Consider the following 56,129-nt stretch of genomic DNA (forward strand, 5'->3'; position numbering starts at 1 on the left):
GTCTCTTAACTGACTCCCTTCTGGCAGGCCTGCGCAGCACCAGCACCGACCAGTCGCCGAGGCGCAAACGGAAATCAAGCGTGAGGCCGGCGGCTTCGTGCGCTGCCAGCACGTCCTTCTCCTGCTCGCGGAGCAGACCCGACAGCACCGCGCGGCCATCCTTCGCCAGGACGCGCGCGAGACCGGGCGCCAGCTGGATCAGCGGATTGGCGAGAATGTTGGCGGTCACGAGGTCATAGGGCGCGCCGTGGCGGATCGCCTTGGCGCGATAGCCGTCCGAGCGCAGGATGCGCACCTGGTTCGTCAGCTTGTTGACCTTCGCATTCTCGCGCGCGACGCGCACGGCATGCGCGTCATTATCGGCCGCGAGCACATTGACATTGCATAGCCGCGCGATCCCGAAGGCGAGGATGCCGGTGCCGGTGCCGACATCGAGCGGCTTCTTGAACTTGCGCGTCTTGGCGAGGCGCGCGATCGCCAGCAGGCAGCCGCGCGTCGTCTCGTGCCGGCCGGTGCCGAAAGCGATGCCCGCGTCGATCTCGAGGCCGATCAAATTCCTCGGCGCCTTGCCCTTGAAATGCGAGCCGTAGAAGAAGAACGGTCCGGCGCGAAATTCCGGCAGTCCTTTGCGACTTTCCGCCAGCCAGTCCTTGTCCGGTACGCGCACGACTTCGGGCTTGTAGCGACCGAGTGGCCTCAGCGCGGCCGCGACATCTCCAGGCGCCGGCTTCGTTTCGCTGAACACCTCGATCAGCCAGCCTTTGCCGTTATCGGTCTCGAAGCTCGACATCGCAGCGCCGAACGGCTCCAGCGCATTTTCCAGCGCAAGGCGCGTGTGTTCCACCGGCTTTGCGTCGAGCTCTAGTCGGACGGACCATAGCGGCACGGTGTATGGCACTTGTTCCTCCTAACGCGCCGACCAGTCAGTCATCCACGTGCTTGGCACGAGGGCCCGCGAGTTTTCCGGAACCGAGCGGCCTTGCCTCGTGGATGGTCGTGCCACGCACGGCCATGACGAATGAGAGTACGAACCGAGCGTAGCTGGCTCACCCCGCCTGCTCCGCCGGCATGACGAAACTGGCCATGACCTTCTTCACACCCGCCTTCTCGAACGCGATTTCCAGCTTGTCGCCTTCGGAATGCAGCACTTTGCCGTAGCCGAACTTTTGGTGAAAGATGCGGGCACCACTGGGATAGCGGCCAGTGCCGGTCTGCACCACCGCTTCGGCGCTGAGGTCGATCAGGTCGCCACCGCGCCGGCCAAAGCGTTCGCGCAACGGCGCGCGGCCCCAGCCGGATTGCGGACCCATGTAGCGCTCCGACGGTCGCCATAGCTGATCGTCCTCGCGCTCGATATGCGCCTTCGGCAATTCGGCGATGAAGCGGGACGGCAATGCGTTCTGCCACATATTGTGGACGCGCCGGTTGGCGGCATAGGAGATGAGAGCACGCTTGCGCGCGCGCGTGATGCCGACATAGGCGAGGCGCCGCTCTTCCTCCAGCCCCTTGAGGCCGTTCTCGTCGAGCGAGCGCTGCGAGGGAAAGAGGCCTTCCTCCCAGCCGGGGAGGAACACGAAGTCGAACTCCAGACCCTTGGCGCCGTGCAGGGTCATGATTGTGATCATCTCGCCATCCGAGTCCGCAGCGTTCTCCATGACCAGGGAGACGTGCTCGAGGAATCCGCCGAGGCTGTCGAACTCCTCCATCGCGTGGATGAGCTCCTTGAGGTTCTCCAGCCGGCCCGGCGCCTCGATCGACTTGTCGTTCTGCCACATGGTGGTGTAACCGGATTCGTCCAGCACGATCTGCGCCAGCTCCGCGTGCGGCGTGGTCTCCGCCAGATTGCGCCAAGTCTCCAGGTCGCGCATGAGCTGCCCCAAGGAGCGCCGCGGCGCCGGCTTCAGCTCATCGGTCTCGACGATGCGCCGCGCCGCCTCGGGCAAGGAGACATTGAGGGCGCGCGACAGGTCGTTGACCTGCTTCAGCGTCGCATCGCCCAGGCCGCGTCTCGGCACATTGACGATGCGCTCGAAGGCCAGGCCATCGTCCGGCTGGTTGATGAGCCGCAGATAGGCCAGCGCATCACGAATCTCCTGACGTTCGTAGAAGCGCGGTCCGCCGATCACGCGATAGCGCAGGCCCAACGTGATGAAGCGCTCTTCGAACTCGCGGGTCTGGAAGCCGGCGCGCACCAGGATGGCGATGTCGTTCAAGGACACGCCCTTGCGCTGAAGGCTCTCGATCTCCTCGCCGATCTTGCGCGCTTCCTCTTCGCCATCCCAGGCGGCGGTCAGCTTCAGCTTTTCGCCCTCGGCGACGTCCGTCCACAAGGTCTTGCCGAGGCGTCCCTCGTTCTGGGCGATCAATCCGGACGCCGCGGCGAGGATGTGCGGCGTGGAGCGGTAGTTCTGCTCCAGCCGTATGATCTTGGCGCCGGGAAAGTCATGCTCGAAGCGCAGGATGTTTTCGACTTCCGCGCCGCGCCAGCCATAGATCGACTGGTCGTCGTCACCCACCACGCAGATGTTGCGATGCGCCTGCGCGAGCAGCCGCAGCCAGAGGTACTGCACGACATTGCTGTCCTGATATTCGTCGACCAGGATGTAGCGGAACTGCTTCTGGTAGCGCGCCAGGATCTCCGGCTCCTGGTTGAACAAGGTCACGTTGTGCAGCAGCAGGTCGCCGAAGTCGCACGCGTTCAAGGTCGCGAGCCGCTGCTGATATTCGCGGTAGATACCGAGAATACGCCCGCCGCCCACCTCCGCCTGCTCGGCCGCGCTCACCTTGTCGGGCGTCAGGCCGCGATCCTTCCAGCGCTCGATGATGCCGAGCACCACGCGTGACGGCCATTTCTGGCTGTCGAGTCCTTCCGCCTGAATGATCTGCTTGATAAGGCGCAGTTGGTCGTCCGTGTCGATGATGGTGAAGTTGGGCTTGAGGCCCGCTGCTTCCGCATGCTGGCGCAAGATGCGCGCCGCCAGCGCGTGGAAGGTGCCGAGCCACCAGCCCTCGACGGGTCGGCCGATCAGCTGGCCCACGCGCGCCTTCATCTCGCCCGCGGCTTTGTTGGTGAACGTCACAGCCATGATCTCGAACGGCCGCGCCTTGCCGGTCATCAGCAAATGTGCGAGCCGCGTGGTCAAAGCGCGCGTCTTGCCCGTGCCGGCGCCGGCCAGCACCAGCACAGGCCCGTCCTGCGCCAGGACAGCGTCACGCTGCCGGTCATTGAGGCCGGCGAAGTAGGGATACTTGAGGTCGAGTTCGAGGGCAGAGTCGGTCATGGCGGACCTTATACACGTGGGCGGCGCGCCTTGACAGGGCAAGGCGCGAGAGCCGAAAACCCCTTCTAATCCATGATTTAGCCGAGAGGGAGGTGCGCATGCCGAGCGCCGCGGAAACCATCACCCTGCCAGGCGCCATGCCGGGCACCCAGCGCCAGCTGCGCGTCTTTTCCTTCGGCGATCCGGGCGCGCGCCCCAAGGCCTATTTCCAAGCCGGGCTGCACGCGGACGAGCCGACCGGCATGATGATCCTGCGCGAGCTCTGCAAGCTGCTGGCGGAGGCCGAAGACAAAGGCGAAATCAAGGGCGAGATCGTCGTGGTGCCGCTGGCCAATCCCATCGGCGTGGATCAGGCCCTCAACAGTGCCGTCATGGGCCGGTTCGAACTGCGCACCGGCGCCAATTTCAACCGCGCCTGGCCCGATCTGGTGAGGGGTCTCGCCGATTCCGTGCGCAAGCGCCTGGGCAAGGACATCGAGGAGAATGTCGATCTGGTGCGGCGAGAGATTCGGCGCCGCATCACCGCCCTGCAGCCCGAAAATCCGACCGTGGCCCAGCGTATCGCCCTCACGCGCCGCGCCTATGACGCGGACCTGATCGTCGACCTGCATTGCGACGACGAGGCGCTGAGCTACATGATCGCGCCGGACGAACTGTGGGGCGAGGCCAAGCGTTTCGCCGCCGATGTCGGCGTGCATTCGTTGCAGCCGAACGGCGAGACCAATGGCGCCCGTTGCTTCGATGAATGCTTTTTCGGACCATGGCAAGCCCTGCACAAGGAATTCGGCGAGCGCGTGCCCCTCGCCTGCCAAGCCTTCACCTTCGAGATGGGCGGCGTGCTGGACGTCGATCCGAAGCAGGCAGGCCGTTATGCCCAGGGTTTCTTCCGCTATCTGCGGCGCATCGGCTGTGTCGATGGCGCGGCGCCGAAGCAGCGCTCCAACGGCCTCAACGAGTTCCGCAGCTTGGAGATGCTGGATAGCCCGGCCGGCGGCCTGCTGCTTTATCGCCAGCAGCTCGGCGAGTGGGTTTCACCCGGCGACGTGCTGGCGGAAATCGTCGATCCGACCGCACCCGACCTCGACACCGCGCCGGCGGTGATCAAGGCCAGCATGAAAGGCTGCGTGGTTTCGCGCCGCCTGTCGCGCCAGGTCGCATTCGGCGATTTCGTGGTGATGCTCGCCGGCCACGAGAGACCGGCGAGCGGCAAGTCGAAGTCGCTGCTTGATTGAAGCAAATCAACGGAGGCGGCGCCGTATCACGCCGCCGATTCGCTCCAGGCCGGCGTCGTGCAACAGGTGATCCGACAATCTCTCCGTCGACAGTGTTGGCCGACGACGCGCGGTGACGAACCTCCGGAGCTTCGTCAGCCATTTCGTTCCACCGAACCCGATCCGGGAGGATCGGGTTCGGACTGCATACTGAGTCACAATCTCTCTCCCTCCGCCCGCCATTCGGCGGGCGGCACCAGTGATGTCCCCACATTTGAAAATCGATGGCCCTTATCGCGGAGCCTTGATGCCGAGCGCCGGGTGATCCTCCGCCTCGGACTCCTTCCAGCGGCGCCAGGGCACCGGGATCAGCATCGAGACCTGCTGGCGGTAGCGCCGGTACTGGTCGCCGAACAGGTTGATGAGATCGCGCTCCTCAAAGAAGATCCCGATGAGGATGTAGCCGGTGGTCGCAATCGAGAACAGCAGATGACCCATGCTCATCGTCGGCGCCGCCCAGAAGGCGATGATGAAGCCGAGATAGAGCGGATGCCGGACGCGCTTGTAGAAAAGCGGCGCGCGGAACTGCGGTACCGGTGTCTTCCAGCCCATGAGGCGTGCGAAGACTTGCCGTAAGCCGAACAGCTCGAAATGGTTCAGCAGGAAGGTGGACAGCAGCAGGATGCCCCAGCCCAGCCAGAACGCGCCTTGGATCGCGGTGACTGCGATCGGGTTCTCTACCGACCATACGACCTCCGGCATCGGCCGCCACTGCCACAGCAGCAGGGCCAAGGCTGCGGTTGCGAACAGCACAAAGGTGCTGCGCTCGACTGGTTCCGGCACGATGCGGGTCCAGACGCGCTTGAAGCCCTGCCGCGCCATCACGCTGTGCTGGACCGCAAAGATGCCGAGCAGGACGACGTTGATGACCAGGGCCTCGACCAGCGGACCGGGTGTCCCGGAATCGATGGTCTTCGGAACGATGAGGTTGCCGACAAAGGCGATGGCGTAGACAAATGTAACTAGAAAAAACACATACGCGGCTGCGCCATATAGAACAGCAAGTATGCCACCCATGACGAATCTCCTTCATTGTGGGGAGCGGAACGTCTAGTCCTAGGGCGTCAGCAGATGCGCAATCGGCTGTCAAAGAACCGTCAAAAGTGCGACAGTTTATGTGGGAAGCTCCACAACTCTGACGGATTTGCCCGAATTGTGATCAGGCTCGTTGTGGGCTGGCCACCTCTCGGGTGACCGTTGCGCGGCAGGAGGTTGCCAGGGCCATGGCAGGGATTCGTGTGCAGGTGCTGGGCGGGTTCAGCGCACTCCGCCAGGACGGGAGCACCATTGCCCTGTCGACCCGCAAGGCGGAGGCGCTGCTGGCTGTGCTGGTTTGCCGCCCCGGCGAGGCCCAGCCTCGGGAACGCGTGGCCAATCTGCTATGGGGTGATCGCGGCGACCGCCAGGCACGCCACAGTCTCAGCCAGACATTGACCTCGATCCGGTGCGCGCTGGGTGACGCGCCCGACCCCCTCGTCGCCGAGCGCGAAACGCTCTGCATCGATCCCGATGTGGTGCGTGCCGATGTCGTGGAGTTGGCGGCGCTTGCCGAGCGCGACGATCTCGACAGCTTGCGGAAAGCGGTTAAGCTGTGCCGTGGGCCGTTGCTGGACGGATTCCGGCTGCACGAGGCAGCGTTCGACGAATGGCTCTCGCAGGAGCGCTCGCGCTTCCACCATATCGGTCTCGCCGTGCTGACGCGATTGGCGGAACGGGAGGCCGCGGAAGGCAATGTCGCCGCAGCCATATCGACGCTGGAACGGGCATTGGCCCTCGATCCGCTGTCGGAGGAGTGTCACCGGCGGTTGATGCGGATTCATTTGGATCGCGGGAACTACAACGCCGTCATCCGCCACTACCGGCAATGCACGGAGCTGCTGAAGCGCGAGCTCGGCACGATTCCCGAGCCGGCAACGACGGCGCTGTATGCCGAGGCGCGCACCAGGCTCAAGGAAGCGCCGCAATCGGTGACCGAAGCCTCGCCCGCGCCGCCGCCGGCCGAAGAGAGGCAGGACATCCGGTTCTGCGTCACAACCGACGGTGTCCGCATCGCGTTTGCCACCGCCGGCGAGGGGCCGCCGCTGGTCAAGACCGCGAACTGGCTGAACCATCTAGAGTTCGATTGGCAAAGTCCTGTCTGGCGCCATCTGCTGCACGGGCTCACCGGCGACTTCCGCTTGATCCGTTATGACGAGCGCGGCAACGGCCTCTCCGATTGGAAGGTGGATGACTTCTCGATCGAAGCGTTGGTGTGCGATCTCGAGACCGTGGTCGATGCCGCCGGCCTCGATCGGTTTCCGCTGCTTGGGATTTCACAGGGCTGCGCGGTCGCCATCAGCTATGCGGTCCGGCATCCGGAGCGCGTGACACGCATGGTGTTGCATGGCGGCTATGCCAAGGGCTGGCGGGCACGCGGCAACCCGTCCGAAATCGCGCGGCGCGAGGCGATGCTGACGCTGGTGCGGGAGGGCTGGGGTCAGGACAATCCCGCCTTCCGGCAGATCTTCGCGTCCTGGTACATCCCCGAGGGCAGCCTCGAGCAATGGCGCTGGTGGAACGACCTGCAGCGGATTTCGACGTCGCCCGAGAATGCGGCACGGCTCATGACTGATCTCGGCAACATCGACGTGACGCATCTGCTACCACAGGTGACCATGCCAACGCTGGTGCTGCATAGCCGGAACGATGCAGCCGTTCCGTTCGAGGCGGGGCGAGTACTGGCGACATCGATTCCCGGTGCGCGATTCCTGCCGCTCGAGAGCCGGAATCACGTGATCCTGGAGCAAGAGCCCGCCTGGCCGCGATTCATTGACGAAGTGCACAGCTTTCTGCGTGCGGACAAAGTGTGAACCGCGCCGTCGCTCGGCGCGATGAGCCCAGCTTGACTCTTTGCAGCGGGCCAAGGCGTAATTCGCCCGACTTTGTCGTTCAAAAGAGTTTCCATGAGCAAGTTCATTCAGCGCATCGAGCTGGATTCGATGAGTCCGGGCACCGAGCGCTTCGTCAAAGCCCATCGCTATGGCAAAGCCGGTGCGCGGCCCAAGGCCTATCTGCAGGCCTCGCTGCACGCCGACGAGATTCCGGGCATGCTGGCCGCGCACCACCTCATCAGGCTGCTGGACGACGCGGATGCGCGCGGCGAGATCAAGGGCGAGATCATCGTGGTGCCGGTCGCCAATCCGGTGGGCGCCGGCCAGGTCATCAACACGACCTTCGCCGGCCGCTACGACCTCCGCAGCGGCATCAATTTCAACCGCCGCTGGCCCGACCTCTCCCAAGGCCTTGCCGCCAAGGTCAAAGGCAAGCTGGGCAAGGATCCGGACGCCAATGTCGCGATCGTGCGCCAGGCGATGGGCGAGATCGTCGACCAGATCTATGCCGTGGGAGAGAATGCGAAGTTGCGGCGCGAGCTGATGCGCCTCGCCTACGATTCGGACATCGTGCTCGACCTCCATTGCGACGACATCGCGCTGATGCACATCTACACCACCCATGTGTTCTGGCCGCAGGCGCGGGACCTGGCCGCCGAGGTCGGCGCACGCGCCGTATTGCTGTGCGATGATTCCGGCGCGGCCTCGTTCGACGAGAGCCTCTTCCTGCCATGGTATCGGCTGCAGAAAGAAGTCGGGCCGGACTATCCCGTGCCGGCGCCGGTCCTGACCTCGACGGTCGAGTTCCGCGGCCGGGCCGACGTCTATGATGAGATCGCTAGCCAGGATGCGCGTGCCTTGTTCCGCTTCCTGCAGCGCCGCGGCCTGATCGCCGGAGATCCGGGACCGCTGCCGGAGCTGAAGGGCAAGGTCACCCATCTCGATGCCTGCGAGATCTTGCGGACGCCCAGGGCCGGCATCATCGCCTATCGCAAGCGCGAAGGCGACGTGGTGAAGGCCGGCGAGGTGATTGCCGAGATCGTAGATCCGCTGGCCGACGATCCGAAGAAGGCGCGCATCGAATTGCGCTGCCAGGCCGACGGACCGATTCTGTCGATCCGTGCCATGAAAGCGGTGGGCGCGGGCGATTTGGTCGCCATGATCGTCGGCGACAAGCTGCTGCCGAATCCGACCGGATTGATGCTGAGCGACTAGGATTTCGTCATGCTCAAGATATTCGGGGCGGTCGGCTCGGGCTCGATTCCGGTCGAGGCGACGCTGACCCTGCTCAACATTCCGTACGAAATCATCGAAGCGGTCACCTGGCAGGACGAAGCCGCGCGCAAGCGCGTCGAAGCCGTGAATCCGTTGCGCCAGGTTCCGGCCTTGGTCTTCCCGTCGGGCGAGATCATGACCGAGAGCGCGGCGATCCTGATCGATCTCGCCGACCAGCATCCGGAGGCGCGGCTGGCGCCGCCGATCGGCGATCCCAAGCGCGCGCAATACCTGCGCTGGATGGCCTATGTCTCTTCTTCGATCTATTCCCTGTTCTGGATCAAGGGCGATCCGATGCGCATCGCCGCCAGCAAGGAGGACACGCCGCGTGTCATCGGCCGCGTGCACGACCGCATCGCGGACTGCTGGGCCAACATGGACCGGCAGATCAATCCCGGCCGCTACATCCTCGGCGACGAGCTTTCGGTGCTCGATCTCTACGTGACGGTGATCTCGCGCTTCGGCCCGTGGCGCACACGCTTCTACAGGACCGCGCCCAAGATGACCGAGATCGTGCGCCGCGTCGACGCCGACCCGCGGCTCAAGGATTTCTGGGCGCGCCGCTATCCGTTCGAGGACGGGTGGGAGCGTTGATGAAGCCCTCTGTCCACCTCATCCGATACTCGCACGACTGTCACCCGCTCAAGGCCGGGGCGACAACTGAGTAGTTGGCACGAGAGGCGTTGCTAAGTCCGCCGCTTGTTGCGGATCGCGATTCCATGCCCCGCTTCGGGCGGGCGGGGCAGCTTGTCGTGCTCCTGCTTGATCTCCGCCAGCCGGTCGAAGAACTCGTCCGGCATGGAGGCGACCCGGCGTTCGTGGAAGTTCACGAACAGCAGCAGCCATTCGCAGGTCGCGGCGATGCTGCTGTCCGCCTTGCGCATGGTGTTGAACCAGCGGATGCGCTTGCGGTCGAAATCTAGCAGCATGGTCTCGACCGAGAAGCTATCCCCCAGGAAAAGCTCGCCCTGGTAGGTGATGTGGTTCTCCGCCGCGAAGGTGGTGAAGCCCCGCGCCTGCACCTCCGCGAAATCCATGCCCCAGGCGCGGTAGACGCCATAGAACGCATCGTCGAAGGCCTTGAGGTAAAAGGCCACGTTCATGTGGTTGTTCTCGTCCACCCACTCCGGCAGCACCTTGAGATCGCTCCAGACGAAGGGGGCGGGAATGGACATGAGGCTCCTCGGGCGGCAGTGAAACGATATAAAGTGCGCCGCAACATGCCGGGGCGCTTATCGACCGGTCAAGCGCAGCGCCGACACAGCCCAAGGAAGCTGCAGCCAAAGCCATGAAAAGGTAATCGCGACCTGCGGAACGACGGCCCTCCCGGCAGACTGACCTGCCGCACTGCACCTGGGCCATCACGGTGTCGCGATAGTGGCAAGATTATGACCTAGCCGTTGACTCCGCTTGTGCAACGGTCCTAGGTTTCGCCCAAGGCAGCCGGGAAATGCAAACAAGATCAAGGCTGTCCGACCTTCTAATGGGAGACTGAAACAATGAAACGTCGACTTTTGGGGGCCGTTGCAGCGGCCGCGCTCGCGTTTGGCTTCGCGAACGCCGCGTCTGCCAAGACCCTGGTCTATTGCTCCGAAGGTAGCCCGGAGAATTTCAATCCGCAGATCAACACGACCGGCACCAGCTTTGATACAGCTTATCCGGTTTTCAACAAGCTGGTGGAGTTCATTCCCGGCACCACCAAATTGCAGCCGGGCCTCGCCGAATCCTGGGACGTGTCTGACGACGGACTTACCTACACGTTCAATCTGCGGAAGGGCGTGAAATTCCATGCGCGCGGCGGCTTCTCGCCGACCCGTGACTTCAATGCCGATGACGTGGTCGCCACATTCAATCGCATGTGGAAGAAGGACGACCCGTATCATCCGGTCTCCGGCGGCGAGTATGACTACTTCAACGACATGGGCATGCCTGACCTGCTGACTGCGGTCGAGAAGGTCGACGATTACACCGTCAGGATGAAGCTGGCGCAGCCGGAATCGCCCTTCGTCGCCAACCTGGCGATGGACTTCGCCGCCATCCATTCGAAGGAATACATGGATGCGATGATGAAGGCGGGCACGCCGGAGAAGGTCGATCAGGAGCCGATCGGCACCGGCCCCTTCATCTGGGCGAACTACCGCAAGGACGACCGCATCATCTACAACGCGAACGTCAACTACTTCCGCGGCAAGCAGCCGATCGACCGTCTGGTCTTCTCCATCACGCCGGACCAGGCGACGCGCGAGGCGCGTCTTGAGGCGGGTGAATGCGACGTCATCCCCTATCCGAACCCGGCGAACATCGCGAAGCTCAAGTCGAACCCGAATCTCCAGGTGCTGGAGCAGGAGGGCCTGAACGTCGGCTATCTCGCGATGAACGTGAAGAAGCCGCCGTTCGACAACAAGCTCGTGCGCCAGGCCTTCAACATGGCGCTCGACAAGGAAGCGATTCTGGCGGCGGTCTACAAGGGCGCCGGCAAGGCCGCGAAGAACCCGATCCCGCCGACGATCTGGTCGTACGATGATTCGGTCCAGCCTTATCCGTACGATCCGGAGAAGGCCAAGGAGCTTCTGGCGCAAGCCGGCGCCAGCAACCTCAAGACCGACCTCTGGTACATGCCGGTGCAGCGCCCGTACAATCCGGACGCCAAGAAGATGGCCGAGCTGATGCAGGCGGACCTCGCGAAGATCGGCGTCACCGCCGAGCTCAAGACCTTCGAATGGGGCGAGTACCGCAAGCGCGTACAGGGTGGCGAGCACATGACCGGCATGCTCGGCTGGACCGGCGACAACGGCGATCCGGACAACTTCCTGGGCGTGCTGCTGTCCTGCACCTCCGCCCGCGAAGGCGGTTCCAACATCGCCAAGTGGTGCAACGAGGAGTTCAGCGCCCTCATCGACCAGGCGAAACAGATCTCGGACGTGGAGAAGCGTACTGAGCTCTACGAAAAAGCCCAGGCGATCTTCCACGAGGAAGCACCGTGGGTGCCGATCGCGCATTCGGTCGTGCACATGCCGATGAGCAAGAAGGTGAAGGGCTATAAGGTCCACCCGCTCGGCACGCACATCTTCGAAGGCGTCGACATCGAAGAGTAGTCGCAAGGGTTGTCCTCTGGGGCGGGGAAAGCGCGCTTTCCCCGCCCTCCTCTTTGGCGCATGCTGCAGCAATGCTTCGATTTGTCCTGACCCGCGTCGGCCTGGTGATCCCGACCTTCCTCGGCATCATCCTGCTGACCTTCATCCTCATCCGCCTGGTGCCCGGCGATCCGGTCCAGGTGCGGGTGGGCGAGCGCGGCATCACGGAAGAGCGGCGCCTCGCCTTGCTGCATGAGATGGGCCTCGACCGGCCGCTCCATGTGCAGTTCTTCGATTACGTAGGCGGCGTTCTGCAGGGCGATCTCGGCATTTCCATCATCACCAAAAAACCGGTGATGGTGGAGTTCCTGACCTTGTTCCCCGCGACGCTCGAGCTTGCCTTCTTTGCCATTCTGTTCGCCGCGAGCATTGGATTGCCCCTTGGCGTGATCGCCGCAGTCAGGCGTGGTTCCGCCTTCGACCATACCGTCATGGGACTCAGCCTCACCGGCTATTCCATGCCCATCTTCTGGTGGGGCCTGCTGCTGATCCTGCTGTTCTCCGTCGATCTCGGCTGGACCCCGGTCGCCAAGCGGCTGTCCGACGACTATTTTGTCGACCAGGTCACCGGTTTCATGCTGATCGACACGTTGCTGTCGGACGATCCAATGAATGAGGGCTCGTTCCTCGACGCCCTCCACCATCTGATTCTGCCGACAGTTGTGCTTGGTACAGTGCCGCTGGCCGTGATCGCGCGCATGACGCGCTCCGCCATGCTCGAGGTGCTGGGCGAGGACTACATCCGCACCGCGCGCGCCAAAGGGCTTGGCTCCATCCGCGTGGTTGCGGTCCATGCCTTGCGCAATGCGCTGGTTCCGGTGGTGACCGTGATCGGCCTGCAGGTCGGCACGCTGATGGGCGGCGCCATCCTGACCGAAACAGTGTTCTCCTGGCCCGGCATCGGCAAGTGGCTGGTGGAATCGATCGGTCGCCGCGACTACCCTGCCCTGCAGGGCGGCGTCCTGGTGATTGCGGCCCTGGTGATGACTGTCAATCTGGCGGTGGACCTGCTCTATGGGCTGCTCAATCCGCGCATCCGGCACCGGCGATAGGAGCGCTCCATGACCGATATTACGCTCCCAGCCGCAGAGCCCGTCAGCCGCCCGATTTCGCCCAGCCGCGAGGTCTGGCTGTCGCTCAAGGCGAACAAGGGCGCAATGGCCGGCCTCATCGTCATTGTCCTGCTGGTGATTGCGGCTGTTTTTGCCGACATCATCGCGCCCTATCACTACGCCCAAGTGTTCAAGGAATGCGTCGTCGAGGTCTGCCCGCCGGCATGGCGGGAGGGCAGCGATCCACGTTTCATTCTCGGCACCGATGCGGTCGGACGCGATCTGTGGTCGCGCCTGATCCATGGATCGCGCTATTCGCTGTTCATCGGCAGCATCGTCGTGACGATTTCGCTGGCGGCGGGGATCCTGTTCGGCCTGCTGTCCGGCTTTTTCCGGGGCACAATCGACATCCTGATCATGCGGGCGATGGATATCATTCTGTCGGTCCCGAGCCTGCTGCTCGCCCTGGCGATCGTCGCGATTCTGGGCTCCGGCCTCTTGAACGCCATGATCGCGGTCGCCATTACGTACATACCGCACTATGCGCGCCTGGCCCGCGCTGCGGTGCTGACCGAACTGCCAAAGGATTATGTGACCGCCTCGCGCGTGGCCGGGGCGGGAACACTGCGCTTGATGCTGAACACCGTGCTGCCGAACTGCCTGGCGCCGCTGATCGTCCAGGCAACCTTGAGCTTCTCCACCGCCATTCTGGACGCCGCCGCGCTCGGCTTTCTCGGCTACGGTGCGCAGGCGCCGACGCCGGAATGGGGCACCATGCTGGCTGATGCACGGAGCCTGATCCGCTCCATGCCTTGGGTCGTGACGCTCCCGGGCCTGGCGATCCTCATCACCGTGCTGGCCTTCAATCTCCTGGGCGACGGGTTGCGCGATGCGCTCGACCCCAAGCTGAAGCGCTGACCGATATGCCCCTGCTCGAGATCCGCAACCTCGCGGTCGAATTCCAGACTCATCGGGGCCCGTTCCGTGCAGTGGACGGGGTCGACCTGACTCTCGAACCGGGCGAACTGCTGGGCGTGGTCGGCGAATCCGGATCCGGCAAGAGCGTCACCATGCTGGCGGTCATGGGCCTCATCGCCTGGCCGGGCAAGGTGACGGCCGACGTCATGCGCTTCGACGGCATCGATCTGATGTCGCTGTCTGATAGTGATCGGCGCAAGATCGTCGGCAAGGATATCGCCATGATCTTCCAGGAGCCGATGACCAGCCTCAATCCGTCCTTCTCAGTCGGCTATCAGATCATGGAGACGCTCGCAGTCCATGAGGGCGGCTCGCGCCGTGAACGCAGGCGGCGCACCATTGAACTGCTGGAGCAGGTCGGCATCCCCGCCGCTGCGTCGCGGCTCGATAGTTTCCCGCATCAGCTGTCCGGGGGCATGTGCCAGCGCGTGATGATCGCGATGGCGATCGCCTGCAATCCAAAGCTGCTGATCGCCGACGAGCCGACCACCGCCCTCGATGTCACCATCCAGGCGCAGATCCTGGATCTCCTGGTCTCGCTGAGCCGGGAGCGCAACATGGCCATGGTCCTGATCACGCACGACATGGGCGTGGTGGCAGAGACGGCGCAGCGTGTGATGGTGATGTATGCCAGCCAGCAGGTGGAGGAGCAGCCGGCCGAACGATTGTTCGAGCAGCCGCGCCATCCCTACACCGCAGCCCTGCTCGAGGCGCTACCCGAGCGCGCCCTTGAGAAGCGGCTCAACACCATTCCCGGCGTAGTGCCCGGCATCGCCGACCGGCCCAGCGGCTGCGTCTTCAACCCGCGCTGCAACTTCGCGCAAGAACGCTGCCGGATCGAGCAGCCGCTGCTGGAGCCCAAGCTCGGCGCGCGCGTGCGTTGTCATTTCCCGATCCGCGGAGATGTGTCATGAGCGCGGTTGCCGCCGCAACCCTAGCGCCTGACACCGCGACCAAGCCGGTTCTGGAAGCGCGGGACTTGCAGCGCCACTACCGGATCGGACGCGGCTGGTTGAGGCAGGCTGCGACGCTGAAAGCGGTGGCCGGCGCGAGCTTTTCGCTGACCGCCGGCCGCACGTTGGCGGTGGTGGGAGAATCCGGCTGCGGCAAGTCCACCCTAGCCCGCATGATCACCATGATCGAACGGCCGACTGCCGGGCATCTCATGATCGACGGCACTGACATCGTGGACGCGGACAAGCAGCAGCTGCATGTTCTGCGCCCGAAGGTGCAGATGGTGTTCCAGGATCCCTATGGCTCGCTCAACCCGCGCAAGCAGGTCGGCCAGATCCTGAGCGAGCCGCTGGAGATCAATACCGACAAGTCCGGCAAGGAGCGGATGGAAATTGCGCGCGCGATGATGGCGCGCGTGGGCCTGCGGCCGGAATTCTACACCCGCTACCCACACATGTTCTCCGGTGGTCAGCGCCAGCGCATCGCGATCGCGCGCGCGCTCATCCTCAATCCCAAGATCGTGGTGGCGGACGAGCCGGTCTCCGCGCTCGACGTCTCGATCCGCGCGCAGGTCCTGAATCTGTTGATGGATCTGCAGGCGGAGTTCAACCTCGCCTACCTTTTCATCTCGCATGATCTAAGCGTCGTGCGGCACATCGCGGATGAGCTGATGGTGATGTATCTCGGCCGCCCGGTGGAACAGGGCCCGAAGCAGGTGATCTTTGCCGAGCCGCGCCACCCCTACACCCAGGCTCTGCTCGCCGCGACGCCGTCGGTCGACCCCAAGGCACGCTCCAAGCGGCTGACGGTGAAAGGCGAGCTGCCCTCGCCGATCGACCCGCCGCCCGGCTGCGCCTTCCACCGGCGCTGCCCGTTCGCAACCGAGGTCTGCGGCATCGAGCGCCCGGAGCTGCGATCCTTCGCCGGCCGGATGGTGGCCTGCCATCACGCGGAAAAGACTCTCTGACGCTCGATTCGGTCGCCGCGCAGCCGGCGCCATCCTTCACGTGCCTGTGAGCGGACGGCGGACCGACCGTCCCTACAGCTGTGGCGCGAGGCGGATCACGCGCCGGCGGTGAGAATCGTCGGATTCCGCCGTTTCAAAGTCGGTATCAAAACATGGTTGATGGAACGCTGCGCTATTTTTGCCACAGGTAGCTCTCCGGCTCTCGCAACCGCTGCTGGCGGACTATGGCTTAATGCCGACGCCTATGCTAACTCATCGCCGGGGCGCGATAATCCAGCCATGGCGGAGCTTTTTGCCGGCGTTGAGTTACGAACAGTTAACTTGCGCTGTGTGACGATCCGGCCACGTGTGCGATTGCCAGCGTCTCGAATGATGGGGTTTCGGCGGCAGGGATGCCGCCGGATCGGGGGCGGTGGAAAGGCTCGAGAAGGGCCCGGCCAACACAAGGGCCGACTGCCGACAGAAGGTTGATCGAATGATGCTGCACAAGAACTCGAAATTTCGCGTAACGCTGATCGCGGCGACGCTTGGCCTCTCCGTGCTCGCGACCGGTTGCGCGACCAAGCCAGACCCCGCCGACGAGGCCGCGGTCCAAGCCTACCAGGAGGCGAACGATCCCCTCGAGCCGATGAACCGCTATTTCTTCGAGGTCAACCAGTTCCTCGACGAGATCCTGTTGAAGCCGTTCGCCGGCTGGTACCACACCGCCCTGCCAGACCCGGCCGAGGATGGCGTGCGCAACTTCCTGCGCAACCTGAAGTCGCCGGTCATCTTGGCGAATGATCTATTCCAGGGCGAATGGAGCCGCGCGGGCACGACGGTTGCGCGCTTCTTCATCAACTCGACCATCGGCGTCGGCGGCATCGTCGACGTGGCGAGCATGATGGACATGAATTATCACGAGGAAGATTTCGGCCAGACCCTGGCCGTGTACGGCGCCGGTGAAGGGCCCTATCTGCATCTGCCGGTTATCGGCCCCGGCAACCCGCGCGACTATTCGGGTCGCATCGTCGATTACGCGCTCGATCCTTTGACCTGGGTAGGCTACGCTTACAATGTGACGGAAATCAATACGGCGCGCGCCGGGCTCGAGGCGGTCGACACGCGTGCGCGCAATCTGGAAGCGATCGATGAGCTCAAGAAGGGCTCGGTCGACTTCTATGCGACAGTCCGCAGCCTCTATCGCCAGCAACGGAATGACTTGATCCGTAATGGCGAGAGCGAGCAGCAGGCCTCGCAGATCAAGATGATTACCGACGAGATGATTCCGGAAGACGGCGACGCGCCGGTGGATTTCAAGGCCGCGCAGTCGGACGAACAAGTCACCGTAGCGGAGTAGTCATGCTTACATTGACGTCGAGCCGCCGGCTGCTCATTGCCGCCGGACTGGCGCTGTCTGGATGGAGCCTCGCGCCCGCCGCGCAGGCTTCCGCCGATCCAACTTCCTTCATCGAGGAAGTCAGCAGCAAGGCCATTACCGAGATGGCGCCTGCTGCCCAGGAGACCGACAAGCAACGCGCGGCCAAGCTGAAGCCGCTGCTGGAGCAATATTTCGACATGCCTTCCATCGCCCGCTACATGCTGGGCGCCTATTGGCGAAAGGCGACGCCGGAGGAGCAGAGCGAGTTCACGGCGGTCCTGACGGACTTTCTGGCACTGGCCTATGGCAAACGCTTCGCGACCTATACCGGCCATCAGATGGATATCGGCCGGGTGCGCGACGAAGGCGACGGCCGGTCGGTCGTGTTCTCGACCGTCAAGCTGCCGAGCGGCGACCCTGCGCGGGTCGACTGGACCGTCGAGCAGGCCGACGGTAGCTACAAGATCGCCGACGTCAAGGTTGAGGGCCTCAGCCTCGCCGACACCCACCGCCAGGAATTCGCCTCCGTCATCAGCAAGCACGGCGGCAGCGTCAGCGCCCTGATCGACGTGCTGAAGCAGAAGGTGCGGTAGCGTTGCTTGCAGCCGCTGAGCTGAAAAAGGCCGCGGATTGCTCCGCGGCCTTCTTGCTTTCATGGGGCCTCTCTGGTCCGATCGAGATCAGGCTGTGCGCACTTTCTGGAGAAAGCCGGCGACCTCGCTGCGCAGCTGCGTCACCTGGGCCGAGACCTTTTCTGCCGCCGACCCGACGTCCGAGGCCGCCGCACCGGTGCGGCTCGCGGCGCCGGTGACGCCCTCCACATTCTGCGCCGCATCCTGGGTGCTGACCGCCGCCTGCTGCACGTTGCGGGATATTTCCTGCGTGGCTGCGCCCTGCTCTTCTATTGCGGCCGCGATGGCGCTCGAGGCTTCGTCGATCCGGCGGATCACTTCGATGATGGCGCGGATCGACTGTACGGATCTCTCAGTCGCGGATTGGATCTCCCCGATCTGCCCACTGATCTCCTCGGTCGCGCGTGCCGTCTGGTTGGCAAGGGACTTGACCTCGGAGGCGACGACCGCGAACCCTTTCCCCGCCTCGCCGGCGCGGGCCGCTTCGATCGTTGCGTTGAGCGCCAGCAGATTGGTCTGTCCCGCGATATCGCTGATGAGCCGCACGACGTCGCCGATCTTCTCCACTGCCTGAACGAGGCTCTGCACCTGGCCATCGGTCTGCTCGGCCGTGACCGCGGCTTCGTTCGTGACCGCGTTCGACTGGCTGACTTGCCGGCTGATCTCCGCGATCGAGGCGCTCAGCTCATCGCCCGCCGCAGCGACGGTCTGCACATTGCCCGAGGCGTCGCGCGAAGCGTTGGCGACCATCTGGATGCGCTTTGACGTGTCTTCCGCGATCGCACTCATGTTGCTGGCCGTGGCGCGCATGTCTCCCACCGATTGAGTGAGCGTCGCAAGCACACTCTCGATCTTCGCGTCGAACTGCCGGACCAGGCCATCCATCGTCTTCGACCGCGCCTCGCGCTCCGCACTGATGCGGCTCTGTTCGCTCTGCAGTCTGTCGGTCTCGATGAGATTGGCCTTGAACATCTCCACGGCGCGCGACATCTCGCCGATCTCGTCTTCGCGCTCGCGATCGGGGATCTCGATCGAAAGCTCCTGGCGCGTGAGCGCCGCCATTGCCTGCCGCTGCCGATCCAGCGGGCGCAGCACGCGGGCAAAGATGATGAAGGCGGTTGCAGCAACCACCGCGATCAGCAGCGCCAGCGCTGCCTGGAAGCCGAGCCTATAATGATCGGCGATTGCTTCTTCCTGCGCAATCGTGCCGGCAGTGCGTTCGTCCAGGAGCACGAAGAACTGGTCGATCGGCTTCATAATCTCGGCCTTGAAGGTATGGTATTGCGCCGAATGCAGGAGGTTCCGCGCCAGCTCGAAATCGGGCTCTCGTTTGATGGAGTAGTTGCCCTGGGCATCCGCGAACAAGCCTTTGACCGCGTTCATCGCCTGGACTTCGAGGTTGATGAGCCCGTCCGACCTCTTCTTCGCCTCGTCCAGCTTCGCGAGTTCCTGGTCGGTGAACCCGGCTTGGCGCATCAGGTCAAGCAGTGCCACCGCAGAGCCGCTCGGGCGCGGCGCTTTCTGACCGGCCGCCACGAAGTCCCAGTAGATGCGGCTATACTGCATCGGTCGTGGCTTGTCGCCGCCGCGAATGGCGACGACATCGAGATATTGCTCTTCGTAGCCAGGGTCGCCCGTTACCACGTAAGTACGCGCGAGGCGCGTTAGATCGTCGGAGCTTTGACGCAACTCGTCGGCCAGCAGATAGGATTCGTATCTGCTCCGCTGCGCCTCCGCGACCTTCTGCTGTTGCTCCGAGTAAAGTGTCCAAGAAACGGCCAGAGAAGCCGCGGCAACGACGTTCAATGCGACGATGCCGACGCAGAGCCGCCGAATGGAAATGTGCATGATGAGTGCTCCCACAAGGATTTTTTTGACGTGATGCCGCGCAGCTTCGCCATGGCGCTCGAAGTTGCTCAGGTCGCGCACAGGGTAAGATATTTCGATGTGCTGCTTAATGCCGTGTTAAAACCGCACGGTTCGTCACCATGCAAAAGCATGGCTATTCGGGAGTATGGGTTCGAGTACGAACCGGCGGCGAGCGGAATGGAATGTCACCCTACATTTCGCTGAATGCAGAAGCCACGGATCTGCCGCCTTCGGCCTCTTGTGCCGGGTCTCTCGATCAAGCGGTTCGAAGTGCGCAGTTCGCCGGTGAACGGCGGACTATGGCGACAGCCAGCCGGCATAGACGGCGGCCTGGTAAGAGAAGTAGCCCGCGGCGGCGATCAGCAGCCCGCCGGCGATGCTTTCCGCCCAGACAACAAACCCATCGAGCAGGCCGACGGCAGCTACAAGATCGCCGACGTGAAAGTCGATGGCCTCAGCCTCACCGACGCGCACGGCCAGGAATTTGCCTCCGTCATCAGCAAGAACAGCGGCAGCGTGAGCGCCCTGATCTAGGTAGTACTAAAGCGGAAGGTCAGGTAACTCGCCTTTTCCTCGCATCGATCGAATCGCAAGGGGCCGCGGAATGATCTGCGGGGCCCTTGCCGTTCCGCATCGTGCCGTCTGATTTCATCTGCGTTTGAACAGGCCGCGCATCCGCGCCAACAGTGAGCGATTGCGGTCTGGTGGAGGCGCCGCAGTGAAAGAGTCGGCGTGGATGTCTCGCATCTCAACACCGCGCGACGTTGCAACAGCGGTCACTGCATCGACCATGGGCGGCGGCCCCGCAACGTAGAGCTTTGTGCCATCGAAGTGGGAAAAGTCTTCGGCGATCGCCTCATGCACGAGGCCGCTCCGTCTTCCGCCGGTGCGGCGCGCCTCGGAGAGCACAATTTCGAGCCGGAAGTTCGGATGCGCGGCGGCAAGGGCGCGAAGCTCTGGCTCGCAGTAGACGTCCCGCTCGTCGCGCACACCGAAGTAGCAGTGGATCATCCGATCTGATCCGCGAGCCAGCGCCGTACGTATAATTGACCGGATGGGAGCAAGGCCGGATCCGCCCGCCGCAACGATCATCGGGCCGGTATGCGTTTGCCGGAGGGTGGCGGTGCCGAACGGTCCTTCAAGGCCGATGGCGTCGCCAAGCCGCAACTGCTCGGCGATGTACCGGCTGGCCAGGCCTTCCGGCCTGCGACGAACATGGAACTCCAGCACCGGCTCGTCGGGCCGATTCGCCATGCTGTAGCTGCGGCCCGGCAGATCTCCAAAGTGCAGCAGGCAGTACTGCCCGGCTTCAAACGTCAAAGGACCATCGCTCACTTCAAGAAACAGCCGCCGTATGTCGTGGGTCGAATCTTCCAGTCCGACGACCACGGCGCTCGCGCGGCGGACAGGCACAAGTGCGGGGACCTCCACGTCGGCGAGCCAAGCTATGGTCACATCGCTCTTCGGCCAGCTCCGACACGGCAGTATGACGCGCTCGGCCCGCTCGGACGGCGTCAGGATCGCGGGATCTGCCGGTGGCTCCGAACGCACTTCGCCGGCTATCAGACGCGACTTGCAGGCGCCGCATTCACCGACGCGGCAGCTGTGCGGAAAGGGCACGCCCGCAGCCAAGGCGGCATCGAGGATGGTCCCCCTGCGCGCGGGAAGTTGAGTTCCGACCTGTTCGATGGTGATGGTGTGCATCGACATCTACTCCAGCTCCAGCGTGAGCGGATGAAGATGCTGTGTGTGCCGCGTCTGTGCATGATCAAACGCCACGACCCACAGATAGGTTTCACTCGTGATCGCCTTGTCGAACTTCGATCCGGTATCGAGGCGGCGGACCACCTCGAGATGCCACCAGCCATCCCGCCATGTCCCGATACCGCGCACATCGCCACGATCGCCCTCGAATGGCTTCTCGGTGACCACCGACGGCAACACGGTACCGACCGGATAAGTATCGGCCTCCTGCGAATAGGGCACCGTGTCGGACAGGTTCATGAACCATCGGCCGAGATCGCTGACGCCCGGTTCGAGATCGCCTTTCTGAAGATCGGCGATCTGCGCCGGTTCCTTCGGCAAGTGCAGCGGCTGGACGAGCCCGTTCCCGAGCTTTTCCCAGTTCTGGATGAAGCCACCGGCGGTCTTTGGATCCTGGGTGTACCCGCCGGTATAGCGCTTGCCCTCCTCCGGCTCCATTGCTGGGCCGAAATAGTTATCATCCAGCTGCCCGAGCGGGCCGGTGCGCACGCTCTTCCAGTGCCAAACGTCGACGATGGAACTGTCCGACGTGAAGTGCAGGCCGCGTTCATGCGCCGGGCCAGGCTTGCCGGCGAGCGGCTGTTTGCCAAGGTGCGAACTGCCACCGCCGGCGATCTCCGGCGAGCCGGATAGCATGACGCCGAACTTGTCCTCATAGTAGTCGTTCTCGTCCTGAATGCCGTAGCGGCGTTCCAGGACCTTCCAACCCTCGGCCGTCTTTACCAGAGGCAGGTGCTTCTGGCTGCGGGTGGTATCAGGCCATTCGAACAGAAAGTAGGCATAGAGCCCATCGTGGACCGCGCGCACACGCACATCGGCCTCGCCGTTGGGGAAGTTGATGCCCCGGACCGTATGCACTTCAACAGCTTCGAGAGCCTTCCAGGCATCGTCCGCTACCTGGCCATCGATCGTAGGCGCCGTTTCGACCCGCACGAGCTTCAATGTCTGAGGAGTGCTCCTGTCCAGGGCGACGAGCGCGGCTGCACCGCCGGCTCCCGTCGCCAAGGCGATTCCTCCCGCTGCCACATAGGTCAGCCGCGGCGTCAGGATCTTCAGCAGTTGGCGAACTCCTCCCATCACCAGCTGCAAAGCAATGTGGGCGACCGCATAGAGCACGATGCCCCACGCGGCAGCGCGGTGAATGGTGGTGACCAGGTCATGCGCAAGCAACGCGGAGTCGAGATACAGCAGGGTGCCCGTGGTCGCGGCGACACCAATCAGAACGAAGGCCATCCAGTAGAGGACGACGTTAACAGCCTGCCATCGCGCACGCCGGTCGGCGTTGGCAATTGCTTTCAGCCGCGCCGCGTCGACTGCAATGCGCGCCTGCAAGCGCGCCCGGATGAGAAACATCACATACGCCACCGCTATCAGCGACAATGCATATGCTGCCCATACGTGCCAGTGGCTCACCGATCCCTGGAGCCAGAGAGCATCCAGGGCACGCGCCCACGTGGAATCGATCGCGTCCGACGCAATTTGGAAGCCGGTGAGCAGGCTGATGACCAGGCTGATGATGAGCGCACCGTGCAACAGGGCAGTAGGTGCATCCGATCTCGCACGTAGGGTGCTCGTGTGACGATGAAGAGAGTTCTTTGTGGCGACGCCATCGACCATTACTCGAAGTCCAGTTGTGTTGCGGCCGAGGCAAATCAAGGACGCTCCATCGGTCGACGAACCGACAGATGTCTTGCGTGACACGCCTGATGTGGGACGCGAGCCCCGGCCTGTGTTGCGTGGTTTCTTGGTTTGGGCCGGAGACTGACAGCTGGCGTGTGATTTGTACGAAACAAAGAAGTGAGGATGCCGTGAACAGCGATGATATTTTGAATCTCGCTCGAGACTATGTATGAAACGCGCCGCGCATATGCCGAAAGACTTAAATCGCAGGTATCAATTTCGCGGCCGTTTCATCGCGGCGATCGTCCCCTGCACGATGATCGGACGTTCGAGATGCGACAATCCGCCTCGCCTGCATATGTGCGGTCGCGGTCAGCTTCGCTGCGCCGCTTTCAACCGGCCGTCGCCCGAAACGAAAAAGAGGCCGCGAAACCCCCGCGGCCCCTTCGATCTCTTCGAACGCAGCGAGCGTCAGGCCGCCTTGGCCGAAGCCTCCAGCACCTGCCCGATGGTCTTCTCGAGAATGTCGAAGCCTTCCTCGATGATGGCGTCCGGCGCCGTGAGCGGCATCAGGAAACGCAGCACATTGGCATTGACGCCGCAGGAGAGCAGCACCAGGCCGTTCTCGCCGGCCTTGTTCACAACCTGCTTGGTCAGGTCCGCGTCCGGGGTGCCATCCTTGGTGACGAGCTCGCACGCCACCATGGCGCCGAGGCCGCGGATATCACCGATGCGGTTGCCGAAGGAGTTGCGCCTCTTCATTTCTGTCAGGCGCTCGATCATGCGCTTGCCGATGACGTTAGCGCGCTCGACCAGCTTCTCCTCTTCCATCACGTCGAGCACGGCGTTGGCCGCGGCGCAGCCGACCGGCGAGCCGCCATAGGTGCCGCCGAGACCGCCGGCCGCCGGCGCGTCCATGATCTCAGCCTTGCCGGTGACGGCCGAGAGCGGGAAGCCGCCGGCCAGACTCTTCGCCATGGTGATGAGGTCGGGCGCGATGCCGGAATGCTCGATCGCAAACATCTTCCCTGTGCGCGCGAAGCCGGTCTGGATCTCGTCGGCGATCAGGACAATGCCGTGCTTGTTGCAGATCTCGCGCAGCGCCCGCAGCAGCTCGAACGGAACGATGTTGAAGCCGCCCTCGCCCTGCACCGGCTCGATAATGATGGCGGCCACGTTCTCCGGCCCGACATCGGCCTTGAACAGGGTCTCCAGCGCCTTCAGCGATTTCTGCCAGCCGTCCTTCTCGCCGGTCTCGGGGAACGGCACATGATAGACATCGGTCGGGAACGGACCGAAGCCCACCTTGTAGGGTTGGTACTTGCCGGTCAGCGCCATGCCCATCAGCGTGCGCCCGTGGAACGCGCCGGAGAAGGCGATGACCGCCGCGCGCTTGGTATAGGCGCGCGCGATCTTGACCGCGTTCTCGACCGCTTCCGCGCCGGTCGTGAGGAAGATTGTCTTCTTCGGGAAGTTTCCCGGCACCAGATCGTTCAGCCGCTCGGCCAGACGGATATACTGCTCGTACGGGTTCACCTGGAAGCAGGTGTGCGTGAACTTGTCGAGCTGGTCCTTCACCGCCGCCACCACCTTCGGATGGCAATGGCCGGTGTTGAGCACCGCGATGCCGCCGGCGAAGTCGATCAGACGTCGGCCTTCGACGTCCACGATCTCGGCGTTCGACGCGCGCTCGGCATAGATCGCGTAGGCGTTGCCCACGCCGCGGGGCACCGCGGCCATGCGGCGCTGGTGCAGACTGGCATTGCTGGTCATGCTCGACCCCTTCATGTCCCTGACGACGAAAGGCCGGGAAGAGCACCCGGCCGAAACCGGCGCCACTATATCAGGTGAAGTCGCGCTGAACAGCAGAAGGCGTGGGGCCAGCCGCGACTTGCGCCGCAGCCGGTTTCCCACGCCGATTCAAGAGTTTAGTAACAGGTTTGCGGACCGCCGATGACTGCTATGCGGCCGCCACCAGACGCGCTGCGACGCCTTCGCCGTCGAGCACAGCGGCAACCGCGTGCACCACGGCGGCAATGCGCACCGCGGCCTGGATCTGCTCCGCACCCAGGCCCGCCTTGCGCAGCTCATGATCATGAGACTCGATGCACATGCCGCAGCCATTCACCGCCGACACGGCAAGCGACCACAGCTCGAAATCGGCCTTCTCCACGCCGGGATTGGCCATCACGTTCATGCGCAGGCGTGCCGGCATCTTCTTGTAGTCACCGCCCGCCAGATGGGTGAAGCGGTAGTAGATGTTGTTCATGCCCATGATCGCGGCCGCAGCCTTCGCGGCGTTGAGCGCCGCAGGCTCCAGCTTGCCGGCGAACTCATCGTTGATCGCCGCGATCACCTGCGGCTGGCGCGAGGCCAGCGCCGACACGATGAAGGTGCCGGCCAGCTGCTGCTGGGTGAGCGTGGTCTCGCCGGCGAGGCTCGACAGGTTCAGCTTCAGGTCCTTGGCGTACTCCGGCAGCAAGGACTTCAGGGATTCGAGTGACATGGAAATCACCTTTCAAAAAGGGCCGCTGCGGCCCCGGGAATCAAAATGAGCCGCGGCGGGATTGATGAACCGCGCTTAGGCGGCCTTCAGGACATCCTGGCCCTTCTGCCAGTTGCAGGGGCACAACTCATCCGTCTGCAGGGCGTCGAGCACGCGCAGGACTTCCTGTGTATTGCGGCCGACGTTGAGGTCGGTCACCGACGCGAAGCGGATGATGCCGTCCGGATCGACGATGTAGGTCGCGCGCATCGCGACACCCTCGTTCTTGTCGAGGATGCCAAGCGCCGCGCTCAGTTCGCGCTTGATGTCGGCCAGCATCGGGAACGGCAGGTCCTTCAGGTCCGCGTGGTTCTGGCGCCAGGCCAAGTGCACGAACTCGCTGTCGATCGAGACGCCATAGACCACGGCGTCGCGGTCGTTGAAGTCGCCGTTCAGCTTGCCGAACGACGCGATCTCGGTCGGGCACACGAAGGTGAAGTCCTTCGGCCAGAAGAACACGATCTTCCACTTGCCCTTGTTGCTCTGATCGGTGATGCGCTCGAAGGCCTTGGCCGGGTCGATATCGACCACCGCGTTCAGATCGAAGGATGGAAACTTGTCTCCAACAGTCAACATAATGCTCTCTCTCCAATAAACGTCGTTGCGGATTGGCCTTGAACGGCTCTCCCACGACGGAAAATGGGGGATTTCGCATTTGCAGTAAAATGAATTAATCCTATTATATTAATCGATGAGTTCGATCGTGCATTTGCCCAGCTTGAAGCAGCTCCGCTACCTGGTGGCGCTGGAGGAGCACCGCCATTTCGGCCGGGCCGCCGCGTCCTGCTTCGTCTCGCAATCGACCCTGAGCGCCGGTCTGAAGGAGCTGGAAACGACCCTGGATGCCGAGCTGGTGGAGCGCAACAACCGCACTGTGGTGTTCACGGCGCTTGGCCTTGAGGTGGCGCAGCGCGCCAGGCGCGTGCTGCGCGAAGCGGAGGAGCTGGCCGAGCTAGCGGCCAAAGGCAAGGAGCCACTGAGCGGGCGCCTGCGCCTCGGCGTCATTCCGACCATCGCGCCCTATCTGCTGCCCAAGACCCTGCCTCATTTGCGCAAGGCCTACCCGAAGCTGCAGCTCTATTTGACGGAGGATCAGACCGCGCGCCTGCTGGCACTACTGGAGGACGGCACGCTCGATCTGGTGCTGATGGCCCTGCCCTACCACGCGGCCGACCTCGAGACCCTCGCCTTGTTCAAGGACGGGTTCCATCTGGTCACCCGCAAGGACGATCCGCTGGCCCAGAAAAAGACCGTGACGACGTCCGATCTGAAAGAGTCCAACCTGCTGCTGCTCGCCGAGGGCCATTGCCTGCGCGAGCATGCCTTGGCGGCGTGCCGTCTGCCGCAGGCCGACAGCGGCGGCTTTGCCGGCGCCAGCCTCAACACGCTGGTGGAGATGGTGGCGGGCGGTCTCGGCGTGACGCTGCTGCCGGATATGGCAATGCCGACGCACGTGCCGAAATCGGGCGAGCTGGTGGCGCGGCCCTTCGACCGTTCGGGCGCGGGCCGTCAGATCGGCCTGGCGTGGCGCACGACATCGAGTCGCGGGGCCGAATTCAAGGAATTCGGCGCCGCCCTGACCAAGGCCGCACGTTCGGCGGGAATCACCACCACCTAGAGCACATGCGCCGTCGCCGATGACGCTACTGCTGGAATATCGACACGACGCGCTAGCGCCGCCGTGGTCTTCGACGACGACGGCAAGACCGCCTACGCTTATCTGAAGCTCGGCGAAACGATCGTAGCGGACGTGTGGCTCTATAACGTCGTCGATATCCCGCGGACTCCGGAGTGGCAAGAGGTCGGCGCGCGGGAGAAGATGCCCTTTGCAAATCCGGCGGGCTTTGCTCGTGTGGAGCCGTTTGAGCCCATCAATGATCCGGATGACATCGACTTGGATTGGCAGGCCCCACAGGTCTCCGGCGGGTCACGATCTTCTTGAGAGGTGAACGGCACGCCGTGCTGCGCCCTGGCGCAAAGCCCGGCTGGTGTCGACTCGCAGCAGCAGTGGGTCCGTTGGCGAGACCGCTCGAGGACGAGGATGCAGAATAGTCGTTCCGCTCAGCTCGACCTTGATGGAGCCGCACAGTCGATGGGGCTTGCGACGGGCTATTTCGCCCGTTTGGCGCGCTTGGCGCGTTCGGCGGCGAGATCAATCACCACGTTGTCGGCATAGGTCGGCTTGCCCTTGGCGGATTTTCCCTTCGCGGCCTGGCGGGCGAAGCCTGCCCCCTCGCCGTAGCGGTTGAAGGGCCGCTCGCCGGACTTGAGGCGAACGTAAGCGAGGACCGTGTCTTCCTGGTCGACGTGATATTCGCTCATGGTGGGCCTCGCTCAAGCTGTGGGCGTTGCAGTCGCCCGTCAGTCTGATTAGACCACCAAAACTGCAAACAAATGGTTATCGGCCGGCAGCCCGCAGCGGGTTAGGCCGGCCGATCTAAGTTCACTGACGGACCAAGGGCTTGTACTTGATGCGGTGCGGCTGATCGGCCTCCGCGCCCAGGCGGCGTTTCCGATCCGCCTCGTAGTCCTGGTAGTTGCCTTCGAACCATTCGACGTGGCTCTCGCCCTCGAAAGAGAGGATGTGGGTCGCGATGCGGTCCAGGAACCAGCGGTCATGGCTGATGATGACGGCGCAGCCGGCGAAGTTCTCCAGCGCCTCTTCGAGCGCGCGCAGCGTGTCGACATCGAGGTCGTTGGTCGGCTCGTCGAGCAGCAGCACGTTGGCGCCGGACTTCAGCATCTTCGCAAGATGCACGCGGTTGCGCTCGCCGCCGGAGAGCTGCCCGACCTTCTTCTGCTGGTCGGCGCCCTTGAAGTTGAACGCGGCGACATAGGCGCGGCTCGGCATCTTGGTCCTGCCGAGCTCGACCTCGTCGAGCCCGTCGGAGATCTCCTGCCACACGGTCTTGTCGGCAGAGAGGCTATCGCGCGACTGGTCGATATAGCCGAGCTTCACCGTCTCCCCCACGCGGAAGGAGCCGGCATCGGCCTTCTCCTGGCCGATGATCATGCGGAACAAGGTCGTCTTGCCTGCGCCGTTGGGGCCGATCACGCCGACGATCCCGCCGGGCGGCAACAGGAAGGACATATCGTCCATCAGCAGCCGCTCGCCGAAGCCCTTGCTCACGTGCTGCGCCTCGATCACGAGGTTGCCGAGACGCGGGCCGGCGGGAATCGTGATGGCGGCGGTTTCCGTCGCCTTCTCGTTGGATTTCGCCAGCAGTGATTCGTAGGCCGTGACGCGCGCCTTGGACTTGGCTTGCCGCGCCTTCGGGCTTTGCCGGATCCATTCCAGCTCGCGATCCAGCGTGCGCTGGCGCGCGGTCTCCTGCTTCTCCTCCTGCTCCAGGCGTTGGCGCTTCTGCTCCAGCCAGCCGGAGTAATTGCCCTCGTAGGGAATGCCCTTGCCGCGGTCGAGCTCCAGGATCCAGCCGGCGACGTTATCGAGGAAGTAGCGATCGTGGGTGACCGCGACCACCGTGCCCTTGTATTCGTGCAGGAAGCGTTCCAGCCACGCGACGGATTCCGCATCGAGATGGTTGGTCGGCTCGTCCAGCAGCAGCATGTCGGGATTGGAGAGCAGCAGCCGGCACAGAGCGACGCGGCGCCGCTCGCCGCCGGAGAGCTTGGTCACGTCCGCATCGCCCGGCGGGCAGCGCAGCGCATCCATCGCGATCTCGACCTTGCGCTGGATGTCCCAAGCGTCGGCATGATCGATCTTTTCCTGCAGCTCCGCCTGGCGCGCCAGCAGCGCGTCGAAATCGGCATCGGGATCGGCCATGGCGTTCGAGACCTCCTCGAACTCCTTCAGCAAGGCGGCGGTCGCGCCGACGCCTTCCATGATGTTGCCCAGCACGTCCTTGGATGGATCGAGGTGCGGCTCCTGCTGGAGGAACCCGACCGACGCGCCCTCGGCCGCCCAGGCTTCGCCGGAAACGTCCTTGTCCAGGCCGGCCATGATCTTCAACAGGGTCGACTTGCCAGCGCCGTTGTGGCCAAGCACGCCGATCTTCGCGCCGGGCAGGAACGACAGCCAGATGTTCTCCAGGACCTTCCGGCCGCCCGGATAGATCTTGGTCAAACCCTTCATGACATAGATGTATTGGTAGGCAGCCATGCCCGCTCCGCTTTTGCAATTTCGGTGAATGGGGGCGTCTCCCGCCCGCAATCGGATGCGGGGTTTTAGCCCAGCGGCCCGGCCGCTTCAATCGCCGTGATTCAGGCTATTGCAGGGGCGTTTCGCCGAAGCGAGCCCAGAGCTTGGGATAGCGTTTCGCCAGATACGCTTGGTCCTCCTGGAACGATTCGCCAGAGGGCTCCGCCGCCGCCAGCGCGCCGGTATAGGGGAACCGACCTTGCGGGTCTGTCAGGGGCTCGATGCCGGTCTTTTCCGCCCAAACCTGTCCCGCGACGTAGGCAAATTCTTCGAATTCGCACACACCGCCTGGATCCGGTGCCAGGATAGCGGCCAGGGAATCGGGGTCGGCAACGACCTTTTCGAAAGTCGCGCGGCCCTTCGAGATCAGCCAGCGCTGAAAATATTCGAACCCGTCATCGCTCGCGCCGCCATGCAGCACGTAGGCCGCTCCCCAAAGGTCCCAGTTGTACGCACGTGCTTGCTCCCGGTGGAAGGCGCGTTCGAACGCTTCGATCTCCGCCGGCGTCAGCGCCCCGAGCACCTGCCGCAACGCCGACAGCTGCCGTTCTGGATCGGCTTCGAACGCAATCGTTCGATCGATGAGCGACCAGAAGCGATCTTCCGTCATCGTGTCCTCGTCTACTGTTTGCGCATTCGCTGGTGTGGTCCCCGACCAGCTCATGAGCAGCAGCATCGCTGCAACCATCAACCTCTGCACGATCCCCTGCCCTGCATCGAGTGTGGCATAGCTCGAACACAAATGAAAACTGGCGCCGCGGTGGTTCCGTGACGCCGGGAGTTTGCCCTAGTCGGTACCGGTGGGCCATCGCCGCCGTGATCTTCGGCGTTTTGAACCCGCCGGTCAGGCCTGCGACGCTTGGCACCCTAGCCGACCGGGTCGCCTAGCAGGTTATTGACCAGTGGCACCTGCTCCAGCGCCCATTTCAGGCGGACGCGTTCGGAGTAGCTGAGCGTTCTTGGATCGACGCGGTTGGAGAGTGGAACGCCCTGCTCGATGTCCGCAAGCTGCTGCAGCAGGATCTGGCGCAGCAGGATCTGATGGGCTTCGAGCAAGCCGTCGACGCAGTCTTCGGTAACATTCGGCCTGCCCCGCAGCGCATCCAGCCTGCTCGCCGTTGCACGATGCGGCAGTCCGTGGCGGAGCGCCAGCACGCGCGCCGCCGAGAATATCGGCATGATGCCATGCCGCTTCAGGTCCATGCGACCATCGTCGTCCACCTTGAATCGGCCGAGCCAACTGATCGGCATTTGCGCCTGCGCGGCGTTCAGAGACATGAGATGCAGAAAGGCGGTTGATCCGGAGGCGGCTTCGATCGCGTCGGCGCGAAGGTCGACGGCGAGCCCCTGTTCACCGTAGACCGGCATCGCATCGAAGAAGATGTCGGCATTCAGGATGTTTTGCGGCCCGGACCTGGTGAGCCAATGCGATACCTGTTGGCGCCACTGGCCCGCGGACTTGCACCAGGCGGCGTTGCCGGCCATCACGCCTCCCTTGCAGAAGGGAACGCCGATCTCGTCAAGCACGGCATTCATACGCTGGCCGAATTTCAGGAGCCACGCCTCCGCGACCAGCTGATCGGCCGCTTCGAAGACGATGGCGTTGTCCTGGTCAAGGGCGAGCAGACTCTCACCGCGACCTCCCGAGCCCAGGACCATGACTGCGAAGCGCAGCGCCGGGGGACTTGGCGATGCAGTCGAGACCTCCCGTTCGGCGATTGCCGCAGCGCGGGCCGTCAACCCGCGAACTTCGCCCGAGATGATCCCGGCAATGTCGCGAGCGTCGACCTCCTCCTGGACTAGCGTGCGCACGGCACCCGCCAGCTTGCGCCACACCAGTGCAAGTTCCTCGATGCTCGCCGCATCTCCCAACGCATCCGCGAAGGCGAGCGCCTCGTCGGCCTGCATGCGAAGAAGGTCACGTTGGGTGATCGCGCCGACCAGGTCGCCTTCAGGCCCCACGACTCCCAGGTGGCGGTACCTTTTGCGGCGCATTCGGCCGAAGGCAACATAGAGAAAGTCGGTCTCGGATACGCATTCGAGGGGAAACGTGGCGATGCCACGCACCGGCTTCACGAAGGCCTCCGCGCCATCGCGATCGATGGCGCGCAGGATATCGCGTTCGGTCACGATGCCGTGGGAAGTCCCGGGATGGTCGCGCGCGATGAAGAGAGAACTCACCTTGCGGCTCGTGAGCAATGCCAGGGCCTCGCGAATGCTCATCGACGGCATGGCAAATTGCGGTGGCGTGGACATCACGTCCTTCGCCCGATTCCGATACGGGTAGCTGTCCGTGCGAACAGCGACAGCCGTGGGCGACGCAGCGTCCTGCCACTGCGCCGCGCCGCCGTTGGGACGTGATGCCGCGAGTTTCCGGCATGCGCCCGCGGCTTCCGCCATGGAGCGGATGGACCGGTCCCGCAAATGCGGCAGAAGCGCGAGAAAGACTTCCGCCGCGAGCCTTGCGTCCGGCAGGGCACGATGCCGATCGACGACGGCAATGCCGAGCCAACTTGCGACTGTTTCCAGAGAATCATTTGGCAGGTCCGGCTGCAGCAATCGCACCAGGTCACGTACGTCGAGGAAGTGCGGCGGGCTCCATGTAAGGCCGGCGCGCTCATGCTCGCGATGCAGCATGGCGAAATCGAAGCTCAAGGCATATCCAAGGATGACGTGCGCGCCGGCAAAATCGCGATAGCGCCGGTAGACATCCGCGAAGCTGTCTGCCGCTTTCACTGCCTCGTCGGTTATTCCGTGAATCGCGGTCGACTCGGGTGGAATCGCTTCGTGGGGATTGATCAGGGACGAGAATTGAAATTCGGGGACGAGCTTGCCGTTCGCAACGCCGACCGCGCCGATTTCAAGAATGCGGCCGCGGCGGACGTCGAGCGAGGTGGTTTCGGTATCGAGAGCGACAGCGGTCAAAGACCGCAGTGGCGTGCCCGCTGTTGCGACCGGATATCTCTGCCTCATGTGCCGCCACATGGGTGATGTTCGGCGGCCCGAAAGACCAGTGCCGGACAGCCGAACCTGCGGCTCGAACCTAACAAGAATCCGGCAGAAGACAAAGCAGCACCGGCACAGGACGACGATAAGTCTGACTCTAGGGCGCCGGTGTGAAGACTTTGTAGATGAATGCGGCCACCTCGCTCTCCAGAGGAAAGGAGAGCATGCCCATGACCGAATAACCGAGCAGCCACGGCATCAGGTAGAATCGCACCATGAAGAAGAACCATGCGACGAAGGCGGGCACCAGCTGCGGAATCAGGAAACCCGGCGTGATCCACCGGAACATGCGGATGATTGGATCGGTCGACCTGACGAAGAAACGCATGAAAAAGAAGCTGGACGTTTCCGGCAGGAAAATGCCCATGGCGGTCCGGCCGATCAGAGTCCACATGACAATCCCAAGGACATAGTCGATCAGGATGACCCACCACGGGAAAATCGCCAGCGCGTCAGCCATGAAATGAGGCCCTCTTCAAGAAGAACAGGGGCGGAAAGCTCCGCCCCTGTTTGTCATTGGAACAGGGATGGATTTCTCCACCCCTGAACGCAACCCGTTTCTTGGTTCAATGCCCGGCGGCCAGGATCGGCTTGCCGGAGGGCACGCGGACCTCGTCCACCATGTCCTGGATCTCTTTCGAGGGTTCCTTGGTGGCAAGGCTGACCACGACCATGGCAACTAGGCTGACCGCCATGCCGACGATGCCGAACCGGATATCGTCGATCCCGAGCCATGGGGTCATGATCTTGTTGTAAACGAGGTAGAGGTACACCGAACCCGCGCCGAAGCCTCCCAGCATCCCGGCGATGGCGCCGGCAGTGTTGGCACGTTTCCACCACACGCCGAGAACCAATGGGAAGAAGAGGCCGGAGGCGGCGAAGTCGAACGCCCAGGCCACCGCGCCCAGGATGCCCGTCAGCTTCAGCGATGCGACGGCCGCACCGCCCGCGCCGATGAACACCAAAATGACGCGGGCAACGATCAGGCGCCTGCGCGTGCTGGCCGACGGATCGACGATCTTGTAGTAGAGATCGTGCGACAACGCGTTTGCGATGGCCAGCAGCAGCCCGTCCGCGGTCGACATGGCCGCCGCGAGACCGCCCGCCGCCACGAGGCCGGAGATGACGAACGGCAAACCGGCGATTTCCGGTGTGGCTAGCACGACGATATCCGGGCGCATGAAGAATTCGTTCAATTGCAGGATACCGTCGCTGTTCTGGTCTGCGACGGCGAGCATGCCGACCGACGACCAGTGCTTGATCCACTCCAGATTGGCAACATCCGCAAACGGCTTGCCGATGATGGAAGTCGCCAGATTCGGGTCGAGCAGTTGCAGCTTCGTCAGCGTCGCGAGAGCGGGCGCCGAGAAGTACAGCAGGAAGATGAAGAACAGCGACCAGCCGACCGAGCGGCGGGCCGAGCGGACCGAGGGGGTCGTGAAGTAGCGCATCAAGATGTGCGGAAGCGATGCGGTGCCCGCCATCATGCAGATCGCCAGAGATACCATGCTCCATGAGCTCATCGCGTCGCCCGGCGCATTCTGCGGCGTCGTAAGAACCGACAAGCCCGCTATGGGCTCGGCGGGGGGATTCAGCCCATACTGCGCCTGCAGTTCGGCGATGCGGAAAACGCCATCGCCGTAGGAGAAGTGGGGAATGATGCCGAAGCCCTGCTTGTTGGACATCCAGATAATCGGCACCAGGTAGGCGATGATCAGCACGATGTACTGCGCGACCTGCGTCCAGGTCACACCTCGCATGCCGCCCAGCATCGAACAGATGAAAATGCCCAGCAATCCAAACCAGACGCCGATCTCGAAGCTGATGCCGAGAGTCTGGGCTGCGATCGTTCCGGTGGCGTTGATTTGCGCGGTCACATACGTGAACGACGCCACCACCAGGACGATGACGGCAATGAAACGAGCGGCGCTGCCGCCGTAGCGCGTGCCGACGAAATCCGGGACCGTGTAGCAGCCGAATTTCCTGAGATAGGGCGCCATCAGCGAGTTGACGAGCACATAGCCGCCAGTCCAGCCGATGATGTATCCGAGATAGGGGTAGCCGCCGAAATAGACGCCGCCCGCCAAGGCCACGAATGAGGCCCCGGACATCCAGTCGGCAGCGGTGGCCATGCCATTGTAGAGGGCGGGCACTTCACGCCCGGCGACGTAGTAGGCATCGACTTCGGCCGTGCGCGAAAGCCAGCCGATGATCGCGTAGATGCCGATCGTGAAAAGCAGGAATCCAATGCCGATCAATTGCGCGCTGGCGCCCAGGCTCTCGAGGATTGCCATCAAGAGGAAAAACGCCAGGAAGCCCAGCGTATACAGGAAGTAGACCTTGCCCAGGTTGTCGATAAACCTGGAACGACGGCCGGACGTTGTGTCAGAAGCCATGTGTTTCCCCCTTACTCGTCGTGGCCGAATTCTTCGTCGATCGCGTCCTGGCGCCAGTTCTGGACCCAGATCAGCACAACGAAAGCGATCAGCGATCCCTGGACACAGAAATAGTATCCCAAGGGAAAACCCAGGAAGGTCATGGAGTTAAGGGCTCCGGCGAACCAAGGGATGATGATCCCAAAGAGCGCCCATAGAGCCAGGATGATGTACGTCAAGTTCCGCGTTTTCGACCAGTGCAACCCGTTCGCTGCTCTTGTGTCTTCCGCCATGTTTATGTTTCCTCCCAAGAATGGGCTCGCGAATAGCCCAACATCCCCTTCTTCTCGTACTTCACATCTTCCCTGATTCGGGTGCAAGGCAAATGGTGCCCAAAAACAGGGCGTCCGTATTAGACTTTGGTAGTGCCCCCCGCCATGATGGTTGGTCAGATGTTCCGTGTTTTTGCCAGCGCCCGAAGGTTATTCAGTCAGGTCGGCATCCTCAGCGATCGGCATGTGGGCAGGATTTGCACGGTCCCTGACTTGTGTGAATTTGCGGCGACTCGAGCCGCCTTTGTCTCGCAGAAGACACTCTACGGTTACGTCCAGACCCGCATGGGAATGGAGTATTCTAAGGGGTTTCAGGAAGAAGCGTTCGCGAAATCGCTGAACATTGCGAAGATGCACGTGTTTGCGGCCTGCCTGTCGGACCTCGTGATCTACACGGTGGCCGAGGCGCTGGCTGGCGCCCGATTCGACGACGAGACCCGCGGCGCCGTCGCGCGGCACTGCTTTCGATCCACGATCGACGAGAACGTGGAATTCGCTCCCACCCCGCATTGGGCCTCGGATGCCATAGAGGAGTTCGACGCACGGTTGGCGGATACGATTTGGAACGCCGGCGCGCTGATGCCGGAGAACTTCACGCGCAGCCCGCTTGCTCTTGTCCGATGGGCGCCGATCGCTCCGGAGCTCAAGCGCCACGACACTGAAATTGTCGAGAACTCCATCAAGTTCACCTGGCTCGGCGTGCGCGAGGACTTCCGGCGACGGCTTGATCGGGATGCAATCGCTGGTAACGTCACTCGGTGACCGTCCCGATTGCTCCCGGCGAAACGTGCGCGAACCAACCCTGCGTGCGTGATCCGGAGCGCAATGCAGTGGAGCTGCATCGGCGCACCTCACCTCAGTGGCGCTCAACGAGTGTTGGCGAACTCTTGGAACAAGCTCGGGGCACTCTTGCTTGATCTGGCTGATTGGTCCGATGCTTATGACCACTCCGGCGGCGCTCGCGACGCTGGGTTAGTCGCGCGTGGAGGCCTCCGGTGCAGGAACTCGAAGCGCTTGCCGTCCTTTCCATCCGCCGCGCCTGCGGCTTCGGCGCCCTCGCGATCGCCACCTTGATGCTCGGCCTTTCATACGCGCCCGGGGTCGCCTTCGGGACCGGCGCGGTCTGCTGCCTCCTGATGGCGCTGATCCTGTACTGGAAAGGCGATCACGCGCTGCGGCAGGACCACCGCAAGACTGAGCTGTGGTTGATGCTCGCCGAAGGCCACCGGCCACCCCCCGATGTGGCGGCGGTCATCGTTCCCCGAATCCTGCGCCGCACCTACCTTGAGCATTGCCGCCTGGCGCTCACCGCTTCCGGCGGGCTCGCTATACCCGCCTTGGGCCTCCATCTTGTGGGTTGAGAGGCGCGAGCGTCCGCCCACTTTGTGACAGCGCACACTGGCCCCAGCCTTGCTTCCGCCCTGCCAAAGGTGCGATTCTTCTGCAATGTCGCCGGCGAGGGGAGGCTGGCGCGTTCCCCGCTGCGGGGAATCGGGAGGGGCCTGTTTCGTGTTGGATCGATTGCACGGCTTAGTTTCCTATGAGACGTCCAGGCGGGCGGCTCGCTGTAGCGGGCCCTTGCACCGCGCCGCGCTGGCGAGTTGATCCGGCATGGCCGAACTGAATCCCATAGAGGTCCCGGTTAACGACGGGCTGGCCGATCCCCTGGAGTTTGCGGCCGCCCTCAGCCGCTCCTTCGCCCAGACCCAGGATATCGACAACACCGTCCGCGAAGCCCTCGCGCAGATCGTGAAGCTGTCGCGGGTGGAGGCCGGCGCCATCTTCCTGCTGGATGATGCGCGCGCGAACCTGATCTGCCGCGCCTCGGTCGGACCGGTCGACGTCACGGGCCTCTCGGTCCCGAACGGCAGCGGCATCGTCGGTCGCGCCGTCACCGAGGATCAGATCCAGATCGTGGAGCAGGCCTATCAGGACCAGGCCTTCTTCGCCGAGGCGGACCGCAAGACCGGCTTCGTCACCCGCTCGATCCTCGCCGCGCCGATGAGCGTCGGGCAGACCGTGATCGGCGCCGTCGAGGTGCTCAACAAGCAGAACGGCAAGCCCTTCAATGCCGAGGATCAGAACCTTCTGCGCGTCATGGCGGCCTCCTCCGCGCTCGCCATCTCGAACGCGCGCATGGCCGACCGCCTGGTGGCGCAGGAGCGCCTGCAGCGCGAGGTGGAGCTGGCGGCGGAGATCCAACGCCATCTCCTGCCGGCCGAGGAGGATGAAGCCTCGCCGATCTGCGGACTGGTGCGGCCGATCCAGGAGGTGTCCGGCGACTTCTACGATCACTTCGAGCTGCCGGACGGCACAATCGCGTTCGCCATCGGCGACGTTTCGGGCAAGGGACTCAATGCTTCGCTGCTGATGTCGCAGACGGCGAGCCTGTTCCGCTGCCTCGGCAAGACGGTGCGCGATCCGGCGCGCCTGATGTCGATCCTCAATCGCGAAATCTGCGACACCGTCAGCCGCGGCATGTTCGTGACCATGGTCGCCGGGCTCTACGAGCCGGCGACCGGGCACCTGCGCTTCGCCAATGCCGGCCACATCCCGCCGCTGCTGCGCCGGCCCAACCAGCGGTCGGTCGAGCTGCCGGCTGATTCGCCGCCGCTCGGCATCTTGCCGGGCTCGAAATACGAGACCGAGGAAGTGGACCTCAACGGCGCGCAATTCATCCTGTGCACCGACGGGGTCACCGAGTTCCGCTTCGGCGACGAGGAGCTCGGGACCGAAGGCCTGGACATGCTGATTGATACGGCCCGGGGCAAGCCGATCGGGCAGCGTCTCAACGCGGTGGTCGAGGAGCTGCAGCGGGCCGGCTGGCGCTCGCGGGACGATCTGACCCTGCTCGCCATCGACGATGGGATGGCGGCGCGCTCCATCGAGCAGCGCGCCGAGGCCGAGCGCGCCAATCCGGATTCCAGCGACTTCCTGTTCGGCCTCAGCTTTCCTGCCGACCCCAAGCGGCTGAGGCTGGTCCGGCCCGCCATCCGAGCTGCTGCCGAAGCCTGTGGCTTTGACGAAAACGAAACGGAAGACGTGCTATTGGCCGCCGGCGAAGCGATCGAGAACATCATCATCCATGCCTATGGCAACCGGCGGGGCGAGATCGCGCTGGCGATCCATCGTATGCCGGATGGCCTAATGCTGCGGATTCGGGATTTTGCGCCGACGGTCGATCCGGCTAAGATACAGCCGCGGAAACTCGAGGATGTCCGTCCGGGGGGACTTGGGACGCATTTCATTCGCGCTGTCATGGACGATGCCAGCTTCATCCCCCTGCCGGATGGAGAGGGCAACCTCTTGGAATTGATCAAACGCAAGAGGTAGAGCATGGCTGTCGCAAGCATCACCGAGCAATCCGGCCGCACCGTCGTCGCCCTCTCCGGCGAAATCGACATGGAAGAGGCGCCCAAGGTCCGCCGTGCGCTGCTCGACAGCATGAAGCAGAAGCGCGACATCCTGGTGGATTTGAGCCAGGTGACCTATATCGACTCTTCCGGCATCGCCAGCCTGATTGAAGGGCTGCAGGCGGCGCGCAAACAGAAGAACGACCTAGCCCTCGTCTCGGTCAGCCAGCGCGCGCGCCGCGTGCTAGAGTTGGCGCGCCTCGACAAGGTCTTCACCATTCATGCCGACCTGGCGACGGCCCTCGCCACAGCCAAGAGCTAGAGTTCGATCATGGCCGCCGTCCTGAAAGTGTTCGAAGCGATCGGCCGGCGCACGGCCAAGGGCTTTGACGAATGGGGATTCGGCGCGGCGCTGCTGGCGGAATCGGTCATGTGGGTGTTCGTCGGCCGGTACTATCGCCAGCCGGTACGCTTCAGCCATACCTTTGCGGAGATGATGCGCTTCGGCATCGCCGCCTTGCCGATTGCGATTCTCCTGTCTGCCACCATCGGCCTGATGCTGGCGATCCAGAGCCTTTATTCTCTCGGTCTGTTCGGCGCGCAGAACTTCGCGTATATCGGCATCGCGCTCTCCGTGACGCGCGAGTTCTCGCCGCTCATCATGGGCATCCTGATCGCGGGCCGGTCCGGCTCCGCCATCGCCGCGCGGCTCGCCACCATGACCATCAATCAGGAGGTCGATGCGCTGCAGGTGATGGGCATCAACCCCGTGCGCTTCCTGGTAGCGCCGATGCTGATCGCCCTGGTTATCATGCTGCCGTGCCTGGCCATGCTGGCCAACCTCGTGTCGATCGGCGCGGCGGCCCTCTACGTTTCAGCCAGCCTGGACACCTCGCTCGGCTCCTACATCTACAACACGCTGCAGATCCTGAAGACGGACGATGTCTGGCACGGCATTATCAAGTCGTCGTTCTTCGGCCTGCTCATCGGCCTCATCGGCGTCATGAATGGCGCCGGCGTCAGCGGCGGCGCGGAAGGCGTCGGGCGCGTCACCACCCGCTCGGTCGTGCAGGCGATCACGGCGATCGTGGTGTCCGACATGGTCATCGGCTATCTGAGTACGCACTGATGGCCGTCGCAGCCGCCGAGCCGGAGACCATCTGGAAGCCCACGGTCGAGGAGCTGGCAAGCCGCCCCATCGTGATCGAGGTGGATCACCTCGACTGGTCGTTCGGTGCGCGCCAGGTGCTGTTCAATGTCTCCATGAAGGTCCATGAGGGCGAGATCATGGTCATCATGGGCGGCAGCGGCTCCGGCAAGACCACGCTGTTGCGCCACCTGGTGGGCCTGATGCCGCCGGTGGCGAACAAGGTCAAGCTGCTGGGCCAGGACATCGGCAGCCTCAAGGCGCTGGAGAAATTGGAGCTGCGGCGCAAGATCGGCGTCGCTTTCCAGTTCGGCGCCTTGTTCAGCTCCATGAACGTGGCCGAGAACGTGAAGCTGCCGCTGCGCGAGTTGGCTCATCTCGACGAAAAGACCATGGACATCATGGCGCGCCTGAAGCTCGAGGTCGTGAACATGTCGGGCTTCGGACATCTGATGCCTGCTGAGCTCTCCGGCGGCATGGTGAAGCGCGCCTCGATCGCGCGCGCAATCGTCATGGATCCGAAGCTCCTGTTCCTCGACGAGCCCTCGTCTGGACTCGATCCGGTGGTTTCATCGGCGCTCGACGATCTCATCCTGCGTTTACGCGAAGCGATGGGGATTTCCGTGGTGGTGGTCACCCATGATGTCGAGAGCGCCTTCAAGATCGGCGATCGCATCACCGTGCTGGATCGCGGCCACATCCTGGCCTGCGAGCCACCGGATCAGATTCGCGTCAATTCGAACGAGCGCGTGCAGAACCTGATCAATCGCAGGTCGGAGCATGTGGAAGTTGATCCTGAGGAATATCTGCGCCGGTTGGCTGGAGATTAGGCCGGGATCAGGGGCTGAGGGGAAAGTCGCTTATGCGAAGTCATTTCATTAATTATACGACCGTCGGCGTGTTCGTCGCGGCCATGATCGTCGCGCTGCTGTGGGCGCTGACGCAGATTTCCGGGCGCACCGGTCCCAGTGACACCTACGGGATCGTCATGGATAGCGTGACCGACATCGACTACGGGACGCTCGTCCGCTACGAGGGCTACAAGATCGGCCAGGTCGAACGTATCGAGCCGGAATGGGTCGATGGCAAATACCGCTTCCGGGTCATCGTATCCGTGCAGAAGGATTGGAAGTTCCCTTCCGATTCGGTGGCGCGCATCTCCGCCTCCAGTTTCCTCGCCGCCAAGACGGTGGAAGTGTTCGGCGGCAAGTCGACGCAGCTGGTCGCAGTCGGGGGCGAGATCATGAGCGGCCCGCCGGCCGACGCCTTCTCCCTCATGGCTCAGGTGGCGGGACAGGTCGGCGATCTGTCCGAGACATCGCTGAAGCCGCTGATCGCCAACGTGAACGACATCATCAGCCGCATCGGCAACAACACCGATGCCAATCTCAACGAGCTGTTCGCCAGCCTGCAGGCCATCGCCGCCGACGTGCAGAACAAGGCGCCCAAGATCACCAACGACCTCTCGACCTTCACCACCCAGATGAACGCGACCTTGCTGCAGGCGGACAAGTTCCTGGACGATCAGAACCTGCAATCGGTGCGCAGCATCCTGGCGAACACGGAGAAGGCGACGAAGGATGCCAGCGTCGCCGCGGCCGAGGTGAAGGCGCTGGGCCAGAAGCTCCAGCAGCTCGCCGATCAGGTGAATGGGATGATCAGCGGCAACCGCAAGAACGTCGACAAATCCCTTGCCAACCTGGAATACATCCTGCGTTCTGTTGCGCAGAACATCGATTCGATCACGCGCAACATCGACGGGACGGCCCGCAACATGAGCGAGTTCAGCCGATTGATCCGACAGAACCCGGGCCTGCTGCTCAACGGCGGCTCGCCGGAGGCCGATCGCGGCCTGACTCCGGCATCGGGGCAGTGATCATGCGTCAGGTCCGACCGCTCATCCTGCTGCCGATCCTCGCTGTCCTTTCCGGCTGCTTCGGCTCCGCGCCGCCGGTGCCGAAAGAACAGTATTTCCGCCTGGTCGCCGAAGCGCCCGCCCAGCCGGCATCCAAAAAGATTCCCGGCGGCATCGAAATCATTCCGTTCGCCGGCGAAGGCGTGATGTCCGAGCGCCCGCTGCTCTTCACCGCCGATGGCGGCCGCAAGCTGGAGCAGCGCAACTACGCCTATTGGACCTCGGCTCCACCGCAGATGCTGCGCGATCAGCTGGTCGCCTATCTGCGTCAGGCCGATGTGTCCGATCGCATCGTGCCGAGCGAGCTCCGCGTCGAAAGCGCCTATGCCGTGCGCGGCACCATCAAGCGGCTGGAGCAGCTGGTCGGCAGCAGCACGGGAGCCGTCATCTCGCTTGAGCTCGCGGTGCTCGAGAACAGCAGCGACCGGCTGGTCCTGAGCAAGGTCTACACCGCCCAGAAGCCCACCCCAGGGCAGAACATAGACGATGCGGTGGCGGCGCTGAACGACGGCATGGACGAGATCTTCGCCGCCTTCGCCGGCGATCTTGCCTCGGCGAAGTTCTGATGTTTCTAGATTAGGCGAGCGCGCGGGTCCGGGTCGCGTCGAACGGATGATCGATCATCTGCTCCGCGCATTTCACAAAGCGCAGCGTGTTCGGCAAGTCGGCATGCACGTCGAAGGCCGCTTCGTCGACCCAACGCGCGTGGATCCAGAACAGCCGCGGAAACCGGGCAAAGAAGAGCGTCATGGCGGCCCAGAAGGCTCACGTTGGCGCTACTCGCGGACAAACAGTGTCCGCAGTAGCTACGGCGTCCCCAGTTCCTCGGTGATGAAGGCGATGAACGCCTCGCAACCCGGCGTCAGGTGTTCTTCCCGCACGTGGAGGGCGATCTCCGATTGAGGCAGGCTGGGCAAGCCATCCTGTTCGCCGAGTTGCCGCATGGATCGCTCCAGGCACGTGCTCTCGATCGCGGCGATCCCCAGTCCGCTCTGAACGGCGGCAAGCATCCCGGCTGTTGACGTGCTCTCGTAAACGATCTCCCAGCCGATGCCGGCGCGATCCAGCGCGGTCAGAGAGGCGCGACGGATACTGCAGAAGGACGGCAAGGTGGCGACCGGCAGCGCCCGATCCAGCCGCAGCGCGAAATCCGGCGCAGCCACCCATATCATCTGGTCGCGATAGAGCAGTTCGCCGCCATCGAAGATCTGGCCACGTGCGACGATCGCCACGTCCAACTCGCCGCGATCGAAGGCCGGCCGCAGATCGGCGCTGAGCCCGGTACGCAGTTCCATCTTCACGCCGGGTTGCAAGCGGGCGAACCGCCCGAGGGCATTGGGCATCAGGCGCGGAATGGCGTAGTCGGCAATGCCAAGCCGCAGGCGCCCCTCGGCCGAGGTGCCCCGGATACGTCCGACCGCCTCGTCGTTGAGATCGATCATGCGCCTTGCATAGCCGAGGAAGAGTTCGCCTGCCTCGGTCAGGGTGACGGAGCGGCTGGTGCGGTCGAGGAGTCGCCGGCCGAGCCTCTCCTCCAGATTGCGGATCCGCACGCTGATGCCGGACTGGGTGAGGCCGATCAGCGTCCCGGCGGCCGTGAAGCCGCGCGTCTCGGCCACCGCCACAAAGCACCGGAGCAGGTCGGAATCGAGGTCTATGCGAGCCATCGAGCCATGATGATCAATCATGGATCACATATCAATAATTCGTTTCTGTAATCTATGGGCACAACCGATCTTGTCTCCTGAGAGCCATTGGAGACTGTCCATGGAACAGGAACATTCCCTCGTGCGACACGGAGCTAGGCTAAGCACCGATCAACTCGATGCCTATATTGCGTGGGCCAAGGCCGAGCGTGCGCGCGCCATCGCCGCGTTTTTTGCGAGCCTTGGCACATGGCTCGCACGCGGCTTGCGCCGGCGTAGGGGTCCTGCGCAGGTCCACAGCGACGCAAATCGCCACGCGGCTGCACGCTAAGTCCGTCAGGTCTTCCGAAGCTCGTTGCGATCTTGATTTGCAGGACGGGGATCGCTGGCTGGGGCGCCAGGATTCGAACCTGGGATGGCGGGACCAAAACCCGCTGCCTTACCGCTTGGCTACGCCCCAGCAGGCCCTGAAAAAGACACGGCTGGCTGCGCCGCCGCCGGGCGGCGCAAACATAGGGAAGCGACCCCTCCTTTGCAACTAAGCTTTCCGCTCAAGAAGCGGCACGGTCGCCCTGGCCGGAGCGGCGGGCGGCCACGAATCGCCACGCCAGGAAGCCCGCCATCAGCGCGAACCCGACGGCGTCGGCCATCAGGTTGGGGAAGATGAGGGACGCGGCCGCCGCCGCGGCCAGAACGCGCTCCACCGTGGCAACGCGGCCATTGGCGTAGCCGAAGGCGGCGACACCCCACAAGCCCACCGCCAACGTCGCTTTCGCCGTCACATAGCCCGCATCGAGCCAATAGGCGGGACCCTCGAGCCCCGGCACCGGCTGCAGCAGCAGGACCGGATCAGCCACCGCCAGATAGGGCACGATGAAGGCCGGCAGCGCGATGCGCAGCGCCTGAATGCCGATCTTCAGCCCCGATTCCTTGGCCATCGGCGCGGCGGCAAAGGCGGCCAGCGCGACCGGCGGCGTCAGGTCCGCCATGATGCCGAAATAGAACACGAACATGTGGGAGACGATGAGCGGCACGCCGAGATGCAGCAGGATCGGCGCCGCCAGCGACGAAGTGATGATGTAGTTGGGAATGGTGGGGATGCCCATGCCAAGAATCAGGCTGAAGATCATCACCAGCACCAGGGCGATCGGCAGGTTCTCCCGCCCGATCGATACCACTGCATTGCCGACCAGCGTGCCAAGCCCGGTCAGCGTCATGGTGCCGATGATGATCCCGACCAGCGCGCAGGCGAGGCCGACCGGCAGCGCCTGCCGTGCGCCATCAGCCAGCGCCCAGCGGCAGCCGATCAGGGCTTCGCGCCCCCGCCCGCTTAGCGCCGCGGGAACTATGAGTGCGATGGTCACCAGCGCCACGATCGCAACGCTCAGCGCGACGGAGATCGCGCAGATGAGGCCGAGCGCGATCCAGAACAGCACGCGCAACTGCGCTGTCGGCAGGCCAATTGCGATGGCGAGCCCGAGGATCAGGACGATGGTGAGCGCGAGGGCAACCGCGCCGGAGAACAAAGGCGTGAAGCCAGAGAACAACAGATAGATCAGCGCCAGCAGCGGCAGGATCAGATACCAGTTCGCCTTCACCTCGGCGACGAAGCTAGGCAGTTGCTCCCGCGGCAGCCCTTCGAGGCTGTTCTTGCCCGCCTCAAGATGCACCGACCAGAAGCTGGCGAAGAAATAGAGCGCGGCGGGAATGATCGCGGCGCGCGCGATCTCGACATATTGCACGTCGATGGTCTCCGCCATGATGAAAGCAACGGCGCCCATCACCGGCGGCATGATCTGCCCGCCCATCGACGACGTGGCTTCGACCCCGCCGGCAAAGGCAGGGGTGAAGCCGAAGCGCTTCATCAGCGGAATGGTGAACTGCCCGGAGGCGACCACGTTGGCGACGCCGGATCCGGAGACCGTCCCCATCAGCGCGCTCGAGGCCACGCACACCTTGCCCGGCCCGCCGCGCGCCCGGCCGAACGCCGCCATCGAAATCTCGTTGAAGAAGCGGATGACTCCCGCTCGCTCCATGAAAGAGCCGAACAGGATGAAGAGGAAAATGTAGGTCGCGGAGACCAAGGTCGGCGTGCCGTAGATCCCCTCGGTGCCGATCACCATGTGCTCGATCACCTGCTCGAGGTCATAGCCGCGGTGATCGAGAGGCGCCGGCAGGTAATTGCCGAACAGACAATAGGCCAGGAAGATGCCCGCCATGATCGGTAGCGCCGGCCCCAGCACGCGCCACACCAGCACGAACAAGGTCGCGAGCGCCACAACGCCGACGACCAGATCCTGCGTCAGCAGATCGCCGGAGCGCTGCACCAGGTCATGGTAGGCGTGCCACTGATAGAGCCCGGCGAGGAATCCCACGGCACCCATCAGCCACAGGAACCAGCGGTCCAGGCGCCATCCACCTTTTGCGGTGAGGCTCGCCGACAAGGCGAGCGCGGCGACCAGGCACAGGAAGCCGACATGCATCGTGCGCAATACCTGGCTCGGCAATCCGCCCGCATAGCGCACGAGAATGGCGTAGGTCGCCGCCAATGTGATGAGGGCCAGCAGGCCCTCCAGGATGGCACGCCCCTTCACCGCATCCCATCCCACCTTGATCGCACCCAGCACGAGCGCTGCTCCCGCCAGGCGCGCGAGGTTAATGCCCGGCAGGAAATCGAAATCCCTGTCCAGCGGAATGCCGAAGCCGGTCACCAGCTGGAACGCGGAGAAGGAAACCGCGATCCAGAACAGCAGGCGCCCGCCGATTCCGACCTTGAACAGATCGTCCGTCAGCCCCGCCTCGCCGAAGGACAGGTGGGGCACCGAACCCGACGTTGCCTTGTTGTCCGTGTCCATCGCCATGAGAAGAACGCGGGAGCGTGACGCTCCCGCTACGGCTTACATCACGTTCTTCTCGGTGAAGTATTTCTTCGCACCGGGATGCAGCGGCGCGGGCGACCCCTTCGCCGCCTTCTCCAGCTTGATGCCCTTGGCCGCGGCGTGGGCGGCTTGCAGGTCGGGCAGATTCTCGTAGATCGCCTGAGTGATCTTGTAGACCAGATCCTCCGACAGATCGGCGCGCGTCACCAAGAAGTTGGGCACCGCGACCGTGGCCACGTCTTCGCTCTGGCCTTCATAGGTGTTGGCCGGAATGGTGGCGGCGAAGAACGGCTGGCCCAGCTTTTCGGTGATTTCCGTCGGCACGGCGACCACGACGATGGGCACAGAGGTAGCAAGGTCGCGGATCGATGCGACGCCGAGGCCCGCCGATTGCAACGTGGCGTCGAGCTGCCGGTTCTTCACCAGCTCCACCGATTGTGCGAAGTCGAGATATTCGACCTTGCCCAAATCGTCATAGCTCATGCCGGCTGCGCTGAGGATCGCGCGCGCATTGAGCTCCGTTCCGGATTTCGGCGCGCCGACCGACAGGCGCTTGCCCTTGAGGTCAGCGAGGGTCTTGATGCCGCTTTCCTTGGAGGCAACGATCTGCACGTAGTTGGGATAGATCGCGCCAACCGTTTGTACATTGTCGAGGGGCGCCTTGAATCCCGCATCCGCCGAGCCCGCGACGGCGGCGGCGAGCGAATCGCCGAGCGTGAAAGCGACCTCGCCCTTGCCGGCTTGGATCGAATTGAGATTCTCCACCGAGCCCTTGGTTGCCTGCACCGAAGGCCGCGTGCCCGGCACCTTGTCGGTCAGCACCTTGGAGATTGCGACGCCGAGCGGATAATAGACACCCGAGGTGCCGCCGGTCAGGATGTTCACGAAATCATCAGCGCTGGCAGCGATGGGGGAGAGGACGAGGCCAACGGCGAGAGCGCCGGACATCAGCCGGCGCCGCGACAGATCGAACATTGCTTCCTCCAACTGTCTTCGGTGGGGCGGTTTGACACCGCACAAACGTTTCTACGCGGTCACCATGGCCATATAGGCAGTACCGGTCAACCAGTCAGATTTCCGCAATTGGTCGAATAAAGAGTGTGGTCTTGCAGCCTTCGGCAGACTGCCAGTATTTATGGGTCATGAACACGGATCCACTCGACGCCGACTTGCATGAGCCGCCGCGCTCTCCGGCGGATTCGCAGAATAATGCCCAACCGGGCTGGATGGGCCTGATCGGCGGCACAATCGTTCTCGGCCTCGCCATCGCGATCGCAGTCGGAATCTGGCATCTCGCAGGTAACCGCGGCTCTCGGTTGACGGTCGTGGAACTGAGCGAAGCGGAAACCCTGTTGGATCAGCTCGGCTTTCCGCCCGGCCCGATCGATGGCGTGATTGACGAAGAGAGCCGCAACGCCATCCGCGATTTTCAGATCACCGCTGGCATCGCGGTCGATGGCGAGCTTGATCTGGCGCTGCTGGGCGAGCTGCGCGCTGCCAAGGCGGAATTGAGCGGCAACTAGCCTGCCCAGCTTTAATTCGCCTCCTCCACGCGCGCTGCAGGACTCTTAGCCACTCCAGCCGGTCGTGCTAAAATGTTGGCTATGTCGGTTGAAGCCAACAAGGCCCTCGTTCGTCGCTTCTACGCTGAAGTGATCAGCGCCGGCAACCTCGCTCGCGTCGAGGAATTCATCGGCCCCGACTACATTGATCACAATGCCGAGGGGTCTGGTTGTGGGCCTGATGTCGTACGTGCCCATGTCGAAGCTTTACGCCGAACCTTTCCTGATTTTGGTCTACGGATCGACGAAATCCTGGGTGAGGGTGACAAGATTGTGACCCGCGTCAGTGGCCGGGGAACGCATAGCGGTGCATGGATTGGAATTCGCCCGACCGGTGCCGTCGTCCAGGTCAAAGGCATAAACATCGATCGTGTCGCCGACCAGAGGATCCTGGAACACTGGGGCGAAGCGGATACGATTGGAATGCTGCGGCAGATGGGCGTGGATCCGTTCGCCGATTGAGGTCTTGGCGAACTCAGCGGCTGCTGGTTGCCATCGGCGCAGCGGTGGCCCACCAGGCGGGATGGTCCACGCGAAGCTTTGCTTCTGCGGCTCGTGCACCGGCTTCATTGCCGAACAAGCCGAAGCAAGTCGCGCCGCTGCCCGACAGGCGCGCCAGCACGCAGCCCGGGAGAGCGGCGAGCGCGACCAGCACGTCACGGATGGCCGGCGTCACGCTGATCGCCGCTTCGGTCAGGTCGTTCCGGCAGCCCTGCAGCCGCCCCACAAACTCAGCGAAATCGCGCGGCGGCTCGCTGCAGCGTGCTGGCTTAGAGAACGGCCCACGCCGTGCCTTGAAGACAGCAGGTGTCGGTGTCGCGGCGCCGGGATTGGCCAGCAGCAGCCACGCCGGCGGCAGACCTCGCGCGGGCGCAAGCTCCTCGCCGATGCCGCCGACGAAACTCGGCACACCATCCAGGCAGACCGGTACGTCCGCGCCGAGCTTGGCTGCGATCTGCAGCAGTGCGGCGCGGCCCGGCGCCACGTTCCACAATCCGCACAAGCCATCGAGCGTCGTGGCCGCGTCGGCGGAACCGCCGCCGATGCCCGACGCGACCGGCAAGTTCTTGGTGAGGCGAATGGCGGCGCCGGCGCGCGTGCCGGTCACGTCCTGCAGCGCATGAGCGGCTCGCAGCACCAGATTCTCAGGCCCCGCCTCGAGGTCTGCGCCGAACGGCCCATCGATCGTCAGCGACAGGCGATCGGCGGGCGCCAAGGCGATCTCGTCGCCCGTCTCGGCGAAGACGATCAGGCTGTCGAGCAGATGATAGCCATCGGCGCGGCGGCCGGTGACGTGCAGATAGAGATTGACCTTGGCGCGCGCGAGCATGAGCGGGGATCAGCCGGATCTGACGACGTGATGTAGTGCGGACTTTAGCCACCGGATTCGGTATTGCCGGCCTGCGATTTGACCTTTTGTGTCTCTGGCGGGAGCTCGCCGCTGGCAGTCAGGCCCTGCTCCAGCTTCTGCTGCAGCTTGGGGGCGAGATCCGGCTCCGGATCGAAGCTCAGCGCCCGCGTCCACTGGAACCGTGCCTCCTGCTTCCGTCCCACCATCCAATATGCATCGCCGAGATGGTCGTTGAGGACAGGATCGGTGGGCGCGAGGCTGACCGCACGCTCCAGCTCCGTGACCGCGTCCGGATAGCGCCCCAGCATGTAGTGCGCCCAGCCGAGAGAGTCGATGATAAAACCTTCCTCCGGCCGCTGGCTCACCGCCTTCTCCAGCATCTCGAAGGCCTGCTTGAGGTTTTCGCGGCGCTCGACCCAGGTGTAGGCAAGATAGTTGAGCACGTAAGGCTCATCCGGCGAGAGCTCCAGCGCCTTCTCGAAGTCCTTCTCCGCCGTCGGCCACTGCTTGGCGCGCTCATAGGAGATGCCGCGGTAGTAGAACAGCTGCCAATCCTCCGGCTCGAGCTTGCCCAGCCGATCAATGGCAACACCGTAGACTTTCGCCGCCTCCTCGAACTTCTTGTTGGAGCGCAGCAGCTGCCCGAGCTGCTGAGCGGCCGAGATGTCGGTCTCATTCTCATTCATCAGCTTACGCAGCAGGCTTTCCGCGTCGCTGAACTTTTCCTGCCGGCGATAGCATTCGGCAACCGACAGCTGCGCGGGGCGACGAAAGATCGAGGTCTCGGGAACCTGGCCATAGGCCACGATGGCCTGATCCAGGTGACCGACTTGACGCTGCAAGTCGCCCAGCGCGAGCGCTGCGATATCGAGCTTGGGATCGAGGTCGAGGGCGAGCCGCGTCAGCCACAGCGCGTCCCCGTTATAGTCATCCGCCATCAACTCCATGGCGATTTGGCTGTAGGCGATGGCGAGCCCGCGCTTGATATCGGCGACCAGCGGACCCTTCGGCTTGGGCTGGCCGAGCTGTCGATCCATCGCGGTGGCGACGTCCTCGCCGCGCCCCTCGGCCTGCTCTTGATAGCGTTCGACCATGGCGCGCGCCGCCTTCTCGTCGCCCTCGCGCAGCTTGAGCGTGACGTAGAATTCCGCGAGCTGGGCGGGAATAGTGACGCTGGCATCGATTGCCGCGAGCAGATTCGCGTCTGCCTTCTTGTTGTCGCCGACGTAATCGGAGATCAGCGCCGACTGCATCTGCCACAGCATGGTGGCGCCTTCGATCTCCTGCAGCGGCTTCAGCTCTGCAAGGGCCGCCTCCTCTTTCTCCGCGGCGCCCAACGCCAGCCAGGCACGCAGCATCGGTGCCGTGACCTGCATCAGCCGGTCGCCCGGCAGGTCGCGCGAGACCGTGAGCGCATCCTCATAATCGCCCGTGCGCGCCTCGGCCTGCATCAGCACCAGTGTGACAAGAGTGGACTTGATCCCTGCATCCTTCATCTGACCCGCGAGTTCGATGGCGTCATCGATCCGCCCATCGCTCATCAGGGCGACCAGAGTCTTTTGCGACAGGACTGCGTTGCCGAAATCCTTGCCAAGGGCGCGGGTCAACAGGTCCGCCGCGACCTTCATGTCGCGCTGCTGGAAAGCGGTCATGCCTGCGAGATACGCGCCCGTAGTGGTCCAGCTCTCGCCCGGCGACGAAGAGCTTTGGCCGCCGATAGTGCCCTGGGCGTCAGCAACTTGGCCGCCGGCTGGCTGGTCCGGTTCGCAAGCCGTCACGGCGAGAGTTACCAGGATGGCGGCGAAACCGGGCAGCACCCATTTCTGGCAAGCGCGGGGCTGCCGGCGCATCAGGTCGATGTTCTGCACGTCTAATCCGATCTCATGGCGGGGACGTTCCATAGTCCTCTATATAGAACGCCGGGAGTTAACAGTCCCTGCCTTATTTCACTCACATATTGGGATAGTTGGGGCCGCCGCCCCCTTCCGGCACCACCCAATTAATATTCTGCAGAGGGTCCTTGATGTCGCAGGTTTTGCAATGGACGCAATTCTGGGCGTTGATTTGCAACCGCGGATTGGCCCCGTCCGCATCCCGGACGATTTCGTAAACACTGGCCGGGCAGTAGCGTTGCTCCGGTGCGTCATAGAGCGCCAGGTTGGTCGAGATCGGGATATCCTGGTTCTTCAGCGTCAAATGCGACGGCTGGTTTTCCTCGTGATTGGTGGCGGAGAGGAAGACCGAGGATAGCCGGTCGAAGCTTACCACCCCGTCTGGCTTGGGATAGGCGATCTTCGGCATGTCCGATGCCTTCCGCAGCTGGGCATGGTCCGGATGGTTGTGCAGCGTCCAGGGCGCCCGGCCGCGGAAGAGATAAGTATCAATGGCAGAATAGACGAGGCCCGCCCACATGCCGGCGTGGAAGGATGGCCGGACGTTCCGCACGCAGTAGAGCTCATCCCACAGCCAGGTCTTCTTTAGCGCTTCCGGATATTCGGCGATCTCCGCCCCCGCCGCGTGACCTGCCTTGAGGCGCGGGAAGATCGCTTCCGCCGCCGTCATGCCCGACTTCATCGCGGTATGCGTGCCCTTGATCTTCGGCACGTTGAGGAAGCCGGCTGTGTCACCGATCAGGCAGCCGCCGGGGAAGGTCAGCTTCGGGATAGACTGGAAGCCGCCTTCATTGAGCGCCCGCGCGCCATAGGCGATGCGCCGGCCACCTTCGAAGATCGGGCGGATCGCGGGGTGCTGCTTGAAGCGCTGGAACTCCTCGAATGGGTTGAGGTGCGGGTTCTGGTAGTCCAGGCCGATCACAAAGCCGACCGCGATCTGGTTGTTCTCCAGATGATAGAGAAATGACCCGCCATAGGTGCTGCCATCCATCGGCCAACCGATGGTGTGCGTGATCTTGCCTTGCTGGTGCTTGGCTGGGTCGACCTCCCACAGCTCCTTGATGCCGATGCCGAAGGTCTGCGGATCGCAATTTTCCCGCAGCTTGAAACGCTCAAACAAGACCTTCGTAAGCGAGCCCCGACAGCCCTCCGCAAACAAGGTCTGCTTGCCGTGGAGCTCGACGCCGCGCGTGTAGTTCGCGGTCGGCTGGCCGTCCTTGCCGATGCCCATGTCGCCGGTCGCAACGCCTTTGACCGCGCCGTTCTCGTCATAGAGCACTTCGGCAGCGGCAAAGCCGGGATAGATTTCCACGCCCAGCGCCTCCGCCTGCTGCGCCAGCCAGCGACAGAAATTGCCGAGGGAAATGATGTAGTTCCCGTCGTTGTGCATCTGCGGTGGCGTCGGCAGACGGATCGCCCGCGACGCAGTGAGGAACAGAAAGTGGTCGTCCTTCGCCGGCGTATTGAGCGGTGCGCCCTTGGCCTTCCAATCGGGGATGAGCTCGTTCAGCGAGCGCGGCTCCAGCACGGCGCCGGAGAGAATGTGAGCGCCGACTTCGGCACCCTTTTCGATCACGCAGACCGAGATGTCGTGGCCGGCTTCTGCCGCCAGTTGCTTCAGGCGAATCGAAGCGCTGAGGCCGGATGGCCCACCGCCCACGATCACCACATCATATTCCATAACCTCGCGGTCCATGCGGCTCCTCCCAATTCGCGGCCCGGACTTGGTGTCCAGAATTGGCCGCGCTCGCATCCAGTGATACGGTCGGTGTCATGTCACAGGACGCCCGCACCGATCAACAGCTCGACCCCCAGCAAGCGCTGGTAATGCTGAAGCTCTATATCGAGTGGGGCGCCGACGAAGCTATTGAGCCCACGCCGCAAAGCCGCCTTGGGGCGACCCTGGCTCCGCCCCCTGTACCGGTCAGACAACCACCGCCGCCTGCTCCGGTTACGCCCCAACTCTCCGAACAGCCAGTGGCGCCGTTCCGCACCGCTCCGGCGCCGGCCAGGGCCCTTGGTCCGATGGATCAGGCCGCGGTCCTCTCGGCGCGCGAGGCAGCGCGGGCGGCCCCTGACTTGGCCGCGCTGAAGGAGGCGCTGGCGCGGTTCGACGGCGTGTCGCTCAGCCGGACCGCCACCAATCTGGTGTTCGCCGACGGCAACCCCGCGGCCAAGGTGATGCTGGTGGGGGAAGCGCCGGGGGCGGACGAGGACCGGCTGGGCCTACCGTTCGTCGGAGTGTCGGGGCAGCTCCTCGACCGGATGATGGCGGCAGTCGGCCTTGATAGGACTACTTTCTATATCACCAATGTTTGCTTCTGGCGCCCACCGGGCAATCGCAAGCCGACAGACCTCGAGCTCGCGGCCCAGAAGCCGTTCGTCGAGCGCCATATCGAGTTGGTGGCGCCGAGGGTTCTGGTCCTGGTCGGGGCGGCGGCGGCCCAGGGGCTGCTCGGAACCACCGAAGGGATCACCCGCCTCCGCGGCCGATGGTTCCAGTATCGGCTGGGGGAGGATGGGCCGACCATCCCTGCCCTGCCCATTTTCCATCCCGCCTACCTGCTTCGCCAGCCGGCCCAAAAGCGGGAAACCTGGCGCGATCTGCTAAAACTGAAAGAATTCGGATTATAGTGTGAGTCCGTATATTGTTATGGTTAATGGTGCAAAATAAGGTAAATGCCAGCAAAGAAAAGTGAGCTAGTACAGTCGAATAGATCGAATGGTATTAACCTTCTGGGCGTAATTGTGAATATCTGTAGTAGGTTGCAACCTTCCGCAGCCCATACGGGTTGTTGGTGCGGCAGATTTTTAGTGGACACCCCCTCCCTTATCGTCTAGCCATGACTCCGGGAGACAATAAGAAACGATCAACTACTCGCTTCGGTCGGGACGGAGCGACCGCACAAGGGGACGGAAACCTTGGCTTTACGCTGGCAATCTTGGGGCTGCCGCATAGTCGCGACAGCCACACTCGCCGGGTTTGTCTTTACCGCTGGCCTTTCGGCGGAGACCCTGGCTCAAGACAGATCGGGCGCCACTGCGGCGCTACCGGGTGATGACGTTCAGATCAAAGGCGCGGACCTGCCCAAGCCGCTGGACGCCGTCAATGCCGACCGTTATCGCGATATCTTCCGGCTGCAAGCTGCGGGGGATTTCCGCGGCGCGGACCGAGTTATTGCAGAGCTGACGGACCAATCGCTGCTGGGCCAAGTCCTGGCCGACCGGTATCTGTCCGCGACCTACATCTCCAAGCCAAAGGAACTGGCCGACTGGCTGCGCCACTATGACACGCTGGCGGATGCGCGCGCCATCTATCAGCTCGCCCAGGTCAAGGGCGCGAGCAACCTGACCGAGCCCAAGGTCAACGTCGTCCGGATCGGTTCGCCCGACGAGAGCTACAACGACCGGGACGCCACCTGGCTGGCAGGCGTGGAAGCCTGGCGCCGGGGCGATTTCGCCAAGGCCGCCGAAGCCTTCGTGAAGGATACCGAGGACGCGGACAACGAGATCTGGGACAAGGCCAAGTCCTCATTCTGGGCTGCGCGCGCCTATCTGCGCGCCAAGCAGCCGGAGAAGGTCAGCACCTATCTGCGCAAGGCCGCGAAGCACCCCCTGACTTTCTATGGTCAACTGGCCACGCGCGCGCTCGGCATCCGGCCGCAGATCGATTGGACGGCGCCGAAATTCACCAAGGCTCATGGACAGCTGCTCCTCAGCACGCGCTCGGGCAAGCGTGCGCTTGCGCTGATCCAAGTCGGTCAGCTCGGTGCCGCGGAAAAGGAGCTGCTGCTGCTCGAATCCAAGGCCAAGGACAACGTCGATGAGGCGCTGCTAGCCGTCGCCGACATCGCCCGCATGCCCTCGCTCGCCCTCAAGCTGGGTGCGATGGAGCGGCTCTATGGCGATGCGGTGATCCCGGCCGCGCTCTTTCCGGTGCCGCGCTGGGAACCGAAGGATGGGTTCACCATCGATCGCGCGCTGCTCTATGCCATCATTCGCCAGGAATCGGGCTTCAACCCGCTGGCCGTCAGCGGCCATGGTGCGCTCGGCCTGATGCAGATCATGCCGGAGACGGGGAAGAAGCTTGGTTACGACGCGGCGCAGCTCAAGAACCCGCGCCTGTCGATGGCCGCGGGTCAGAAATACATCGCCAAGCTGCTGAGCAACGGCCTGATCAAGAATGACATCATCCTGATGGCCGTCGCCTACAATGGCGGCGCGGGCAATCTCCAGAAGTGGAAGAACGCGCCGAAGGCGATGGACGACCCTCTGCTGTTCCTGGAGACCTTGCCGTCCAAGGAAACGCGCCAATTCACCAAGCGGATCCTCGCCGCCTACTGGATCTATCAGGAGCGGCTTGGCCAAGAGACGCCAACTCTCAAGGCGCTGGCGACCGGCGGGTGGGCGCAATATATCGGCCAGGACAGCACCGCCACCGCGTCCAAATAGCCTCTCGACCGCTTCCATCGCTGGTCTATGCTGTAGCCGAAAGGCTGACAGCATATGCCCAAGATTGATGAGACGCGGCCCTTCCTGGCCGTGCAGATCGGCGTGATGACGGTATCGGATACCCGCACCCTCGCCAACGATACATCCGGCCAGACCCTGGTCGATCTGATCACCCGCGACGGTCACAAGATCGCCGACCGCGTCATCATCAAGGATGACGCGGCCGCCATCGTCGCGCAGCTGCAGGCATGGATCTCGCGCCCGGACATCGACGTGGTGATCTCGACTGGCGGCACCGGCGTCACCGGTCGCGATGTGACGACCGAGGCATTCGAATCCGTCTATGAGAAGAAGATCGACGGCTTCGGCGAGCTGTTCCGCTGGATCTCGTTCCAGAAGGTCGGCACCTCGACCATCCAGAGTCGCGCCACTGGCGGCGTCGCGCGCGGCACCTACCTGTTTGCACTCCCCGGCTCGCCAGGCGCCTG

The 56,129-nt window shown here is 63.5% G+C and carries 52 protein-coding genes and 1 tRNA gene (2 of these 53 running past the window's edge); 28 read left to right on the forward strand and 25 right to left on the reverse strand.

Translation table 11 applies throughout. From position 1 onward, the window contains the following. Both DTX69_RS04090 and DTX69_RS04095 read right to left on the reverse strand, forming a co-directional pair. A protein-coding gene (locus DTX69_RS04090) for a 50S ribosomal protein L11 methyltransferase (protein WP_162916637.1) crosses the window boundary here: on the reverse strand, positions 1–898 show its 5' portion. Its footprint begins 5 nt before the window's first position; the window shows 898 of its 903 coding nt (coding positions 1–898); its start codon is at positions 896–898; the stop codon falls past the left edge of the window. A 148-nt stretch (positions 899–1,046) separates the two neighbouring features. Continuing rightward, positions 1,047–3,281: an ATP-dependent helicase gene (locus tag DTX69_RS04095; protein ID WP_119300229.1), complete on the reverse strand. Its 2,235-nt coding sequence runs from the start codon at positions 3,279–3,281 to the stop codon at positions 1,047–1,049. Between the two features lie 98 nt (positions 3,282–3,379). On the opposite strand from DTX69_RS04095, the gene DTX69_RS04100 reads away from it, so the two are divergent. Next, positions 3,380–4,513 carry a succinylglutamate desuccinylase/aspartoacylase family protein gene (locus DTX69_RS04100; RefSeq protein ID WP_119300230.1) on the forward strand — a complete coding sequence of 378 codons (1,134 nt, stop codon included), beginning with the start codon at positions 3,380–3,382 and terminating at the stop codon, positions 4,511–4,513. A gap of 270 nt (positions 4,514–4,783) precedes the next feature. On the opposite strand, the gene mddA is transcribed toward DTX69_RS04100, so the two are convergent. Next, positions 4,784–5,569, reverse strand: coding sequence for a methanethiol S-methyltransferase (mddA, locus tag DTX69_RS04105; RefSeq protein WP_119300231.1), 786 nt, complete (start codon positions 5,567–5,569; stop codon positions 4,784–4,786). 206 nt (positions 5,570–5,775) lie between these two features. On the opposite strand from mddA, the gene DTX69_RS04110 reads away from it, so the two are divergent. The 3 genes from DTX69_RS04110 (at position 5,776) to DTX69_RS04120 (ending at position 9,291) form a co-directional block, all read left to right on the forward strand. Further along, entirely contained in the window at positions 5,776–7,401 is a 1,626-nt protein-coding gene (locus tag DTX69_RS04110) for an alpha/beta fold hydrolase (protein ID WP_162916639.1), read from the forward strand. Between the two features lie 93 nt (positions 7,402–7,494). Next, on the forward strand, positions 7,495–8,637 hold the full coding sequence (locus DTX69_RS04115) for a succinylglutamate desuccinylase/aspartoacylase family protein (protein ID WP_119300233.1): 1,143 nt from the start codon (positions 7,495–7,497) through the stop codon (positions 8,635–8,637). A gap of 9 nt (positions 8,638–8,646) precedes the next feature. After that, positions 8,647–9,291 carry a glutathione S-transferase family protein gene (locus DTX69_RS04120; protein ID WP_119300234.1) on the forward strand — a complete coding sequence of 215 codons (645 nt, stop codon included), beginning with the start codon at positions 8,647–8,649 and terminating at the stop codon, positions 9,289–9,291. Between the two features lie 92 nt (positions 9,292–9,383). On the opposite strand, the gene DTX69_RS04125 is transcribed toward DTX69_RS04120, so the two are convergent. Then, entirely contained in the window at positions 9,384–9,872 is a 489-nt protein-coding gene (locus DTX69_RS04125; protein ID WP_119300235.1) for a thioesterase family protein, read from the reverse strand. A 324-nt stretch (positions 9,873–10,196) separates the two neighbouring features. Between DTX69_RS04125 and DTX69_RS04130 the strand changes: the two genes are divergently transcribed. The 7 genes from DTX69_RS04130 (at position 10,197) to DTX69_RS04160 (ending at position 17,735) form a co-directional block, all read left to right on the forward strand. Continuing rightward, a complete protein-coding gene (locus tag DTX69_RS04130) occupies positions 10,197–11,792 on the forward strand; it encodes an ABC transporter substrate-binding protein (protein ID WP_119300236.1) in 1,596 nt (531 codons plus the stop codon). Between the two features lie 71 nt (positions 11,793–11,863). Then, positions 11,864–12,883, forward strand: a complete 1,020-nt coding sequence (locus DTX69_RS04135; RefSeq protein ID WP_119300237.1) for an ABC transporter permease subunit — start codon at positions 11,864–11,866, stop codon at positions 12,881–12,883. Between the two features lie 9 nt (positions 12,884–12,892). Further along, on the forward strand, positions 12,893–13,801 hold the full coding sequence (locus DTX69_RS04140) for an ABC transporter permease subunit (RefSeq protein ID WP_119300238.1): 909 nt from the start codon (positions 12,893–12,895) through the stop codon (positions 13,799–13,801). Positions 13,802–13,806: 5 nt separating this feature from the next. Continuing rightward, positions 13,807–14,775: an ABC transporter ATP-binding protein gene (locus DTX69_RS04145; protein WP_119300239.1), complete on the forward strand. Its 969-nt coding sequence runs from the start codon at positions 13,807–13,809 to the stop codon at positions 14,773–14,775. Next, positions 14,772–15,782: a peptide ABC transporter ATP-binding protein gene (locus DTX69_RS04150; RefSeq protein WP_119300240.1), complete on the forward strand. Its 1,011-nt coding sequence runs from the start codon at positions 14,772–14,774 to the stop codon at positions 15,780–15,782. Before DTX69_RS04145 ends, DTX69_RS04150 begins: the two co-directional genes overlap by 4 nt. A 475-nt stretch (positions 15,783–16,257) precedes the next feature. Beyond that, positions 16,258–17,121, forward strand: a complete 864-nt coding sequence (locus tag DTX69_RS04155; protein WP_119300241.1) for an MlaA family lipoprotein — start codon at positions 16,258–16,260, stop codon at positions 17,119–17,121. Positions 17,122–17,123: 2 nt separating this feature from the next. After that, complete coding sequence (locus tag DTX69_RS04160; protein ID WP_119300242.1) at positions 17,124–17,735, forward strand: MlaC/ttg2D family ABC transporter substrate-binding protein; 612 nt, start codon at positions 17,124–17,126, stop codon at positions 17,733–17,735. An 87-nt stretch (positions 17,736–17,822) separates the two neighbouring features. Here DTX69_RS04160 and DTX69_RS04165 read toward each other — a convergent pair whose 3' ends face one another. Continuing rightward, positions 17,823–19,622 (reverse strand): methyl-accepting chemotaxis protein, encoded by a 1,800-nt coding sequence (locus tag DTX69_RS04165; RefSeq protein ID WP_119300436.1) that lies wholly within the window; start codon positions 19,620–19,622, stop codon positions 17,823–17,825. Between the two features lie 225 nt (positions 19,623–19,847). Here DTX69_RS04165 and DTX69_RS04170 point away from each other — a divergent pair, with 225 nt between their 5' ends. Continuing rightward, positions 19,848–20,177: a hypothetical protein gene (locus DTX69_RS04170; RefSeq protein WP_119300243.1), complete on the forward strand. Its 330-nt coding sequence runs from the start codon at positions 19,848–19,850 to the stop codon at positions 20,175–20,177. 114 nt (positions 20,178–20,291) lie between these two features. Here the strand turns inward: DTX69_RS04170 and DTX69_RS04175 are convergent, their stop codons facing one another. From DTX69_RS04175 to DTX69_RS04195, 5 genes are all read right to left on the reverse strand, one after another. Further along, the gene (locus DTX69_RS04175) at positions 20,292–21,353 is read right to left on the reverse strand and encodes a 2Fe-2S iron-sulfur cluster-binding protein (protein ID WP_119300244.1); all 1,062 of its coding nucleotides are present in this window, start codon (positions 21,351–21,353) and stop codon (positions 20,292–20,294) included. After that, the gene (locus tag DTX69_RS04180; RefSeq protein WP_119300245.1) at positions 21,354–23,024 is read right to left on the reverse strand and encodes an ethylbenzene dehydrogenase-related protein; all 1,671 of its coding nucleotides are present in this window, start codon (positions 23,022–23,024) and stop codon (positions 21,354–21,356) included. It lies immediately after the preceding gene. Between the two features lie 474 nt (positions 23,025–23,498). Further along, positions 23,499–24,800, reverse strand: coding sequence for a 4-aminobutyrate--2-oxoglutarate transaminase (gabT, locus tag DTX69_RS04185; protein WP_119300246.1), 1,302 nt, complete (start codon positions 24,798–24,800; stop codon positions 23,499–23,501). A 187-nt stretch (positions 24,801–24,987) separates the two neighbouring features. Next, complete coding sequence (locus DTX69_RS04190) at positions 24,988–25,533, reverse strand: carboxymuconolactone decarboxylase family protein (protein ID WP_119300247.1); 546 nt, start codon at positions 25,531–25,533, stop codon at positions 24,988–24,990. Between the two features lie 75 nt (positions 25,534–25,608). Next, a complete protein-coding gene (locus tag DTX69_RS04195) occupies positions 25,609–26,148 on the reverse strand; it encodes a peroxiredoxin (RefSeq protein WP_119300248.1) in 540 nt (179 codons plus the stop codon). Positions 26,149–26,275: 127 nt separating this feature from the next. Here DTX69_RS04195 and DTX69_RS04200 point away from each other — a divergent pair, with 127 nt between their 5' ends. After that, a complete protein-coding gene (locus DTX69_RS04200) occupies positions 26,276–27,190 on the forward strand; it encodes a hydrogen peroxide-inducible genes activator (RefSeq protein ID WP_284735536.1) in 915 nt (304 codons plus the stop codon). A gap of 63 nt (positions 27,191–27,253) precedes the next feature. Continuing rightward, complete coding sequence (locus DTX69_RS04205; protein WP_119300250.1) at positions 27,254–27,514, forward strand: hypothetical protein; 261 nt, start codon at positions 27,254–27,256, stop codon at positions 27,512–27,514. Positions 27,515–27,681: 167 nt separating this feature from the next. Here the strand turns inward: DTX69_RS04205 and DTX69_RS04210 are convergent, their stop codons facing one another. The 7 genes from DTX69_RS04210 to DTX69_RS04240 form a co-directional block, all read right to left on the reverse strand. Next, a complete protein-coding gene (locus tag DTX69_RS04210) occupies positions 27,682–27,894 on the reverse strand; it encodes a hypothetical protein (RefSeq protein WP_119300251.1) in 213 nt (70 codons plus the stop codon). Positions 27,895–28,015: 121 nt separating this feature from the next. Further along, positions 28,016–29,692, reverse strand: a complete 1,677-nt coding sequence (gene ettA, locus DTX69_RS04215; protein ID WP_119300252.1) for an energy-dependent translational throttle protein EttA — start codon at positions 29,690–29,692, stop codon at positions 28,016–28,018. Positions 29,693–29,798: 106 nt separating this feature from the next. Next, positions 29,799–30,341, reverse strand: coding sequence for a DUF4240 domain-containing protein (locus DTX69_RS04220; RefSeq protein WP_162916643.1), 543 nt, complete (start codon positions 30,339–30,341; stop codon positions 29,799–29,801). A 257-nt stretch (positions 30,342–30,598) separates the two neighbouring features. Then, positions 30,599–32,704, reverse strand: a complete 2,106-nt coding sequence (locus DTX69_RS04225) for a DUF294 nucleotidyltransferase-like domain-containing protein (protein ID WP_162916645.1) — start codon at positions 32,702–32,704, stop codon at positions 30,599–30,601. Positions 32,705–32,834: 130 nt separating this feature from the next. Beyond that, positions 32,835–33,197: a hypothetical protein gene (locus DTX69_RS04230; protein ID WP_119300255.1), complete on the reverse strand. Its 363-nt coding sequence runs from the start codon at positions 33,195–33,197 to the stop codon at positions 32,835–32,837. 106 nt (positions 33,198–33,303) lie between these two features. After that, entirely contained in the window at positions 33,304–35,133 is a 1,830-nt protein-coding gene (locus DTX69_RS04235) for a sodium:solute symporter family protein (RefSeq protein ID WP_119300256.1), read from the reverse strand. 11 nt (positions 35,134–35,144) lie between these two features. Beyond that, a complete protein-coding gene (locus DTX69_RS04240; protein ID WP_119300257.1) occupies positions 35,145–35,405 on the reverse strand; it encodes a DUF4212 domain-containing protein in 261 nt (86 codons plus the stop codon). 144 nt (positions 35,406–35,549) lie between these two features. On the opposite strand from DTX69_RS04240, the gene DTX69_RS04245 reads away from it, so the two are divergent. The 8 genes from DTX69_RS04245 to DTX69_RS04280 all read left to right on the forward strand — a co-directional run bounded on the left by DTX69_RS04245 (position 35,550) and on the right by DTX69_RS04280 (position 42,425). Further along, positions 35,550–36,206, forward strand: coding sequence for a hypothetical protein (locus DTX69_RS04245; RefSeq protein ID WP_119300258.1), 657 nt, complete (start codon positions 35,550–35,552; stop codon positions 36,204–36,206). Positions 36,207–36,439: 233 nt separating this feature from the next. Then, positions 36,440–36,805, forward strand: a complete 366-nt coding sequence (locus DTX69_RS04250; RefSeq protein ID WP_119300259.1) for a hypothetical protein — start codon at positions 36,440–36,442, stop codon at positions 36,803–36,805. A 250-nt stretch (positions 36,806–37,055) separates the two neighbouring features. Next, a complete protein-coding gene (locus DTX69_RS04255; RefSeq protein WP_119300260.1) occupies positions 37,056–38,777 on the forward strand; it encodes an ATP-binding SpoIIE family protein phosphatase in 1,722 nt (573 codons plus the stop codon). A gap of 3 nt (positions 38,778–38,780) precedes the next feature. Continuing rightward, the gene (locus DTX69_RS04260) at positions 38,781–39,119 is read left to right on the forward strand and encodes an STAS domain-containing protein (protein WP_119300261.1); all 339 of its coding nucleotides are present in this window, start codon (positions 38,781–38,783) and stop codon (positions 39,117–39,119) included. 9 nt (positions 39,120–39,128) lie between these two features. Continuing rightward, entirely contained in the window at positions 39,129–39,926 is a 798-nt protein-coding gene (locus tag DTX69_RS04265; protein ID WP_119300262.1) for an MlaE family ABC transporter permease, read from the forward strand. After that, entirely contained in the window at positions 39,926–40,774 is an 849-nt protein-coding gene (locus DTX69_RS04270; RefSeq protein ID WP_119300263.1) for an ABC transporter ATP-binding protein, read from the forward strand. The genes DTX69_RS04265 and DTX69_RS04270 overlap by 1 nt, the downstream gene beginning before the upstream one ends. A 32-nt stretch (positions 40,775–40,806) precedes the next feature. Next, on the forward strand, positions 40,807–41,820 hold the full coding sequence (locus DTX69_RS04275; RefSeq protein WP_119300264.1) for an MlaD family protein: 1,014 nt from the start codon (positions 40,807–40,809) through the stop codon (positions 41,818–41,820). 2 nt (positions 41,821–41,822) lie between these two features. Then, positions 41,823–42,425: an ABC-type transport auxiliary lipoprotein family protein gene (locus tag DTX69_RS04280; protein WP_119300265.1), complete on the forward strand. Its 603-nt coding sequence runs from the start codon at positions 41,823–41,825 to the stop codon at positions 42,423–42,425. A 10-nt stretch (positions 42,426–42,435) separates the two neighbouring features. On the opposite strand, the gene DTX69_RS29965 is transcribed toward DTX69_RS04280, so the two are convergent. Next, positions 42,436–42,609, reverse strand: a complete 174-nt coding sequence (locus DTX69_RS29965) for a hypothetical protein (RefSeq protein WP_162916647.1) — start codon at positions 42,607–42,609, stop codon at positions 42,436–42,438. 56 nt (positions 42,610–42,665) lie between these two features. After that, positions 42,666–43,547: a LysR family transcriptional regulator gene (locus tag DTX69_RS04285; protein WP_119300266.1), complete on the reverse strand. Its 882-nt coding sequence runs from the start codon at positions 43,545–43,547 to the stop codon at positions 42,666–42,668. A 79-nt stretch (positions 43,548–43,626) separates the two neighbouring features. Here DTX69_RS04285 and DTX69_RS30940 point away from each other — a divergent pair, with 79 nt between their 5' ends. After that, the gene (locus tag DTX69_RS30940) at positions 43,627–43,836 is read left to right on the forward strand and encodes an RSP_7527 family protein (RefSeq protein WP_407643970.1); all 210 of its coding nucleotides are present in this window, start codon (positions 43,627–43,629) and stop codon (positions 43,834–43,836) included. Positions 43,837–43,891: 55 nt separating this feature from the next. Here DTX69_RS30940 and DTX69_RS04290 read toward each other — a convergent pair. From DTX69_RS04290 to DTX69_RS04300, 3 genes are all read right to left on the reverse strand, one after another. Continuing rightward, positions 43,892–43,965, reverse strand: a tRNA-Gln gene (locus DTX69_RS04290). Between the two features lie 91 nt (positions 43,966–44,056). Beyond that, on the reverse strand, positions 44,057–46,366 hold the full coding sequence (locus tag DTX69_RS04295) for a TRAP transporter permease (RefSeq protein WP_119300267.1): 2,310 nt from the start codon (positions 46,364–46,366) through the stop codon (positions 44,057–44,059). Between the two features lie 36 nt (positions 46,367–46,402). Next, a complete protein-coding gene (locus tag DTX69_RS04300; protein WP_119300437.1) occupies positions 46,403–47,359 on the reverse strand; it encodes a TAXI family TRAP transporter solute-binding subunit in 957 nt (318 codons plus the stop codon). A gap of 167 nt (positions 47,360–47,526) precedes the next feature. On the opposite strand from DTX69_RS04300, the gene DTX69_RS04305 reads away from it, so the two are divergent. Together DTX69_RS04305 and DTX69_RS04310 are read left to right on the forward strand one after the other, a co-directional pair. After that, positions 47,527–47,907, forward strand: a complete 381-nt coding sequence (locus DTX69_RS04305; protein WP_119300268.1) for a peptidoglycan-binding domain-containing protein — start codon at positions 47,527–47,529, stop codon at positions 47,905–47,907. Between the two features lie 81 nt (positions 47,908–47,988). Next, positions 47,989–48,408: an ester cyclase gene (locus DTX69_RS04310; protein WP_119300269.1), complete on the forward strand. Its 420-nt coding sequence runs from the start codon at positions 47,989–47,991 to the stop codon at positions 48,406–48,408. Between the two features lie 13 nt (positions 48,409–48,421). Here the strand turns inward: DTX69_RS04310 and DTX69_RS04315 are convergent, their stop codons facing one another. Genes DTX69_RS04315 through DTX69_RS04325 form a run of 3 tightly spaced genes read right to left on the reverse strand, consistent with a single transcriptional unit; the run spans position 48,422 to position 52,885 of the window. Further along, complete coding sequence (locus DTX69_RS04315; RefSeq protein WP_119300270.1) at positions 48,422–49,276, reverse strand: 4-(cytidine 5'-diphospho)-2-C-methyl-D-erythritol kinase; 855 nt, start codon at positions 49,274–49,276, stop codon at positions 48,422–48,424. Positions 49,277–49,320: 44 nt separating this feature from the next. Continuing rightward, positions 49,321–51,198, reverse strand: a complete 1,878-nt coding sequence (locus DTX69_RS04320; RefSeq protein ID WP_119300271.1) for a tetratricopeptide repeat protein — start codon at positions 51,196–51,198, stop codon at positions 49,321–49,323. A 49-nt stretch (positions 51,199–51,247) separates the two neighbouring features. Then, entirely contained in the window at positions 51,248–52,885 is a 1,638-nt protein-coding gene (locus DTX69_RS04325) for an electron transfer flavoprotein-ubiquinone oxidoreductase (RefSeq protein ID WP_119300272.1), read from the reverse strand. A 41-nt stretch (positions 52,886–52,926) separates the two neighbouring features. Here DTX69_RS04325 and DTX69_RS04330 point away from each other — a divergent pair, with 41 nt between their 5' ends. The 3 genes from DTX69_RS04330 to moaB all read left to right on the forward strand — a co-directional run. Continuing rightward, entirely contained in the window at positions 52,927–53,823 is an 897-nt protein-coding gene (locus DTX69_RS04330; protein ID WP_284735537.1) for a uracil-DNA glycosylase, read from the forward strand. Between the two features lie 288 nt (positions 53,824–54,111). Further along, positions 54,112–55,641: a lytic transglycosylase domain-containing protein gene (locus DTX69_RS04335; protein ID WP_119300273.1), complete on the forward strand. Its 1,530-nt coding sequence runs from the start codon at positions 54,112–54,114 to the stop codon at positions 55,639–55,641. A 54-nt stretch (positions 55,642–55,695) separates the two neighbouring features. Continuing rightward, positions 55,696–56,129, forward strand: partial view of a molybdenum cofactor biosynthesis protein B gene (moaB, locus tag DTX69_RS04340; RefSeq protein WP_119300274.1) — the 5' portion only. It continues 103 nt past the right edge of the window; 434 of the gene's 537 nt are visible here — the first part of the coding sequence; its start codon is at positions 55,696–55,698; its stop codon lies beyond the right edge, outside the window.

The sequence above is a fragment of the Dongia deserti genome (assembly GCF_003574735.1).
In the GTDB taxonomy this organism is placed as follows: Bacteria; Pseudomonadota; Alphaproteobacteria; order Dongiales; family Dongiaceae; genus Dongia_A; species Dongia_A deserti.

Excerpts from the sequence above, each read along its gene's own strand:
- DTX69_RS04240 (WP_119300257.1), bottom strand. The coding sequence starts at position 35,405 with ATGGCGGAAGACACAAGAGCAGCGAACGGGTTGCACTGGTCGAAAACG.
- DTX69_RS04160 (WP_119300242.1), top strand. The coding sequence starts at position 17,124 with ATGCTTACATTGACGTCGAGCCGCCGGCTGCTCATTGCCGCCGGACTG.
- DTX69_RS04315 (WP_119300270.1), bottom strand. The coding sequence starts at position 49,276 with ATGCTCGCGCGCGCCAAGGTCAATCTCTATCTGCACGTCACCGGCCGC.
- DTX69_RS04260 (WP_119300261.1), top strand. The coding sequence starts at position 38,781 with ATGGCTGTCGCAAGCATCACCGAGCAATCCGGCCGCACCGTCGTCGCC.
- DTX69_RS04125 (WP_119300235.1), bottom strand. The coding sequence starts at position 9,872 with ATGTCCATTCCCGCCCCCTTCGTCTGGAGCGATCTCAAGGTGCTGCCG.
- DTX69_RS04130 (WP_119300236.1), top strand. The coding sequence starts at position 10,197 with ATGAAACGTCGACTTTTGGGGGCCGTTGCAGCGGCCGCGCTCGCGTTT.
- DTX69_RS04270 (WP_119300263.1), top strand. The coding sequence starts at position 39,926 with ATGGCCGTCGCAGCCGCCGAGCCGGAGACCATCTGGAAGCCCACGGTC.
- DTX69_RS04095 (WP_119300229.1), bottom strand. The coding sequence starts at position 3,281 with ATGACCGACTCTGCCCTCGAACTCGACCTCAAGTATCCCTACTTCGCC.
- DTX69_RS04305 (WP_119300268.1), top strand. The coding sequence starts at position 47,527 with ATGAACACGGATCCACTCGACGCCGACTTGCATGAGCCGCCGCGCTCT.
- mddA (WP_119300231.1), bottom strand. The coding sequence starts at position 5,569 with ATGGGTGGCATACTTGCTGTTCTATATGGCGCAGCCGCGTATGTGTTT.
- DTX69_RS04220 (WP_162916643.1), bottom strand. The coding sequence starts at position 30,341 with ATGACGGAAGATCGCTTCTGGTCGCTCATCGATCGAACGATTGCGTTC.
- DTX69_RS04210 (WP_119300251.1), bottom strand. The coding sequence starts at position 27,894 with ATGAGCGAATATCACGTCGACCAGGAAGACACGGTCCTCGCTTACGTT.
- DTX69_RS04230 (WP_119300255.1), bottom strand. The coding sequence starts at position 33,197 with ATGGCTGACGCGCTGGCGATTTTCCCGTGGTGGGTCATCCTGATCGAC.
- DTX69_RS04320 (WP_119300271.1), bottom strand. The coding sequence starts at position 51,198 with ATGGAACGTCCCCGCCATGAGATCGGATTAGACGTGCAGAACATCGAC.
- DTX69_RS04255 (WP_119300260.1), top strand. The coding sequence starts at position 37,056 with ATGGCCGAACTGAATCCCATAGAGGTCCCGGTTAACGACGGGCTGGCC.
- DTX69_RS04135 (WP_119300237.1), top strand. The coding sequence starts at position 11,864 with ATGCTTCGATTTGTCCTGACCCGCGTCGGCCTGGTGATCCCGACCTTC.
- DTX69_RS04175 (WP_119300244.1), bottom strand. The coding sequence starts at position 21,353 with ATGTCGATGCACACCATCACCATCGAACAGGTCGGAACTCAACTTCCC.
- DTX69_RS29965 (WP_162916647.1), bottom strand. The coding sequence starts at position 42,609 with ATGACGCTCTTCTTTGCCCGGTTTCCGCGGCTGTTCTGGATCCACGCG.
- DTX69_RS04235 (WP_119300256.1), bottom strand. The coding sequence starts at position 35,133 with ATGGCTTCTGACACAACGTCCGGCCGTCGTTCCAGGTTTATCGACAAC.
- DTX69_RS04225 (WP_162916645.1), bottom strand. The coding sequence starts at position 32,704 with ATGAGGCAGAGATATCCGGTCGCAACAGCGGGCACGCCACTGCGGTCT.
- gabT (WP_119300246.1), bottom strand. The coding sequence starts at position 24,800 with ATGACCAGCAATGCCAGTCTGCACCAGCGCCGCATGGCCGCGGTGCCC.
- DTX69_RS04150 (WP_119300240.1), top strand. The coding sequence starts at position 14,772 with ATGAGCGCGGTTGCCGCCGCAACCCTAGCGCCTGACACCGCGACCAAG.
- DTX69_RS04110 (WP_162916639.1), top strand. The coding sequence starts at position 5,776 with ATGGCAGGGATTCGTGTGCAGGTGCTGGGCGGGTTCAGCGCACTCCGC.
- DTX69_RS04155 (WP_119300241.1), top strand. The coding sequence starts at position 16,258 with ATGATGCTGCACAAGAACTCGAAATTTCGCGTAACGCTGATCGCGGCG.
- DTX69_RS04190 (WP_119300247.1), bottom strand. The coding sequence starts at position 25,533 with ATGTCACTCGAATCCCTGAAGTCCTTGCTGCCGGAGTACGCCAAGGAC.
- DTX69_RS04195 (WP_119300248.1), bottom strand. The coding sequence starts at position 26,148 with ATGTTGACTGTTGGAGACAAGTTTCCATCCTTCGATCTGAACGCGGTG.
- DTX69_RS04145 (WP_119300239.1), top strand. The coding sequence starts at position 13,807 with ATGCCCCTGCTCGAGATCCGCAACCTCGCGGTCGAATTCCAGACTCAT.
- DTX69_RS04100 (WP_119300230.1), top strand. The coding sequence starts at position 3,380 with ATGCCGAGCGCCGCGGAAACCATCACCCTGCCAGGCGCCATGCCGGGC.
- DTX69_RS04275 (WP_119300264.1), top strand. The coding sequence starts at position 40,807 with ATGCGAAGTCATTTCATTAATTATACGACCGTCGGCGTGTTCGTCGCG.
- DTX69_RS04170 (WP_119300243.1), top strand. The coding sequence starts at position 19,848 with ATGCAGAAGCCACGGATCTGCCGCCTTCGGCCTCTTGTGCCGGGTCTC.
- DTX69_RS04300 (WP_119300437.1), bottom strand. The coding sequence starts at position 47,359 with ATGTTCGATCTGTCGCGGCGCCGGCTGATGTCCGGCGCTCTCGCCGTT.
- DTX69_RS30940 (WP_407643970.1), top strand. The coding sequence starts at position 43,627 with ATGGAACAGGAACATTCCCTCGTGCGACACGGAGCTAGGCTAAGCACC.
- DTX69_RS04325 (WP_119300272.1), bottom strand. The coding sequence starts at position 52,885 with ATGGACCGCGAGGTTATGGAATATGATGTGGTGATCGTGGGCGGTGGG.
- DTX69_RS04245 (WP_119300258.1), top strand. The coding sequence starts at position 35,550 with ATGATGGTTGGTCAGATGTTCCGTGTTTTTGCCAGCGCCCGAAGGTTA.
- DTX69_RS04140 (WP_119300238.1), top strand. The coding sequence starts at position 12,893 with ATGACCGATATTACGCTCCCAGCCGCAGAGCCCGTCAGCCGCCCGATT.
- DTX69_RS04280 (WP_119300265.1), top strand. The coding sequence starts at position 41,823 with ATGCGTCAGGTCCGACCGCTCATCCTGCTGCCGATCCTCGCTGTCCTT.
- DTX69_RS04120 (WP_119300234.1), top strand. The coding sequence starts at position 8,647 with ATGCTCAAGATATTCGGGGCGGTCGGCTCGGGCTCGATTCCGGTCGAG.
- DTX69_RS04295 (WP_119300267.1), bottom strand. The coding sequence starts at position 46,366 with ATGGCGATGGACACGGACAACAAGGCAACGTCGGGTTCGGTGCCCCAC.
- DTX69_RS04265 (WP_119300262.1), top strand. The coding sequence starts at position 39,129 with ATGGCCGCCGTCCTGAAAGTGTTCGAAGCGATCGGCCGGCGCACGGCC.
- DTX69_RS04310 (WP_119300269.1), top strand. The coding sequence starts at position 47,989 with ATGTCGGTTGAAGCCAACAAGGCCCTCGTTCGTCGCTTCTACGCTGAA.
- DTX69_RS04165 (WP_119300436.1), bottom strand. The coding sequence starts at position 19,622 with ATGCACATTTCCATTCGGCGGCTCTGCGTCGGCATCGTCGCATTGAAC.
- DTX69_RS04285 (WP_119300266.1), bottom strand. The coding sequence starts at position 43,547 with ATGATTGATCATCATGGCTCGATGGCTCGCATAGACCTCGATTCCGAC.
- ettA (WP_119300252.1), bottom strand. The coding sequence starts at position 29,692 with ATGGCTGCCTACCAATACATCTATGTCATGAAGGGTTTGACCAAGATC.
- DTX69_RS04115 (WP_119300233.1), top strand. The coding sequence starts at position 7,495 with ATGAGCAAGTTCATTCAGCGCATCGAGCTGGATTCGATGAGTCCGGGC.
- DTX69_RS04180 (WP_119300245.1), bottom strand. The coding sequence starts at position 23,024 with ATGGTCGATGGCGTCGCCACAAAGAACTCTCTTCATCGTCACACGAGC.